Origin of the sequence: Blautia faecis, assembly GCF_027662325.1 — a bacterium.
Lineage (GTDB): Bacteria > Bacillota > Clostridia > Lachnospirales > Lachnospiraceae > Blautia_A > Blautia_A faecis.
On sequence record NZ_JAQDKY010000021.1, the window covers coordinates 1 to 57,671 of the forward strand.

Consider the following 57,671-nt stretch of genomic DNA (forward strand, 5'->3'; position numbering starts at 1 on the left):
TTTCTTAAGTTTATGATGTTGAGTTCAGCTGGTGGTTTCTCTTTGATTTAACAAAGGGGCTTGTGATACCGCTCTAAAGGGTGGTATCACAAGCTCCCAATTCTCACGCACCTTCATCATTCGCCCTGCTCACCGACTTCTTCCTATGCTTCTTCGCCTCATAAAGCTGCTGGTCTGCAAGGGAAATCACCTGCTGGATATCTGTGGAGATATTTGGGCGGAATTCGGCAATTCCAAGGGAAATCTCCACCAGAAAGGGCTTGCCGGATTTTTCATTAAACAGCTTACATGCCATCTTTACACGCTCCCGGAACTTCTCCCCGAAGTCGGCTTCCTCGCACTCCAGCATGATAATATATTCATCACCGCCCACACGGCCCAGAATATCATTGCTGCGCAGACATCCCTTTAATATTTCGGCAACACTCCTAAGGGCAAAGTTCCCTGCCGGATGCCCCCAGGTGTCGTTAATCTCTTTTAAGTGATCCAGATCACCGTAGATCATATATGCCCGCTGGCCATTCCCAGCCTGGCAAACCCGCCTGGTGTGCTCCATAAACCCGCGCAGATTCAGAAGTCCGGTCAGCTCATCATACTCGGAAATAATACCAAGAACGCGGTTTTTCTCCTTAATCTCTTCTATATCCCTGGACATCTCCAGCCGTCTGGCCGCCTCTGCCTTGCTTATCTCCAGATAATGCAGGGACAGACCAATCTGCAGGCTAATCACATAGAAGAACGGGAAATCCTCCTGGTCAATGTCACAGGCCAGAAGTCCATACTGCTTCTCCCCGGAAAAAAGAAGAAAGACCATAAACTGGTGGCGCTCTTCGTTCTCCATCAGATCACAGATTCCGTTTTCCTTCATAACCAGAGGTCTTTCATAAGCCGCCTTGGTAATGATCTTGCCATTCTCATAGCTGGCAGCAAGATGAAGGTTATAAGGGCAGGTCCACTTCCGTTTACCATCGTAGACAATCGGTTCATCCAGAAGAAAAAGATGAGTACATCTTGTATGAAGCTCCCGCATTTTCTCCATAATTTCCTTCAGAAAAGCCTGCTCGTCATCCATGCAGTCGTTTAAATCCCGGGCAAGAACCGGAATAAACCAGGATTTCCTCTGGAAACTGATCAGCTCCAGCTTCATTCCGGCAATGGTCTTATTCAGCCTGTGCACCTGGGCACCAAGCCCCATGGGTGTCTCTTTCTTCGAAACATCCTCTGACACACAGCCGCAGGACTCTCTTTTTACAAAAGAAACCGGCACGCGTCTGGATACCGCTTCTTTTCCGGGATCTTTTCCATCCAGGCGGTTTACCAGATCGTAGACTGCCATTTTACCCATAAGCTCTCCGTCCTGCTGAATTGTAGTAAGGGGCGGTTCCATCCCGGATGCACGCTCGCAGTCATCAAATCCGGTAATCATAATATCCTTGCCAACCACAAGCCCACGCTTCTCGCAGACACGATAGCCGGCAAAAGCCATCTCATCATTGGCAAATACAATGGCCTGGGCATCCGGGTTGCTATCCAGAAGGTATTCCACCTGTTTGTCCACAAACTCGGAATAGTCCCCCTGGGCAATCATTCCATGGGTTACAGGAAGCCCGTATTTCTTCATGGTTTCCAGATAAGCTTCCTTGCGCTCAATGGCATCTGTGTTATGCTCCGGTCCTGCCATGAACAAGATTCTGGACAGATGATGCTCTTCCACCAGATGAGAAATGACCATCGCAATACCACCTTTGTTGTCACAGATCAGGGAGTGACAATTGGGCACATCCACGACTTCTGTAAGAAAAACCGTGGTGATCCCATTATATTTCCGGGCAAATTCGTTGGGATCAACCTCCCGCAGCTGGATTCCCAGTGTTCCATAATTAATGATCAGACCATCCAGTCCGCCGATCAGGCTGTAGTCATGTATGGTATTAAATTGATAGTCATAGGAATTTTTCTGTTTGCTGCCCAGAACATCTTCAAAAAAGTCCTTCGTCCGGGTTCCCAGGAAAAAACAGACATTTACATCCAGCTCTTCCGCCGCCTCAGAAATCCCCTTGATATGCTCTTTTGGAAAATAGGTATGCACTCCTCCGATGAGAACTCCAAGATTATACCTCTTTTTTTCTTCCATCTTCACACCTCTCGCTGCAAAAATTTGATATTTTTTCTTTCTCCTTCATATCGCACTTCATCTGTTTTTCACGTTCTTTTTTATCCAAAATCAGCTTTTGGCTTTCGTCTATTATAACAATGTTTCCTATAGCATGTAAAGTCGCTTTTGTGAACTTTCGCTAAATATGTGAATATTTGAGCCCTTCATTGCAGTGCAGATTTTTTTCTGGTATACTTTAGACATCAAGCGTACATCTGTAAATTAAAGCAGTAAAGAATTGGACTTTATCGGTTATAGAGGGAACCGTTTTCATCGTCCCAGAGCATGTTTGAAAAAGGCTTTCTGCAAGATGTGCGTCACAATTTGTGGGAACAATTTTCCAAACACACTCTGGCGCTTGATAGGAAGGATAAAAAAATGGCAATTAACCCCATGAAATTACTTGAACTTAAGAACCTGTGGAACGCTTTTACAAGGCGTCACCCGAAATTCCCACAATTTATTTCCGCCGTACAGCAGGCCGGCATTTCCGAAGGAACCGTGATCGAAGTTCAGATCACCACACCAGATGGCAGAACTTTCACTTCCAACCTGAAAGTACAGCAGGAAGACATCGAAGCTGTGAAAAGTCTACAGAATTACCAGTAAATATTTGGCTAAATTTCATCTGGATTTTACAATATTTTTGCACAAAAAAATTGTATTTTTATCGAAAATATTGTATAATATAGCTTAAAGCATTCCTGTTTGCAGATACAGTTCCGCGAACAGCAGCCTTAAAGAAATGAAAGTGAGGGTTCACCATGAAACAGAACAGTATGTTAGCAATGATTCTGGCAGGCGGCCGTGGCAGCCGTCTTCACGATCTTACCAACAAAGTGGCTAAACCGGCAGTTTCCTACGGCGGTAAATACCGTATCATTGATTTCCCCCTCAGTAACTGTGCCAACAGTGGCATCGATGTAGTAGGCGTACTGACACAGTATGAGTCAGTTGAACTGAACAGTTATGTTGCAACCGGCGGACGTTGGGGACTGGATTCCAAGGACAGCGGTGTATATGTACTTCCGCCTCGTGAGAAAGCAGACACCGGACTCGACGTATATCGCGGAACAGCCGACGCGATTTCCCAGAACATTGATTTTATAGATCAGTATGATCCGGAATACCTTCTGGTACTTTCCGGTGACCACATTTATAAAATGAATTATGACAAGATGCTTGCCTTCCATAAAGAGAGACAGGCCGATGCTACCATCGCCGTTATCGAGGTTCCTCTTAAGGAAGCCAGCCGTTTCGGTATTATGAATACTGACGGCGAGACAGACCGTATCACCGAGTTTGTTGAGAAGCCGCCAGTACCTGAGAGCAATCTTGCCTCTATGGGTATCTATATTTTTAACTGGAAGCTTCTTCGCAAGCTGCTTCTTGCAGATATGAAGAACCCGGATTCCAACCATGACTTTGGCAAGGACATCATCCCTACTCTTCTTGGCGATGAGAAACGTCTTTTCGCTTACCGTTTCAAGGGCTACTGGAAGGATGTTGGAACCATAGATTCTCTCTGGGAAGCAAATATGGATCTTCTCAGCCCGGATAATGAGCTGGATTTAAGCGACCTTACCTGGAAAATTTACACCGAAGATGTAACCGCACTTCCGCAGTATATTGGCACAGAGGCCAGGATCCAGAACGCTTACATAACCCAGGGCTGTGTAATTGAAGGCGAGGTTACCAATTCCGTAGTCTTTACCGGAGCTAAGGTAAGACCAGGTGCAAAGGTAATTGACAGTGTACTTATGCCAGGTGCTATTGTGGAGGATGGTGCTGTCGTAATACGTGCCCTTGTTGCCAATGGCGTAAACATCGGCAAGGGTGCTCTTGTAGGAAGTGCTGACAGTGAGCACATCGAGCTGATCGCGAGACGAGTAAAGGGGGCCGAATAATATGTATAAAGCATTTGGAATTGTAAACTCATCATCCAGAAACATCCGTGTAGAGGGACTTGAGGACTACCGTCCAATCGGAGCTTTCTCATTCCTGGGCAGATACCGTATGGTCGACTTCCCGATTTCCAACCTGAGCAACAGCGGCATTGACCGCATTCAGGTCTACGTGAAAGAGAAACCAAGAACTCTGGTTTCTCATATCGGCACCGGACGTCATTATAACATTAACTCCAAGAGCGGACGGCTGCAGGTTCTTTTCACTGACAGCGACCAGAGAAACAATATCTACAACACCGATATTGCTTCCTATTACGAAAATATGGAATGCATCGAAGAAATGCATCATCCATATGTGGTAATCACACCAGATTACATGGTTTATACTGCTGATTTTTCCAAGCTGATCGAGCAGCATATCCAGTCTGAGGCTGACATTACCCTGCTTTATCACGCAGTAGACAATGCGAAGGATGCTTATCTGAACTGTAATATCCTGAATCTGAACAAGCAGAAGGGTGTGCTCTCCATTGAGCCAAACCACGGAAATGCCAAGAACCGCAATATTTTCATGGACACCTACATTATGAAGAAGGATCTGTTTATCGAGCTGATCCGCAAGGCAAAGGCAATTTCTTCAGCCTTTACTCTTGCAGACATTATCAATGAGCTGCATAATGAGCTGGATGTAAGAGGAGTTTCCCACCGCGGCTTCTTCGCTTCCATCACAGATTTCCAGAGCTATTACGACGCCAATATGGATCTGATCGATATCAAGGCTGCACAGACACTTTTCGATCCGGAATGGCCAATTTATACCCGTACCAATGATTCCTGTCCGACTCACTATTATGAGACCGCCCAGATCCGCAACTCTGTCGTTTCCAACGGCTGTCAGGTGGAGGGAACCATTGAGAATTCCATTCTCGGTCGTGGCTGCATTATTCACAAGGATGCCGTGATCAAAAACAGTGTAGTTCTTTCCGGTGCTGAAATTGGTGAGGGCGTACATGTAGAAAATCAGGTAGTAGACAAGATGGTCAAAATCCTTCATGTGAAGGAGGTTGTCTCAGATCCGGCACTTCCTGGATACATTAAGAGAAGAGATATTCTGTAAATATTGCATTCCAGAGCCTGTTTGGAAAATCAAACACACTTAGGAAAAACAAAAGTCCCGAGCGGTTTTGCCCGCCGGGACTTTCTTTTTATATTCTTACCTGCTCCAGCATTTCCTCTACCCTGCCTGGTATACTGGTACCGGCAGTAACAAGCTTCAGCTGCACTCCAGGCAGCTCCGGAAATCTCAGAGCCTCTACCCTTCTACACATTTCCTTCTGGATTTCGGAAAGCTCCTCTTCCGTAACCTTAAAAAATACTGTCACAAAATCATCTCCGGAATATCTGAGCACATCGCCTTTGCCAGCCGCAACATCCCGAAGCACACCAGCCACCTGACGAAGCACATCATCTCCAGCCTGATGTCCGAAATTCTCGTTAATTCTTTTAAAGTTCTTAATATCTGCAAACATAAGAGCTGCTGCATTGTCCATCTTGCTCAGCTTCTCCACATAATAGCGTTTATTATAAACTCCGGTTACCGGGTCTATATAAACCTTCTCCTTATGAATCCTTACAGATGACAAGATCTCATCCTTGGAATACCCATCGGGCATAAACTCACCATCTATCCTGGTAGCCATCTCCAGACAGCAGGGCTTCCCGTCAATCTCCACATACATGGATACCACCTGATACGGATCCTCCCCTGCAACCTCAAGCTTTGTCATGCGCTTCCTGGTCTGCATGCTGAGTCTGGAAATACAGTTGCTGCATTTTTCCAGGCAATTCCATATGTCTGAGCAGGCAGTTTCACTCTCCCACATTTTTCCGTCTTTTTCTATATGGATAACCTTATTCGTTATAGGATCTACATATCGGACCAGATCATAGGAGATCTGCAGGTACTGAAGCAGAAGCCACGCTTCCGTTCCATCTGTGGAGAAGCCGCATTTCTTAAATCGGTCATAAAAACTGGAAAATTCTGCGCTGCGGTCTTTTTCCAGGACTTTCAAACCTTCCTCCCGGACGTTTTCCATAACCATATAGTCATCCGTAATATCTGTCAGCTTTCCAACAATGCCTGTATAGCCTTTTTCAGCACCATCCGTCCAGATTACCCTGCATTGGCACCGGTAGTGGCAGGGATTTTTTCCATCTGTGAGAAAAAGATTGCTTACCACGTCCGGCGTTTCCCGGGTGGCCTGGGTAATCTTCCGGATAAGCCGTTTCAGGGATTGCTCCTCCACAAGGTCTTTCAGCACACCGCTCTGCAACGGGGAAATTGAAGGTTCTGTAATCCCGCTTCGTTTACAGCCAGCCTGGTTAAAGGTGAGTAGCGGCGGTGAAATGGTATAAGTAAAAACAATATTTCTGCTGCCCTCTGCCAGGAAATTATAGCGCATTCTCTCAAATTCCAGCTGCTGCACAATTTTCTCTGAGGAATCCATCTCAAAATCGTGAAATCTGCTGGCAATATCAGAAAGGTCTGTCTGTTCATACCTTTCCTTAGATTTATAGCCCATTTTTTTCTTCAGGGAAGAAGAAATATCCAGAAGGCACTCCAGCATCAACGGATTAAATGCACCGCACTGTCCTGCCAGTATCATCTCGATGGCCTTCTCATGGGAATAAGCATCTTTATAGCATCTCTCACTGGTCAATGCGTCATATACGTCAGCTAACGCCACAACCTGTGCTGAAACAGGGATTTCTTCCCCTTTTAATCCATCCGGATATCCGCCTCCATCGTAGCGTTCATGATGCCAGCGGCAGATCTCGTATGCAGTCTTGACAAGAGGCTCCTCCTTCTGGTCAAGTGGCAGTTCTGACAGCATATTGGCTCCTGCCATGGAATGTCCCTTTATTACTGCAAATTCTTCGGCTGTAAGTCTGCCTGGCTTATTCAGGATTTCATCCGGAATACTGATCTTGCCAATGTCATGAAGCGCAGAGGCTGTGGTAATCATCCGGATCTGCTCCTTGCTCAGGGCATATCTGTTATTTTCCTTCTGAACCAGCTGGCGAAGGAGCATTTCTGTGATTGTCTGAATGTGCAGCACATGAAGTCCGCTCTCCCCATTGCGGAACTCCACTATATGAGAGAGGATATTGATCATCAGCTTGCTGCTTTTTTCTCTCTCGTAAATCTGATTGGAAACAATACTGGTCATTCGGCGCTGCTTGGCTCCAAGAAGTATGGCATTGGCCGAACGGCGTAATACCATATTTGCATCAAAGGGCTTTCCGATAAAATCAGTGGCGCCCAGATCATACCCACGTTTTATGTAAATAGGTGAATTTTCTGACGAAATAATCACAACCGGAATAGCATCAATCCAGTGTTCTTTATTCATATAAGAAAGAACCTCGAAACCATCCATGTGGGGCATAACAATATCCAGAAGAAGCAGGGAAATCTCCTCGGCCTGCCTCTGAAGGCAGTCAACTGCCTGCACACCGTCGTTCACCTGTATGATATCATATTCCTCTTCCAGAATTGCAGCTAAAAGTTCGCGGTTCATTTCTGAATCATCCGCTATAAGAATCTTTTGTTTAGTTATAACTTCACTCATTTTATAATTTCCCTCGCTGGTGCAGGTACCCCCCCCCACGCCAGTTTCCGTTTTACTGTTAAGCTGACAGCTTTTATAATATGGGTGCTATCATGTCCTGATATTTCTGTCGTTTCATGTGAATTTTTCTTCGGTCTGAAATTCTTAAAATTTGTTTTGGAAATTTCAACAGAACTGTCAAGATTTAATTATCGCAGTGCAGGTATCAGAAAGCTATCGTTCGCGGACTGGTCAATAGCTGCCTAAGTTCTTTCCGATCCTAACTTTACCTATATGAGTTTAACAGTCCGCCGCATGAATGTCAACCATCTATAACTTTTTTTGTCCAGAGGATTTACACAGCTTTGAAATACCGTTACAATAGTTGTATTTGAAATATACTGATCACTGTTACCAGGAGGTTTTTTATGGAGATTACAAGACCTGATTATTATAAAGAGTTTTCCTGTATTGCAGGTGCCTGTCCCGACACCTGCTGTGCCGGCTGGCAGATCGTCATTGACGACAAAAGCCTGAAAAAATATAAGCGTGTGAAGGGTACTTTCCGGAATCGCCTTCATAATGACATTGACTGGAAGGAGAAGGTTTTCCGTCAGTATGAGAAGCGGTGTGCATTTTTAAATGAGGACAGCCTTTGCGACATCTACAGCGAGGTTGGAAAACGAATGCTTTGCGACACCTGTCGGAAATATCCGCGGCACATTGAAGAATTTGAAGGTCTGCGGGAATATTCCCTGTCTCTTTCCTGTCCGGAGGCAGCCAGGATTCTGCTTGGCAGAAGGGAAAAGGTAACCTTCCAGACAGCGGAGGTTCCCTCCCCGGAAGAAACTTATGATGATTTTGACTATATGCTTTTCACTGCCCTTGAAGATACCAGGGAATACTTTCTTGAGGTGCTGCAGAACCGGCAGATTCCCATGCGGCTTCGTATGTGGAAAATACTGGCTGCAGCCAGTGATTTCCAGCGCTGTGTAGACCGGAACCAGCTTTTCAAATGGGAAGAGATCCGGGAGCGCCATAAAGCCTCCGGATATGGCGAAGCCTTTACTTCCAGGGTGCAGAAGCATATGAATAAAAAGGCTGCGCCAGATGAACTTCTGAAGACCATGTGGAAGGCGGTTGTTCCCCGAATGGAGGTTCTAAGACCGAGTTGGCAGGAATTTCTGAAGAAGAATTTGCAGGCGCTTTATAGCAGTGCAGAATCTTCCGGTGTCTCCCCCGCTTCTGTTTACTCTCAGAACCGGGCTGATTTCGAAAAGGCTTACCCGGACTGGAATATTCAGGAAGAGCAGCTACTTGTGTATTGGATTTACACATATTTCTGCGGTGCTGTTTACGACGGCGAAATTTTCGCCAAGGTAAAAATGGCTGTGGTCTGTACCCTGCTGATTCATGAGCTGGATATGGGCGCTTACCTGAAAAATGGACGGGTGTTCTGTCTGGAAGACCAGATAGATATTTGTTACCGTTTCTCCAGAGAGCTGGAGCATTCAGATCTGAACCTGAATGCGTTTGAAGATTTACTTGCTGCTGATAAGCTGTTTGCTCTGGAAAACATGCTGAAAATCTGTTAGCAGCTAAAATTTTCGTTTGCAACTACAAAGGAGGAATCTTGCCATGTCATTACCAGTTATCATCCGCCCGGCATCCCCAGAGGATGCAGAGGCGCTTCTTTCCATTTATGCACCTTATGTAAAGCACACTGCAATTACCTTCGAATATGAAGTTCCCTCTGCAGAAGAATTCCGGAAGCGGATTGCACACACACTACAGCATTATCCTTATCTTGTAGCCGAACGGGAAATAAACAGCTCCGCACCAGGCATCAAGGATGAAGGGAACTGCAGTGCATGTACTGAAATTGCAGGCTACGCCTACGCAGGACCGCTCCACGCCCGGGCAGCCTATGCCTGGTCTGTGGAAACTTCCATCTATGTAAGAGAATCCGAAAGAAAATCCGGAATCGGCAAGGCGCTTTACGCTTCTCTGGAAAAAGCGCTTGCCGCCCAGAATATGACCAACCTGAATGCCTGCATCGCCAGTCCTGTAGTGGATGACGAATATCTGAACCATAACAGCATTCAGTTTCATCAGCATCTGGGGTATTCCATGGTAGGAGAATTTCACAAATGCGCTTACAAGTTCGGGCGTTGGTACAATATGGTCTGGATGGAGAAGATCATCGCCGATCACCCCGACAGACAGCCCGATGTGATTCCCTTTGCACAGATTCCTCCAGAGATTTACTGCTGATTTTAAATGCTTAACAGAAAAAAAACACTTCAATGCTGTATGCGGACTGTTTTCTCCCTTAAATAACAGCTTATTAAAACACCCGGGAGCAAATACTCCCGGGCTTTTTACTGTCTTTCATATTCTGTTTATATCTTACTCTATCGCAGTCAGAATCTCTCCCACTGCTCCCACAATTCCTTCTTCCGGATGCATTGCGGTAAGCTGGGTGAGTTTGGCGGCATTGGAAATTTTCTTGTCCAGAATTTCCATGATGGCTGTTTTCTCCATGTATGGGATTTCAGCCTGGTTGAGAAGAGTGAATACCTGGGTTTTCACATCATTCTCACGAAGCTCCGGAGCTCCCAGAGTAATGATAATTTCAGCTGTTGCAGAGGTTTCCGGAACACTTACCACCAGGCAGCCAAGTGCTTCATCGTACTCTTTAAAAGCTTCTACCTCTGTGCCTTCCACTTCTACGGTAACCTCGGTGTCCTTCACACCCCAGAACTCTACAGTCCAGGTTCTCTTCTGCGGGATCAGTTCCAGCCTGCCCGCTGCCTTGTGGATGACGAAGCGGCCAGTGCTCCACTTCAGATCCATGTCTGTGAGAACGCACTCGTCTTTCAGGTAAGCGTTGGACTCGTTGTCGTCTTCGTAAAGCTGGAAGCTGCCGTCTGCACCGCCGTATACACGGATGGTCATAGTTTCCGGATTTCTGGCTGCTTCCTGTCCAAAGATTTCCTCAGTCATCGGCACAATGGCACCTGCTTTTGCCAGAACCGGTATTGAATGAAGGTCACGGTACATATCCATCTCTCTGTCGCCGGAGTATACCAGACCTGTGAAGAAATCAATGTAAGTACCCTCTGGCAGCCATACATGAGTCCTGGCTCTTCCTACGCCCTGGACAGATTTCTCCGTAACAGGCGCTACAATAAATGCGGTTCCATACTCATATTCATTCTTCACTGTGTAAGCCACCTGCTCTGCCGGATATGTGTAGTACATTGGCAGAATCAAAGGCGTGTTCTCTTTATATGCTCTGTAGTTCATAGTATACAGATACGGAAGCATCTGGTGACGGAGTCTTAAGAACTCCTTCATAACCTCACCGATCTCCATAGGGAACTGCCACGGTTCTTTTCCCATAAACTCATTTTTGCTGCTGTGCAGACGGTTAATTGGAGAAAATACGCCAAGCTGTACCCAGCGAAGTGCCAGCTCATTGTCACGATAGCCAAGCATATGCCCACCGATATCATGGCTCCACCAGCCATATCCAATATTGGAAGCTGTGCTGGTAAAATAAGGCTGGAAATTCAGGGACTCCCAGGTTACGATACTATCACCGGAGAAGCCTACTGGATATCTGTGTGAACCAGGTCCTGCATATCTGGAAAAAGTAAGAGGACGTTTTCCATCGCGGGCATTGTCCAGGTAATGATAGTGGTTCAGCATCCACAGTGGATCCAGACCAGGGACCTTCGTGATATTGCCCTGCTGCCAGTCGATCCACCAGAAATCAACGCCTTTGTTTTCCTCTGGATGAAGCACACATTTGAAATATGCTTCCAGGAATTTGCGGCTTGTGATGTCAAAATCAATGGGAGCTTCGTGTTCGATATCTACATCTCCCAGCTCCTTCGCCATAGCCGGATATGCTTCCTCGAAGGCGCGGATTCCACCAGCTGGATGAAGGTTTACAGAGATTTTCATTCCATGGTCATGAAGCCAGTTCATAAAACGCTCCGGATCCGGATAGTACTTTTTGTTCCAGGTATATCCGGTCCAGCCACTGCCATATTTGGGCTCCACTTCCTCTACCAGGTGCCAGTCCATATCCAGAACACCAACAGAAAATGGGATCTTCTCTTTCTCAAAGCGGGTTACAAGCGCCTTGTAGCTGTCTTCTGTGTAAGCGTAATAACGGCTCCACCAGTTTCCAAGGGCATATCTTGGGAGCATAGGAGTTTTTCCGGTGAGACGGTAAAAATCATTCAAAGCTTCTTTGTAATCATTTCCATAAGCGAAAACATAAATGTCCACCCCATCTCCTGTGCGCACCTGAGTCCATCCGTTTTCATCCAGCACCAGAGAATGGCTGTCATCAATCTGAGAGCAGCCGCTTCTGGACATAATTCCCTCCTGGAGCGGGCATTCCCCATCTACCTCATCCAAAGTTCTTGCAGTTCCGCCAAGATTGTCTCCTTTTTCCCCATAATACCATACTGCACCATAGGCGTTCTGACCGCCTACTGCGTTTAAGTTCAGACTGTTTTTGGTAAAAGGTCCGCCGGCATAAGTAACATGCATTCTGTCGGTAAAAAGCTCGAAGCCTTCCCCCTTTTTCTCAATGCGAAACTCCACTGGATCAAATTTACGGTTCCATACGATCTGGGTTGGACGGTCTTCGAATTTGCCGTCTTCCCGGTACTCCATTCGGATCAGGCAGGGAGTCAGCAGGGTGAAGCGGTATTTATCGCCCTGGATGGTGTTCTCCGGTCTGCCAACTGGTTCCATCGTCCACAGATTATTCTCAAACATATGTGTATCCTCTCAAATACTTAAGGTTTTTAGTTGTTTCTATATACGTTTTCTACTGCTTTTTCAACCAGTAAAAATTGCTGCTATACTTTTCTTTCTGCCCCTCTGATTTGCCATGGGCAACCTCCGGAATTACAGATTCTCTCCGTTTGTTTCGATAATATTCTTGTAGAAATATGCGGAATCCTTCCAGATCCGCTTCTGTGTATTGTAGTCTGTATAAACAAGTCCGAATCTCTGGGAATATCCGTATGCCCACTCGAAATTGTCCATTACGGACCATGCGAAATATCCTGCCAGATCCACACCGTCCTCAGCTGCACGCTTGTAAGCGCCAAGATAACGAGCCATAAAATCTACGCGGGCCTGGTCGTGAACCTTTCCGTCCACACCTACCCAGTCATGGGAAGCCATGCCATTCTCTGTGATCATAAACGGCTTCTTATAACGCTCCTGCATAAATTTTGGCGCCCAGTACAGAACCTCCGGAGTTACCGGCCAGCCAATTGCAGTCTGTGGGAAACCATCGTAACGTGCTGCGCGGACTGCTTTTCCAGCCTCACCGGCACGAACGGTTACGGCATTGTAAATGTTCTGTCCAAAAAAATCAAGTGGCTGTGAAATCAGCTTCATATCGGCATCTGTTACTTTCGGGAAAAACTGTCCAAATTCTTTCAGAATATCCTCTGGATACTGTCCCAGATAAACCGGATCACAGCAAAGAGCAACGTCCCAGCTGCAGGCTCCGATGGAGTTCTCCGGGAGACTGAAGTTTGCTTTTCTTGCGGCTTCAATATCTTCCGGCTTGTTTGTTTCCGGAACATAAAGGGCTCCACATGGTGCCATACTGATCTTTACAGGCTGTTTGCTGAACTCACGAAGCGCTTCTACTGCACGTCCATGGGCTTTCAGTACGTTGTGCCAGATACGGAAATAATCGGATGGGCCAACCTTCAGTCCTGGTGCATGCTCACCGATCTGATATCCAAGGCCAGCTATGCACTGCGGCTCATTGATGGTGAAGAAATTCTTTACTCTGTCTGAGAAATGCTCTGCCACTACTTTTGCATACTCGTAAAACCAGGATGGAGAATTTGGATTCATCCAGCCGCCCTGTAAATGAAGTGCGTATGGAAGATCCCAGTGATATAAGGTAACAAATGGCTCAATTCCGTTGTCCAGAAGTTCATTGATCAGGTTGTCGTAGTATTTCAGACCTTTTTCATTGACTGTGCCTGTGCCTTCCGGCATGATGCGCGCCCAGGAAAGAGAAAAGCGGTATGCTTTCATGCCCATTTCTTTCATGATCTGAACGTCTTCTTTGTAGCGGTGATACTGGTCGCAGGCTGCATCACCTGTCTGGTTCTCATAAATGTGTCCGCCGTCTTTGCAGAAAATATCCCAGATGTTCAGACCTTTTCCGTCTTCATAAGCAGCGCCTTCTACTTGGTAGGAAGCGGTTGCACCGCCCCAGATAAAATCTTTCTTAAATCCCATGGTGTAATTCCTTTCTCTATTATGTGTGAGGAGAATTTTTTAAATATGTGTTTCGATTCTCCTGATTGATCTATGTCTCGTAACATTTTATGTGATCACTCTATTTTTACTTGTGTTTAATTTCCACAAACTTCTGTCTGTCAGCAAAAATTACGTATCTGACGTTTTGATGCGGAATGCGATTCGTATGTACTACTATTTTCGCACGCATTTTATTAATGATATGTGTGATAAATATCGTAAATCCGAACGCCGTCTCTGGAAATCTTCTGGTTTTCTACTGGTACAAGTGTGACTGCTTCCTTGTCTGTAAATGCAACCACATTCTCGTTCCAGATGGTATCCGCGCTGATTCCCTCCAGCATGCAATACGGAACAAAAGTATCTGTCTGAATGGAAACGCTTCCGTCTGCATTCTCAGTTACCTTAAATGCAGGATCTTTCAGTTCCAGATATTTGACTGGAACAAATGTCTCGAATTCTTTCTTGGAAACCTTCTGTCCGTTCTGTTCATACTCATATTCGACAACAAAGAATACGCTGTCATCACGACCTGCGATCAATTCCTTGTATTCTTTCTCAAACAGGCATTCCGCACTGAGTGCAGGTACTTCTTTGGATACTTCCTGCTCCTCGATCACCTGGAAGTCCAGTGTTTTCACCGCGATTTTCGCTTTTACCGTTACCGGGTCAAGTGTCTCGTTTGAAATCCAGAAGCCTATGTGAGTCTCTTTTTTCTCAATGCTTCCTGCCACATTGTCGCAGAAGCCTTTTGCCATATAATGGAGGGCCTTGTATCTTCCGTAATAGTCCATACTGGACCAGGACGCAACCGGCCAGTTATCATTGAACTGCCAGTAAATACTTCCCATACATCTGCCTCGGTTTCTTCTCCAATGCTCCGTTGCTTCCTTCATGGCGTATCCCTGAAGAATCTGGCTTAGAAAGATCAGGCTTTCCAGGTCTTTCGGATAACGGAAGGTCTCAGATAAATAATATAGAATCTTACCGTTTGCCGCCGGATTTTTCTGATGGCTCTCCATAACTCTGGAGAAAAGGTTGCGGTCTTTCTCCCCGGTAAAGGTCTCTACTGTCTTGATAGATGGAAGAGACTGGAAGCCGAACTCGGAGCAGAAACGGAAATAGTGCTTCATGTACTCACTGAATGGTTTCTGACCATGCCATACATCCCAGTAATGGCAATCGCCGCGGTTCTCATCACATGGATTATCAAAGCTTCCTCCTGATGACGGGGAAGACGGCCAGTAGAATGCATCTGGTGCATTTTCTTTTACCACATCTGCAAGGAGGAATTCGAACTGATACAGGTAGTCTCTCTTAAGAGACGGTGCATGTCCCTGGACATCCTTCCAGTCTGTCCATGCGCATTCCAGCTCATTGTTTCCACAGATCAAGCCAAGGCAGGCATGATTGCGGAAACGGAGGATATTGTCTTTTGCTTCAATTGCAATATTCTCTGCAAACTCCGGTGTTACGTCGTAAATGTTGCAGGCGTACATCAGATCTTCCCAAAGGAGAATTCCGTATTCATCGCAGAGATCGTAGAATTCGTCGGATGGGTAATATCCGCCGCCCCATACGCGAAGACAGTTAAAGTTTGCAAATACGCAGGCTTTTACATCGCGCTCCAGGATTTCTCTGGTGATTCTTGGGTAGAAGCAGTCATCTGGAATGTAATCTGCGCCCCGGGCAAAAATCTTTACGCCGTTTACCATGATAGCAAATTCCTGGCCCCACTGGTCATCCTCACGGGATACCGTGACGGTGCGGAGACCGATGCGGTACTCCCTGGTATCAAGAACGGTCTCGCCGGCTTTCAGCTGGATCGTCAGGGTGTATAAAGGCTGTTTGCCGTAGCCGTTTGGCCACCACAAAGCAGGGTTTGTTACGTTTATATCAGAGTCGGTGCCAGTGTAGATGAGAGCACTGGATGGATCACGGAGTTCGTAGAAAAGCTGTAAGCCGCTGACTCCGGGCTGTGCGCTGCCGCCAGATTCTGGCTGTGCTGCAGAATTTCCATTTGACTGCATAGCAGTATTTCCAGCTTTTACAACCTGTCCATCTGCTTTCTCAATTTCACTTCCAATATGAAGTGTCACGGCTCCATCCATATGCTCCTGGCGGATCAGGGATTCGCCCAGTCTTGCAGTATCAAAGCAGCAGAGCTCCACACCGCGGAAAAGTCCCGCATCTGGAAGCTTTGGGCCCCAATCCCAGCCGAACATGGAGTGTGCTTTACGAATGTACTGGCTTCCAGAGGTAGTTCCGGTGTTGGTAAAATGAATCTCTCTTCCTTTCTCCGGCTTGTAAGTCTCAATGAATTTTACCGGGGAGGCGATATGAAGTTCCAGAAGGTTCTCGCCTTCTTTTACCAGCTCTTTCACCTGGTAGACCCAGGTGCGGTGCATATTCTCAGTATGTCCAAGCTTCTTTCCATTTAAAAAGACATCTGCCACAGTATCAATTCCGTAAAAGGTAAGAAGAATCTCCTCACTGGCAATCTCTTCTGCGCTTACAGAAAAAGTGCTTCTGATGCCAAAATCATTTTTCCAGAATTCTGTCCATTTGTACTCATTCATTCCATAATATGGATCCGGAAGAATTCCTTCTTTGCAAAAAGTCTCCATGGCGGAGCCGGGCACATTCATGTCATACCAGGTGTCCTGGCCGCTGATGGATATCTGAAAATTGTCTTTTAAGTCTCGCTTTATCATATGGTTATCCTTTCTTGTCAGCAAGCCGTTCAAAAGTATTAAGATATGTAAATATAATTTAACAGTCCTATGAAGCAATGTCAACCATATACCAGTGGAGATTGTTACTGTTTATGAGTTGCTGTTCACGCCGACCAGTAACACGCTTCGCGATGCACAAAAAGACGAACCTTCTTGTGACAAGCACAAGAAGTAGCATTTGCTGCGCAAACTTAATTCTCAGGTTTTCTGTGAACTTTGTTCACAAAAAACACCCGGGAGTACAGAGACAATCCTCTGTTCCCGGGTGTTTCTTCATCAGTTAATTTTTTTCAGCCAGAAGAAGCCATATGCAGGCACATTTACACCTGCAGCCTCCATCTCCTGTCCGGTGATCAGATCCTTGTAAATTCCATCACGTTCATTAATCCATGCTGTCTTATCATATTCGCTGAAGTTAAACAGGCCGTAAATTTTCTCCCCTTCATAATAACGGCCAATGCAGAGAATACTGTTATCCCAGGTATCCACAGTCCAGGTATCCGCATTTGTCATAAATGCCTTCTCTGTTTTGCGGATTTTTTCCAGCTGGAGCAGACGTTTGTTCAATTTACCCTCCACAGTTCTGGCGTTGCCGCTCATGGCTGCGCGATCCCAATTCATAGCCCCTCTGTGAATGTATCGGGAATCCGGTGCTTTGTCCGGATCATTTTTGTATGAATAATCATTTACCTGTCCGATTTCATCTCCACTGTAGATCACAGGAATTCCTGACTGCATGAACATATAGGCATGAAGCATAACATCCAGCTGGATTGCTTTTTCCATTGCCGCTTTGTTTTTCTCAAATCCCGCCTTCTCAATACCGCACATGGAAGCGGTGGTTCCGCAGAATCTTGCATCTCCAGTTACCGGATCCTCATTGTAAAGCACTCCGCGGCTGTTGCTCTCCCCTGCAAAGCCCTGGAAATAGTCATTGAGATATTTCTTATGAGAACGTTCTTCAATGCCTTCCTGCTGAAGTGTGGCATAGTCCAGTCCCCAGCCAATATCATCGTGGCAGCGCAGATAATTCAGGAATACGTAATCCTTCGGCAGACCATTTACAATATCAAGCTGTTTTTTCAGAAGACGCACGTCCCTGGTGGCAACGGTATGCCATGTAGTTGCCATTGTAGTTACATTGTAAAGCATATGGCATTCCGGTTTTTCTACAGTTCCAAAGTACGGCACAACCTTTTCAGGCTCCATAACCACTTCTCCAAGAAGAATCACTCCCGGGCATACAATCTCGCTGATCAGGCGCATCATACGCACAATGGTGTGTACCTGCGGAAGATTCCGGCATGGTGTGTTCAGTTCTTTCCAGATATAGGGAACTGCATCAATTCGGATTACATCAATTCCCTTGTTTGCAAGGAAAAGGAAATTATACATCATCTCATTGAAAACCCGAGGATTTCCATAGTTCAGATCCCACTGATAGGGGTAAAAGGTGGTCATTACATAATGCCCGATTTCCGGCAGCCAGGTAAAGTTACCCGGAGCTGTGGTCGGAAATACCTGAGGCACTGTTTTCTCATAGAGGGACGGAATATACGGATTGTCGTAGAAGAAATAACGGCTCATATATTCCCCGTCGCCCTGGCGGGCTTTTTTTGCCCATTCATGGTCTTCCGAAGTATGGTTCATAACAAAATCCATACACAGGCTGATGCCTTTTTTGTGGCAGGCACCGGCCAGTGCCTCCAGATCATCCATCGTTCCCAGATTTTCCTGTACTTTACGGAAATCAGCCACTGCATAACCGCCATCAGAACGACCTTTCGGCGTATCCAGAAACGGCATCAGATGAATGTAATTTACGTTGTTTTTTTCCAGATAGTCAAGCTTGCTTTCCACACCTTTCATGTTTCCTGCAAAATTGTCTATGTAAAACATCATGCCAAGCATGTCATTTTTCTTATACCAGCCCGGATCTGCTTCACGCTTTTGATCCAGTGCCTTCAATGTGCTGCTTCGTTCTTCATAGAAGCGGTGCAGCTGATCGCATAACTCGAAAAACATGGAATCATTTCCATAAAGCTCCATGTACAGCCAGCGTAATTCATCTGTTTTCTTTGCCATACGATCCTGAAAGATCTTATCTGTTTTCTCTCTTTGCTTCACTTTATATCCTCCTCGTATCTACTGGCAATTCTCAAAACTTCAGCTCGTACTTTGTAACATCCATCTCCACTTTGCCATCTGCAAAGAAGGAAATTCCATCTGCCTCCAGATCTGTATAAATCGTTGCAGTCATCACATGTTCTCCATCATTTACAAAAATCTCAGCACTAAAGCGATCCAGGATCAGCCGAAGCTTAATTTCTCCATTTTCACTATTCACAAGGCTTCTTCTCTGATGGATAATTGCGCGTCTGGAACCGGAGAACTTACGGTCAATTTTCAATACGGATTCATAAGGGCGGAAGCTTACTGCTGTATGGTACGTATCATTCTGGGCAAAACGCACTGCAAATTTCTTATAAATATTCTGCGCATCTGCCGGGCGAAGAGTGATTTCCATATCCACGCATCTTCCCTCTATGCCATCCAGACGAATTACATCCTCAAAAGCAACATTCTTATATTCTGTCTTATTTGTGCGAAGCTTCTCAATTTCCCGAACCGGTTTCTGGATCAGGCGGCCGTCTTTAATGGAAAGCTCTCTTGGAAGGCTCATCTGTCCAAACCATTTTCCCTTCGGAATTCTGTTATTCGCACATGTATCCCAGTTCTGCATCCAGCCGATCATAATTCTTCTTCCGTCTGGTGCTTCCACTGTCTGCATTGCATAATAGTCGATACCATAGTCCACTGCCTGGTCTTTTTCCGGAATAAAGGTTTTGGTCTCCTCATCAAATTTACCAATCAGGCAAAGAGTTCCATCACCATTGTGGTACTCAAAGCCTTTTGGAAGCATATCCTGAGGGCTTACAAGTACTACATCTTTTCCATCCAGGGTAAAGAAATCCGGGCACTCCCACATTTTTCCGAATCTGCCATCATTAGAAAGCATTACGGATTCAAACTCCCAGTTAAACCCATCTTCACTTCTATACAGAAGAATACGGCCGCCTGTTCCGTCCGCCCTGTCATTTACGATCACGCAGCGGTAAGTGCCATCCTCGCATTTCCACATTTTCGGATCACGGAAATCAAAGGGGCTGCTGTTTTCCGGCATGTCTTCTGCTGTAAGAATCGGATTTCGTACATCCTTTTCATAATCCATCCCATCACCGACTGCAAGGCTTTGTGTCTGTATATCGCGGACACCTCCATCCGGCTGTGCTTCTTTTCGCACACTGGTGTACATAAAAAGCTGTTTTCCATCTGGAAGCGTAATGGCACTTCCTGAAAAACATCCCACATAATCATATGGCATGTCCGGGGCAATGGCTGCCGGAAGGTATTCCCAGTGAAGAAGGTCATCACTTACCGCATGTCCCCAGTGCATTGGTCCCCACTGGGAATCATATGGATAATACTGGTAAAATAACTGAAATTTGTCTTTGTAATAAGAAAAACCATTGGGGTCATTCATCCATCCAACTTTTGGAGATAAATGAAATTCCGGTCTCTCCAAAGGTGTAATATTCTGAGCCATTGCATCTTCGTATCTTCTGGCATCTCTTAAAGTCTGACTTATCATAATCATATCTCCTGTTGTTATTTATTAATCAAAACACATTTCAAGATAGTAATTATGGGGTCCAAAAATATTACTATCATTGGACCCCATTTTGGTTTTAACCTTTTACTGCTCCGGAGGTAACACCCTCAACGATGTAACGCTGCAGGAACAGATACAGAACCAGGATCGGAAGCATAGCCAGAAGGAGGGCGGCCATTACCAGTCCGAGGTCTGTTGAATAAGTACCATAGAATGCCTGTGTTGCAATCGGAAGAGTATACAGTTCTTTACGTCCGAGAACAAGGCTTGGAAGAAGGTAATCATTCCAGAATGCCATTGCATCAATAATCGCAACTGTTGCGATGGTTGGTTTCAGAAGCGGAAATACAATTTTCCAGTATGTCTGCCATCTGGTACATCCATCAATAAATGCTGCTTCTTCCAGCTCCATCGGAACGCTGGTGTGAATTGCACCGTGGAACATGAAGGTTGCCATGGAAAGGGAAAATCCCACATGCATAAGGATCAGAGTAATACGGCTGTTCAGTACTCCAAAGATACCACCGTAAAGAGAAACCAGCGGGATCATAAGTACCTGGAACGGAATAACCATAGATGCAATCATCAGGGAAAACAGAATACCGCATGCTTTCCATTTATTACGAACAATTACAAACGCTGTCATTGCAGAAAGCATAATTGTAAGGATCGTAGAAACTGTAGTAATCAAAAGAGAGTTTGTAAAAGATGTTGCAAAGTTCATCTTTTTCATGGCATCTGTAAAGTTAGTCAGAATAAAGCCGTGAGAGCCAACCAGTGCCAGCGGATCTGCCGTGATATCACCTTTTGTCTTAAACGCATTGAAAATTACCATGATAAACGGGAAGATAAATGCCAGAAACAGGATAACCAGCACTGCTATTGTAATAAAATGGCTGACTTTTTTCTTCTGAGCTGCTTTTTTGTTTTCATCCATCATGCTGCCACCTCCCCTTTCTTACCAATGTAAACCTGAGTAACTCCTACGATTGCGCAGACAACAAACAGAATTAATGCCTCTGCCTGGCCGGTACCGTAATTTTTGTAAGTAAATGCCTGATTGTATACGTGCATAGCTGCCATTACAGAAGAGTTAAATGGCTCACCTTTTGTCAGGGAAAGGTTTACATCATATACCATAAAGCATCTTGTGATCGTTAAGAAAAGACACTGTACAAAAGAAGATCTCATAAGTGGGATCGTTACGTTAATGGTTGCCTGTGTCTTGGTGCAGCCGTCGATCTGGGCTGCTTCCATAAGGCTCTTGGATACGCTCATAAATCCGGCTACATAGATCAGCATCATATATCCTGCGTACTGCCACACAGATACGATGATCAGACATGCCATTGCACCGTTGGTGGTTGCCAGCCAGGAGGTGGAAAGAGCACCTACAGAAAGAGATTTTCCAAGTGATACAAATGCACGGTTAAATACGAATTTCCATACATAACCAAGTACGATACCACCGATCAGGTTCGGAACAAAGAAGCCTGCACGGAAGAAGTTCTGACCTTTAATTCCGCTGGTAAGAAGGTATGCAAGGAAAAATGCTACCACGTTTACCAAAATTACAGCGATAACAGAATAAATCAAGGTACGTCCAAGTGCCTGCCAGTAAGCTGCATCCTGGAATGTAGCAATGTAGTTTGCCAGTCCAACAAATGGTTTGTCTTTTGAAACACCGTCCCAGCTTGTAAATGTAAGATATAATCCGTAGATAAATGGAAGGATTACAACTGCACTAAACAGGACAGTGGAAACGCCAGCGAACATCAAGTACTGTTTTACTTTATATTTCATGGTGTTTTGTTCCATAATCACGATCCCCTTTCCCTTTTCTTTTTTGTCTCCACCCTTTTCCCGCTGCCTCCGAAAATCTATAATCCAGTACTTTTCTTTTTGTGAGGGAAAGAGGCCGCACGCCGCATGGCACAGGCGTGCAGCCTCTTGAGGGGTGGCAAATTTCTATAAAACTACAGTATGTTTGTTAAATTAATAAGTTGTTACCAAAGGATAATTCTTAGTGCTCTACAGGAGTTGTGTTCTTCCAGTAGTCTTCAATCTCTGCTGCAAACTCAGCTCTGTCAATCTGTCCTGCGAGATATTTCTGGAAGGTTGCACCACAAATGGAAAGATGATCATCCGGAAGGTAATTGTAGTTATCAATCAGAGAGCCTTCATCTGCATATTTCTTAACAGATTTTCCAAGTGGATCGGATACTTCTTTTTCATTGTTAGAGAATGCAGGTACAAGTGCACATGTCTCAGCAATGAAGCTCTGTCCTTCATCGGAATCAGCAAGCCATGTAAGGAAGTCCTTAGCTGCCTGACGCTGCTCATCACTTGTTGCATCAGAGGAATCGATCATCATGAATTTGGAACCTCCACCAACAAGCTTCTCATTGGATCCGTCATCTGTGTTCTGCGGTACCGGCATCATTCCCATATTCTCTGTATAATCATATGCATTGATTACGGACCAGTCCCAGTTTCCTCCGAACATGAATGCGATCTGTCCTTCAGCAAGCATCATCTCGGTTGTCTCACGCTCTGCAGCGATTGCAGAATCTTTTGCGTAGTTATTCTCCATCATTACATCGAAGAAGTCCATAAGAGAATTGAATTTCTCATTGTTTGCAAGGTCTGCTGTTCCTTCATAAAGAGAGGAAACAAATGCTTCTACATCTGGCTGCTGCTCGTAAACCTCAGCAAGGAAGTGAGCTGCAAGGGACCAGTCCTCTTTCATGATACCGGTAGGTGTTTCCATTCCACCTTCTTTCAGTTTCTCAAGAAGCTCTTTAAAAGAATCAAGTGTCTTGTAATCATCCGGATTGAAGGTCTCGCCTGTGATTGCTTCGATTGCATCTGCATTGTAAATAACACCGCGTGCTTCAAGGCAGGTCGGGAAACCATTGAGCTGTCCGTCAACTCCGATTGCGTAATCAGTCTCATTAACCCAGCTCTGATCGCTTAAATCAATTGCATGGTCTGCTGCAAGTGAATAGATATCTTTCGGGTCTACCATAGAGATTGTATATGGATCATTCGCAGAATATCTGGTAGCCAGATGAGCAGATACTGTATCACTATTGTAATAAACCTCTACGCCAACGCCGGTCTCTTCTGCATACTGAGCAGCTAATTCTTCGAACTGGCTCTGAACCTCCATCTTGGAGTTAAAAATTGTGATGTTCACATCGTCTGCCATAACCGGTACAGATACACTTGCCATTGTTGCTGCTGCAGTTGCAACTGCAATTGCCATTGAAATACGTTTTTTCATTTTTGCTTCCTCCTGTTTTTTACGTTCTTGTTCGGACGTTTTCTTTATGGTTGTATGATAGCATTGCGTCTCAAATATGTCAAGCGGTTGTCATATATTTTTGTCCATTTCACATCACTTTGTTACATTTATACTATTTAGCTCTTTATGTTTTGTGCACTTTTACATGCTTTTTTCGTGTCTATAGTTCATTTATTTTATTTTTCTTGTTTTTTTACGAAAATTGCTTCATTTTTTATCACAACCGCATGTCATATTCCTTATGCATCTGATCAATTCCGCGCGAAGCGTTTTTTTGTATAGCAGAAATATTACAGAGTAATTTCCTGCTATACAAAAAATCAGCTGTCATATTGTATTCTGAAATGTTTCAAAAACACCCCAGAATACACAATATGACAACTGACTGGAAAATTTTTCGAAGATAAAAAAATATTAACAATTCAGTAAAGCGGACATTCGCAATCCGCTTCGCTGTTTGCTCATGAACGCAGTCGCTTCGCGATCTGTCAGTGGGAGCTGAAGGCTCCCACTGACAGAAGCATCCCCCCTCACTCGCCGCTTAGTGCTCCGCGCACTTGAAGCGGGGAAATGCTTATCTGCGTTCAAGTCGTCCCTCGCTCAACCAGTGTAACCGGAAATACTGTCTTAGTAGGTACAACTTTCCCCTCATCAATCTGCGCAATAGCTGCTACTGCCAATTCTGCCATCTGTTCCACAGGCTGATGAATTGTCGTAAGTCCCGGACTTGTAAACTGGGCAATATTCACATCATCAAAACCTACGATCTTCAGTTGCTCCGGAACCTTGATTCCCAGATCTGCGCATGCCTGCAGTACATAGGCACCAATAACATCTGAACTGGCAAATACACCGTCCACATCAGGATTATCCACCAGTGCCTGTCTTACATATTCATAATATTCCAGAGAATCAAAAAGACGGTTATCCGTTACCATAACCACATTTTCTTCATTTCGATTCTTACAGATATCACGAAATGCAACCTCGCGGAGATCTCCTGGCATATGAATGTCAACCCCTGCACTTACTCCGCCGATAAACATCAGCTTCCTGCAGCCTTTCTCAATCAGAAGCTCCGTTGCCAGCACACCGCCCTGATAGTTATCACATTCAATCCCGGATGTCCCTTCATCCATAGAACGTTCCAATGTGATCAACGGGAAATCAAGATCTTCAAATTTCTCAGTTTCAAAACTTCCACTGCAAAGAACAACGCCGGTCACTCTTTCGCTCTTGCACATCTCAATACACTGTTCCTCACGTTCTTCTTTATACCTGGAAACAAAAAGCATGATACGATATCCCTGCTTCGCAGCCTCTCGCTCCAAACGGCTTAGTACCTTGGCAAAATAAGGATGTTCAATATTCGGCAAAATAACTCCTATCGTATTACTCTTCTGCTTTGACAGTGCGCGAGCTGTCTCATTAGGCTGATAATTCAGCTCTTTCATCACCTGATATACTTTCTCACGGGTCTTATCACTGATATATCCTCTGTTATTCAGGACTCTGGAAACTGTTCCTACCGTTAGGCCTGAGGCCTTCGCCACATCCTTAAGTGTTGCCATATATGTAAATCTCCTTTATTGCGAGCTGCAGTTTTTTTATTTCATCTTGATTTTATCACCTCGTAGTTTCTTGTGTCAACCGGTAAATACATCCTGTTTCTACATCCACCCGGCATCCATGTCACTGCAGGCCATCACCACGCAGTCGATTCCAAGAAGGATCAGATAACCGCCAATAATAAAGCCCGTTGAAAACAACGCTACCCACGGCCAGATGATCATCAGACAACCAAGGGTGATTCCAAGGATATTTACAATCAAGGTAAAGTAATAGTAAAATTTTCCTGCCAGACGGACCAGAGGGATGTGGGTCAATCTGGAAACAGAATGAGCGATGAACCAGATTGGGAGAAGCAGGGTCATGATCAGCTCTCCGGCATTTGGGTACATCAGAAGCATTAGTCCGGCAAGGAGACTTAAAATTCCAGTCACCAGAGCAATGGTAGGTCCGAAGCCGATATAGCGCTCTGTTTTTGCATAAAATACAATATCTGAAATTCCGGTGATGACAGCAAGAAAACCATACGCAAAGGTAATTCCGCGGAGCATGCCGCCCGGATTACACAACGTATAAATCCCAAGAAGGATCAGCAGGATTCCCTCAATGAGTTCCAGCCAGCCATAACGTGAACGTCTTCTCATTTTTCCTCACTCTCCTCTTTGTTATTTAAAATTTTCATAAACTCTTCGCCAGTTATCGTTTCTTTTTCATAAAGGAACATAGCCAGTTCATCCAGTTTTTTACGGTTGTCTGTCAGGATCTTTTTGGCTTTTTCATGTTCTCGCTTTACTAATTCTACGACCTTCTCATCGATTTCCTTCTGGGTATCTGCAGAGCAGGAAAGGGATGCATCGCCGCCAAGGTACTGGTTGGTAACGGTTTCCATAGCCACCATGTCGAACTCGTCGGTCATTCCGTAGCGAGTGATCATAGCTCTGGCAATCTTGGTTGCCTGCTCGATATCGTTGGAAGCGCCTGTGGTGATCTCGCCAAACACGATTTCTTCTGCAGCACGTCCGCCGGTGAAGGTTGCAATCTTATTTTCCAGTTCTTTCTTTGTCATCAGATACTTGTCACCAGTTTCTACCTGCATGGTATAGCCGAGTGCACCGGAAGTACGCGGAATAATAGTAATCTTCTGAACAGGAGCGGAATGGTTCTGAAGGGCTGCCACCAGGGCATGTCCGATTTCGTGATAGGAAACCACTTTTTTCTCCTGGTCAGAGAGAACTGCGTTTTTCTTCTGGTAACCAGCGATTACCACTTCAATGCTCTCTTCCAGGTCTGCTTCTGTAACGATTGTACGTCCGTCACGGACTGCACGAAGTGCTGCTTCGTTTACAATATTTGCCAGCTCGGCTCCGGATGCACCAGATGCCATACGTGCGATAGTGTGGAAATCCACGTCATCGGATGCTTTGATTTTTCTTGCATGAACCTTCAGAATTGCTTCACGTCCTGCAAGATCGGGAAGCTCAACTGGTACGCGGCGGTCGAAACGTCCTGGACGGGTAAGTGCCGGGTCAAGGGATTCCGGGCGGTTGGTAGCTGCCAGAATGATAACCCCATTGTTGCCTTCGAAACCATCCATCTCTGTAAGCAGCTGGTTCAGTGTCTGCTCACGCTCATCGTTACCACCAACCTGGCCATCACGTTTTTTACCGATGGCATCGATCTCATCAATGAATACGATACATGGGGCTTTCTCTTTCGCCTGCTTAAAAAGATCACGAACTTTGGAAGCACCCATACCTACAAACATTTCTACGAATTCAGAGCCGGACATGGAAAAGAATGGAACATTCGCTTCTCCGGCAACGGCTTTGGCAAGCATTGTTTTACCAGTACCTGGAGGGCCTACAAGGAGAACGCCTTTCGGCATGGAGGCTCCCACGTCTGTGTATTTCTTCGGGTTGTGAAGGTAATCTACAATCTCTGCAAGGTTTTCCTTGGCTTCATCCTCTCCGGCTACATCTGAGAAACGGATTCCTTCACTGGACTGAACGTAAACCTTTGCATTGCTTTTTCCCATGCCAAATGCCATGGAGTTTTTGCCTCCAGCCTGCTCCATCAGCTTCTTCGCCATATAATTTCCAAGAACTATGAAAATGATCAACGGCAGAAGTCCGGTTACCAGGAAGCTGAGAATCGGGGAGGTCTGCTGGTCAATGTCTTTGGTAAAGGTGGCACCGCACTCATACAGACGGTCGGTGAGATCGGGGTCATTCATAAGACCGGTTTTATATATTTTTTCGTTGTTCTTGTCGGTAAAGACGATCTGGTTATCTTCTACTTCTACTTTGCCGATGTTTTTTTCATTGATCATGCTCATGAAGGTACCATAATCGGTTTCTTCTACCTGATGCTCCATCAAGATTGGGGAAACCACCAGGTTAAAGACGATCAGTACCAGAAGCACAATGCCGTAGTAATAGATCAACGGCTTTTTTGGGGTTTTTACTTCTTTCATGGTTGTAGTCCTTTCTTATGTAAACTAATAGCGTCTACTCACTCTTCTGCCTCTTTCTTCTCTTCCAGACGCTGGGCTTCAATAGCCTCCAGCGATACCAGAAGTGCCCGGTTTACTGCCTGCATTGCAAAATCAAGGGCGTATTCTGCGGTGAGGATTTTCTTCTCCGTTCCCGGGAGCACATTTCCAAATATTGGCTCCTTATTTTTCAAATTAATGTTTTCTGCCTCCAGCACTTTTCCAACTGCTGCTTCCACCTGGTCATAGACGCCTGCCAGCTTCATTACACAGTCTGTCTTGGAATGGCGAAGTCTGTTTTCCAAAGTGATACGGCTTTCCTGACATTCCTGTCGAAGGTTCTGGATCTGTTGGTGGAGTCTTTCCGTATCCATACTCTCCGCCATCTGAATCCGACTGTGGGTCTGTTCCAGTTTTTTATCCAGCTCGTACATTTTTACGGATAAAATTTCATGTGCCATATATGGTTCCCTCCTCTCCTTGCGGATTACGTTATCATTTCCGTTCTTTCTCAAACAGGCTCTAGCGCATGTTTGAAAAAGGCTTTCTGCAAAACGTGCGTCACAATCGCACTCCGTAATCCTGATGATTTTATTCTAGTACAAGCAGAAGAAAGTGTCGATAGCCAAAAATTTCACCGTGTATAGACAAAACGGGCAAAGTGTAAAGATACACCTTGCCCGTTTGATCTCTTATTTAGTTCCCTCCATGTATTTGCATCCGGCCTCTGGATTCTATTCCCAGTCGGTCTCCACCTCCGTCAATTTCACTTTCAAAACTGCTTCAAGGTCAATAAACACAGGAATAAAACTGTCACGAATAAACAGGAGCATTTTTCAGCACAGAAAGACATCTTCTGTAGCATTCTTTCCCATCATAATCAAATAGACTTCGTGTACGATCATATCCAGATTCTTCGTATCCTCCGGTGTCCAGTCCTGGAAAATACCAAAGATAGCATAGCTGTGGTAACGGAGGATCAGCTTCAACTCCTGGCGGCTATAATTCTGGTACAGATTTTCTTCCTCCACAATGCTCTCAAACAACTCGCAGGTTCCTTGCATAAGGGTTTGTTCCAGTTCTTTTCCATAATTACTTTCTATTCCTTTTCGCACTTCGGGTATAGCATTGATGGCAAAAACAAACAGATACTTCAGCGCTGCTTCTGCGCCACCCTGCTCTTTGCACGCCTCCAGCAGCCGCCTGGTTCCCTGCTTTATGCTCCACTGAATCATATCCGGTATTCCTTCGAAATGGTAGTAAAATGCCTGCCTGGTGATCTGGCACTCTTCCACAATATCCTTTACTGTAAGCTTCTTTACTTTTTTCTCCAGAACCAGCTTACGGGCTGCTTCTGTGATGATTTCTTTCATGTCCATATACTGTGGTTCTCTTTCCTTTATCCGGTGTTGAATCATAAACAGTCTCTAATTCTTATACCTTAATAGCTACATGCAAATCATATTATCGGCAACAACGACTAACTACAGCTCATACAATTTCACAGGTTATATATCTTTAACAATTTTCCCACTGCATTTTCCTATGATGCTTATACCCACTGCATTTTCCAATGATGCTTATATTCATACTTTGAGTTTCTAATTTGACTCTTCTGAATCTGCAATATTTTCCTCATCTACAGTATCTTGTTTCTCTGGTACCACTACATCTTCTCGCGCCTGCATAGCGGCTCTCTCACGAATGCTTTTCTTCGGGGCGGCCGGTTGAGATTGCTGAGAGGATTTCTTCCTGGCTGGGTCTACTGCAAATTTGCGTTCCGGATCAGCCTGGGCAACTTTGCCTAAACGGGTGGCACCCCAAAGTAAAAACAGCGGAAGCACAATGGCTGTAAAAAGAAGCCCCAGATTCATCAATCCGGTAAAAAACAGAATTACCTGCATGACAATCTCTGTTATAAGAAGCGATATGGCCAGTTTCACAGAAAATCTGCTCTTATCTACTCTGTTGGAATTTCTTACAGATAGAAATCCAACTACAGCTTCCCAGATTCCTACTGCAATAAAACAAATACCAATCCCTTTCAGAAGTCCACTTCCCACTCCGGCATTCTCAAGAAGTTCTACATACTCTGCAGTTCCTTTATCTGCTTCCAGAGCTGTCATAAAGAAATTGATTCCATACATGATCGTGGAAGTAATGGCTGAAAACATCAGGAAAATACCACCAAACATCAGACACATCTTGCCATTCATCGCCTGCCGTGTCACCTTCATCTGCTCAAATTGATCCATAATCAAACCTGCCTCTCTTTTTTGCGAACCGACAAAAACACAATTTTAATATTAGTCTAACATATCACTTTTCGTTTTTCAATGTACAGGTTCCTGTTCATGTAACAAACATTATGGGTTACGATTCTCGATCTTCGCAGAAACACGCTCTAGAGCGTGTTTGAAAAAGGCTTTCTGCAAGACGTGCGTCACAGTTTGTGGGAGATTTTGTCCGGATGAGGGCGCCGTAGCGGGCTACGGCAACCGAATTCGGGCAAAATCTCCCGCAAAGTGGGGCGTGCAGATTGCGGGAATGATTTTTCAAACACGCTCTAGCTTAATAATTACCTTTACTTTCCAGATTCAGCTTTATATAATGTATTAGAGTGTGTTTGACGCACAAGTTACATGTGAAAGGCAGGTTTTACCAATGAACTGCAATAAAAAAGAGCTTTTACTTTATGCCGTTACTGACCGCAGCTGGTTAAATGGCAGAACTTTATATGACCAGGTCGAAGAAGCCTTAAAAGGTGGGGCTACCTTCATTCAGCTACGCGAAAAAACTCTGGATACAGATAGTTTTCGCAAAGAAGCTGCGGAAATCAAAGAGTTATGTGCGCGCTATCATGTACCATTCGTGATCAATGACAATGTAGAAATTGCAAAAGAAATCAATGCCGATGGCGTTCATGTAGGGCAGGAGGATATGGCTGCTGGTAATGCCAGAGCCATCCTCGGTTCTGACAAAATCATCGGCGTTTCTGCGCATACAGTTGAAGAGGCTGTTCTTGCTGAAAAAAATGGCGCAGATTATCTGGGAGTAGGTGCCGCATTCCAAACCGGAACCAAAAAAGATGCCGGCAATATCAGCCATGAAACTATAAAACAAATATGTGAGGCTGTAAATATTCCTGTTATTGCTATCGGTGGAATTACACATGACAATGTAATGGAGCTGGCTGGAAGCGGTATCTGCGGAATTGCAGTTGTAAGTGCCATCTTTGCAGCTGAAGATATTACAAAAGCAACCAGAGAGCTTAAAGAGCTTACTCTCAAAATGAAAGATTCTACTTGTATTTCCAAAGACAATGCATCTTTCAGGAAAGGAATTTCATGTTAAGGGGTGCCATCTGGGATCTGGATGGTACGATTCTGGATTCTATGTCAGCCTGGGATCATGTAGGCGAAAATTACCTGCGAAGCCAGGGAATTGAACCTGAACCGGATCTGGATGAAGCAATCGCCACTATGAGTCTCCACCAGGCAGCTGACTATTTTATTGAGCACTATGGTGTAAAACAGACCCGAGATGAATTGATCAAAAGTGCTGTAGCAATTGTAGATGATTTCTACCGCTATGAAGCTCAGCTGAAGCCTCATCTGAAAGAATTTCTGGCTCAGCTTCATGAGACCGGAGTCAAAATGTGTATCGCCACTGCTACAGAGCGCTCCCTCGTGGAAGCTGCCCTGGCACGTTGCGGAGTGCTTGATTATTTCAGCGAAATCTTTACCTGCTCCTCTGTGGGTGCCGGAAAGGACGAACCAACCATTTATCGGGAAGCCTTGAACTTTCTTGGCACTGACCGAACCAATACCATGGTCTTTGAAGATTCTCTTCATGCCCTTACTACAGCTAAGAAAGATGGCTTCTATACCACTGCTGTGTACGACTCTCATGAAGAAAATCAAGAGGAAATACAGTGTCTGGCAAACTGTCGGATTCATGATTACGGTGAGTCGGAAGAGTTTATTAATTTTACAAAAAATCTATAGAACTTTTTATTTGTCGGGAAGCTTAATTGCTTCCCGATATTCTTTATTCAACCAAGTATCTACTACATTGACGCAGGATGATTTCTTCATATGCAAGATGGAGGAAGGAGCCGTAGCGAGCTACGGCAACTGAATTCGGGCAAAATATACCGCAAAGTGGAGCGTACAGATTGCGGGAATGATTTTTCAAACACATTCTAGTACATCGAAAATTAAGTTTCTGCTATATTGACGCAGGATGATTTCTTCATATGCAAGGCGGAGGAAGGAGGCGTAGCGGTGGCTACGGCGACCGACGACAACGCAGCAGATGAAAAATCAGGCAAGTCAATATGGCAGTTACTTAATATTCGATGTACTAGCTTATCTGCCACTTCACATGACTTCCCTTCTCGTCTTTGCTGACGATCAGCTGATCTTCAATCTCCTGCTTCAGCTCGGTCACATGAGAAATAATTCCAATCAGCTTGCTTCCTCCCGCCAGTTCCTGAAGAACCTTTACCGCCTGTTCTCTGGAATGCTCATCAAGGGAACCGAAGCCTTCATCCACAAACATTACATCAAGATGTATCGCTGCAGAGCTCTCCTGGATCTGATCTGCCATTCCAAGTGCCAATGCCAGAGCTGCCATAAAGGATTCTCCTCCAGAAAGGGTACGGACTTCACGCTCTTTGCCGGTAACATTAGAATATACCATAAGATCCAGACCACGATTCTTGCCTTTCCCCGCATTCTCCTCGTCTACCATACGAAGTTCAAACTGTCCGGCAGACATATTCGCAAAGCGGCGATTGGCCGCATAAAGAATCTTCTCCAGGTAATATCTCTGCACATAGGTTTCAAGATCCATACGGTTTCCGGACATATTTCCAGACAACAGCTTATAAAGAGTTTCCAGCTTGGTATGCTTTTCAATGATTTTACCTCGCTTCTCCATCTGAGGGCTAAGAATATCATATGCCTCTTTATCAGCTTTATACTGTTCTTTATAAAGTTCCAGTTTCGTCTGAGTCTGAAGCCGTACTTTCTCAGCTTCCTCCATCTGGGACTTGGCAGCTTCCATATCCGGCTTGCTCCTGCCATCTATGGCTTTTCCAGCTGTTTCTGCAGTGGTCTGTGCGGCTAGTTTTTTTCGCTGCCAGCTGTCTGCTTCTTTTTGCAAAAGCTCCGCTGTTTCACGGGTATAGTTCTCTGCTATGTCCGCCCATTCTGCCTCTGTCATATTTTTCTCATTCATCAAAGTCTGATAAAAGGCCTGCCGCTCCTGGTAAAGCTTCTGGTGATCTGGAAGTTCCCCTTCAAATCGTTTAATCAAGCTGGTACAGTTAACCAGCTCTTCAGAAGACGCTTTTTCTTTCTTTTCAGCTTCCTTGGAAGCAGCTTCTGCAGCTTTCCATTTTCCTTTTGCCTGGTTAAACTCTGTCATAGCCGCCTCTTCTGATGGATATTCCCGGGAATCATTCAACTGCTTCAGAAGAGCTTCTGCGCTCTTGGCTGACGCTGCTGCCTCAGTCAGCTTTTGTCCGCATTCCTCTACGGCAGTTTTTCCTGATTTCTTCCGCTCTTCTACCTGTCCCAGAGCATCCTGAAGATTACGCAATGTTTTCTGGGCTGTATTAAGTCTTGTACCCTCTTCCTGTAATAAAGTTTTCCAGGTTCCAAGAAGTGTCTGTATCTGCTTCAGCAAGGCATTCCAATTACACTCTTTATCCGCCATCTGATCCTGGGCTGCACCAGGGACTTCTGAATTTCTGCTCTCCTGGAAATTTTTTATATTGTCTCCCAAAGAATCAAATACTTCCAGCATTCCTGCTTCCGGGAACTGCTCATGATCATTTAAAATACGCGTGCACAGCTTCCTTCCTGTCTCTTCCAAAAGTCGTTCTTTTTCTGCAACTATATCCACAGCTGACCTTGCTTCACCGGCAGACTGTTCCTGCCTGTTTCGAAGCTCAGAAACTTCTTTTTCTGCCAGTTCCAATTGCTCACGGGTGAGATCTCTATGAAGGGTAGAAGCTATGCATGGATTCGGATGTTCTATTGCGCCGCATACAGGACATGGTTTCCCCGGCTGAAGCTCGCGTGCCAGAAAACCAGCCTGCTCATCCAGAAAAATTCTCCGCATAGACTCATATTCCTGGCTCTTTGCGTCATATCTGATTCTATTCTTCTGGTATGTCTCTCGTGCTTTCTTCGCCAGTTTTTTCTGTGTTTCTACACCTTTAAGAAGATCTTCCGTTTCTTGTACTTCAATGCCAAGTACTTCCAGTTCCTGATTTTTCCCTTTCCAGACAGCAATTTTCTCATTAGTGTCGGTCAGCTTCTCTGACTGAGCCCTCCAGTCTGCTTCCTGCTTCTCCATTTTCTCCAGATCTTCTCTGGCTTTGCGGTCTGCGGCCTGCGCTGCGGTCAGATTTTGCTGGCTGGTCTTTACACTTTTTTCTGCTTCCTTGATCTGCTTAAGGAGCTTCACTTCTTTATTCACGCGCTCATAAATAGTGGTGTACGCCTTAAGCTCCTTCTCTGCCGTTTCTTTCACCGCCTTCGCTGTCTGAATGACAGATTGTGACTGTTCTTTTAATAAAGGAGCTCGTTCCTGCTGCTCCTTTAAGGCACTCTCACATGTCTGCATATTACGCAAGGCATCCTGACAGCGTGCGTATTCGCCTTTTATTTCGTATGCTTTCTTAATTTTCTCTGACAGAATGGTCTTTTCCCCTATTTGTGCTTCCACTTTCCCACATTCAGAAAGCTGAACCTCAGCGTTTTCCAGCTGCGCATATAAATTCGTCAGCTGAATGGAACTGTTGTAGATATCCCTTTTTTCGTCGCGGAGTTTTGATGCGGATTGTAATTCTTTCGAGGTAAAATTCACACTTTTCTCCAGTGTTCTGCATAACTCGCCCAGATGATCCAGAAAGCAATCCATCACTACAATTTCCCCATTCAAAACCTGCTTTTTTAGCCCTTCTATTTCCTGCCACTGGTCATATTCCTGGGGAATTACCACATGGGTAGCTTCAGTCTGACATGCAGTTTTGATCTGGGCAATCTCTTTTTCCAGGGAACGCTTGCGATTCATCAGCTCGTCCACAATATTCTGGTATAATTCAGTGTTAAACAGCTTCCGGAAGATGACTTTCTTATCATCAGATTTTGCACGAAGAAGCTCCATAAATTCTCCCTGAGCGATCATGGCAACCTGCATAAACTGGCTTTTGGTAAGACCGAGGATCTCCCCCAGCTTGCTGTCAGCTTCCTTCTGTGGATATTCGGTACCATCTGGCATGATCAGGCTGACAGACCCCGGTACTTCACGACTTCCTGTATTTTTCCCCGCCCCTCTTGTCAGAAGCTTCAGATGTCTGGGAACACGGCGGACAGTATACAGCAGGCTATTTTCTCCTGCCCCTTCGGAAAAAACAAGCTCTACAAATGGTTCAACGTTCAACTCTGCATACTGGCTTTGCAGTACAACACCATCTTTCTTGTTTGTACTGGAGCTGGCTTCACCGTAAAGAGCAAATACAAGGGCATCAAATATAGTTGTTTTTCCTGCTCCGGTGTCTCCGGTCACAAGAAACAGATTCTGATTCGGCTCCTGAAAATCGATCTGTGTCAGTTTTCCGTAGGAACCAAACGCCTGCATGATAAGTTTCACAGGTCTCATTTCGTCACCTCCTGTACTGTATTGATAACCTCCTGAAGAATTTCCTGCTCTTCCGCATCTGCATTTCCGAGGAACTGGCAGCAAAGTTCAAATGGATTCAATTCACGCTCACTGTCTGCATGTCTGGTATAATCAACCTGCCGCACAGTCTCACGGCGTATCTCTAGAAGCCCTGGAAAAGCCAGACGCAGACGATCCTGCATATCAATTACGTCCAGATCCACCTTATCCGTAAGAATTACTGTCACATAATCTTTACAGCGCTGTGCCAGAACACTCTCTAAATCTCCCTTGATCACTTTTATCTGGCGCAGCGGTTCCAGTGGAATTACTTCTGTAGTGATTTCGCCCTTTTGTTTTATGTCAACCATTATAATTCCTTTATTCTGACCTGCTTCACTTACAGAGCATGCCAGCGGCGTTCCACAATAGCGATAAAACTCGCCGCCTGCTTTCATTGGCTTATGAATATGTCCCAGTGCCGCATAGTCAAATTTCTGCAGAATATCGGCTGACACCTGGTCAATATTTCCTACTGTCCGGATCTCAGAGTCCATTCGTTCAATTTCTTCTGCATTCTCCCCCATGGGCAGATAGAATTGATGGCTGACCAGAACGTTTCTCTGGTCTATGTTGACCTGTTCACGTTCTATCAGTCTGTGAATCGTATCATTGTAAGAAAGATTATTTCCATTCTCGTCTGTGCCAGTGATCAGCTTCACCATGGAAGGCTTCACAAAGGGAAGCAAATAAAAATTCACCGGACCATATTCATCCTGGAGTACCACTTTCTCAATATGATCTTCTTCTGTCTGAGGCGGTATTCCGATCATATAAATTTTCTGACGGTCAAGCACACTCCGAAAACAGTTCACACGAGGTGCACTGTCGTGATTTCCACTGATCATCATAATTACAGAATCCGGAACTGCATTTCGCAGCTTTCCGATAAAATGATCAAACACCTCCACTGCTTCTGCAGACGGAACTGCTTTGTCATAGATGTCCCCTGCGATCACGATCGCATCAGGCACTTTCTCTGCGGCCTTCTGAATTATTTGATCCAGTATATATTCCTGATCTTCTCTGAGATCACGATTGATTAATTTCAAGCCAATGTGTAAATCTGATAAGTGAAATATTCTCATAAACCGTTCCCCATTCTTATCTTCTCAAAATTCCAGTTAAATTATATATTTCATATACCTTACTATTACCGATTGTATATATAAAACCAACTTCATAGCCCTATGCATTTCTGTTATATTCTCTCTCAATCCATGCCATCAACACATCTACTATGTATTCCTGCTGCTCTTCTGTGAGCCGCACTCCTGCTGGAATTCTATGCCACTTATACAAGCATCCCCGACAGCAGCAGCCAGTAGCATGCTGAGCCAGGAATACAGGGTGCCCGCGCATTGGAGTCTGTTTGCCATCATTGGGAATCTGAGCCGGAGCCAGACGTGTTCGCACAAAATCTGAGGCATGACTGCGGATGGTATCCATTCCTTTCTCCCGGATATACTGTATATCCTTATCCTTCAGATGAAAACGACTGCGAAAATTCGAGCGGGACAGGCGGGCAAACAGATCACAAAACTGGTCCTGTTCCGGATTATATTTTCGCAAATACTTCTCATATCCATTCAATATTTCTGCAATTTTCAAATTAAGCTCTGAACTATTATACGTATAGTTCTCATCCTCTAAACGAAAATAGAAATCTATATTAACTTTCAGCTTATTGTTTCCACGCTTTATTCCTCTGCCGCTATTTCTAAAGTTACTACTATTCGTCGTATTATTAATTCCTTCATTTTTTTCATTTGTTCCACCGCCTTCTTCCTGCACCAGAAATTTCACCTGCGCTGCATGCCTCTTCAGAAGAGGAATAATGCAAAAATACAGCCGGTCATCTTCCATATGAAGATATCCCAATACCTGTTTGTCTTTATTCATAAGCTGAATCTGATTCCCATGGAAAGCTTTTGGAAACAGATATTCGCCAGACTGCAAACTGGCTATAAGCCTGCCTTCCGGGGAGGATGCTTCGGCTGCCAGAAATGCCTTAACCCGATAAATTCTCTGACCTTTCCCATCTGTGCCCTCTGGTTTCATCAGGGAATCCAGAACCAGCAATGGGTTCACATATTGCATAGAAAGATATTCAAACAGCTTCGCCTGGATGCGGAAACGGTATTCCTTCAAATCTGGTACAGAAGATAAGTCTTCTGCGTTTACGGCATTCTCCGTTCTCTCAAGGAGGACTGCCGCTGCATGACGAATACTGGTAAGAAAAAGCGCGAAATCCTCTTCCTCCGGATCCCACATATATTTTCCACAGGCAGCCTGATAATACAGTTTCCCCTGGGCTTCCTTTCGTTCTTCTTCAGAAAGATTCATACTATAGTGCAGATAAATATTCCTTGGTATAAAAGCAGCCTCGTTCCATTCACCAGACCATTCCTGATGCTGTTCCCTCTTCCCAGATTTATGATTGTCTGTGCCATGAGCCTCTGTTCCATAAGCTTCCGTTCCATATGCGTTCTGCATTTCCCGACTATCGCTCTGGCTCAGTATCCGATACGCTTCATTTATCTCCTGTGCACGCTGAATATGAGCTTCCCTTACTTCATTCAATGAGTCCGGATGAAAACGGCTGATCATCTTATGATATTTTCGCTTAATTTCTCTTTCATCATCTTCTGGGACAATCCCCAGAAGTTCTATTGCATCTTGTGTATTCATTATATATTCCCGATATTTTTATTTCGTTTTTGTCTTCATATTCTTTCAGTATACATTATTTCAAGTAAAAGGACTATAAATTTCCAATTTAACTTACTCTGAGTAGATGTCATTATAAATGGGAATCGGTTAGATATTGTTATGATTTATGGCTGGGAAACTAGTTCCCAGCCATTTTTTCTGATGTGTCTTGTTATAATTTTATCGGATGTGTTTCGGAAATCTTTCGTTTTCTTATTGATCTTAGGTATTTTGGTTGATCTTTAGCGGCTTATGAATCTTTAGTAATTTACAAATCTTTGGTGAAACACAGAACTTTCGTACTTCTAAGTTCTTTTGTATTTTCAGATTCTTTTGTGCTTTATTGCTTTCTTTCGTATTTCAGATTTCTTAAGTGTTTTTCGTATTTCTCTTTCGTTGATGTATCTATACTACCATATCTGTCGCTTTTTGTCATCTGGCAAAGTGAACATATTTTCGATTGTATTTTCATCTATTTTTTATTCTATCAATATATTACATCAATACCAGCATGATAATCCCAACTATCACAAGAAGGGGAAGTGCTATGTAGATCAAACCTCCCAGGACTAATCCGATCAGGACAAGGGGAAGGAATATCAGGCGAAAAAAGATTTTCGTAATTCCCCAGGTTGCGCGGAAGGCAAGTCCGATCATTTTGCCAAATATACCAAACATTAAAATGATAAATAACAGCGTCAGCATAAATTGTCACCTCGTTTTCTTTTCAAGCATTATACAATATGGTCTGCCCTTTACTGTAATCAACAACTTAATGGGGATTTTCACTTCAAATAAAGAAAAAATTTACAAACAGCGTAAAAAGCCCCCTGCGGAATCATTCCGCAAGGGGCGATTATTCACTATACGATTATATACTTCGCTTAAGCCATCATCGGCTCCAATGCCTTAGCCAGCTTCTCTTTTTCAGCTTCTGCCTCTGCAAGATCTTTACCCAGTGTAGTGTAATAAATCTTAATCTTCGGCTCTGTTCCGGATGGACGAACAACTACTGTCTCGTTATTCTCCAGTTTGTAAATGAGAACATTTGCTGCTGGAAGACCGGTCTCCTCAGGCTTCTTATAATCGGTAACCTTCACTACCTTGTAGCCTGCAATGTCTGCCGGCGGGTTGTCACGGAATTTCTGCATGATTCCTGCCATAGTGTCCATTCCGCTGAGTCCCGGGAATTCAAAGCTGTCAACCTTGTTCAGGTAGCGGCCATACTGTGCGTAAATCTCCTCAAGTCTCTGCTTCAGGGAGCTTCCAATGCTTCTGTAGTATGCAGCCATCTCACAGATCAGCATGGATCCGATAATGGCATCCTTATCACGTACATACGGTCCTGCAAGGTATCCGTAGCTCTCTTCAAATCCGAAGATGAAACGGTCCACTTCACCGGCAGCCTCGAGCTGTGCAATCTGGTCACCGATCCACTTAAATCCGGTAAGTACGCTTCTAAGCTCTACACCGTAGTGCTCTGCAACTGCGTCTGCAAGAGGTGTGGAAACGATAGATTTCACTGCAACCGGGTTCTTCGGCATTGTGCCTTTCTCGATACGGCCAGCTGCAATATAGTCAAGAAGAAGAACTCCCACTTCATTACCACTTACCAGCTCATAGGAACCGTCCGGGCATTTCATGGCAATACCAACACGGTCTGCATCCGGGTCAGTAGCAAGCATAAGATCTGCTCCTGTCTCCTTGGCAAGCTTCAGTCCCTGCTCCAGCGCTGCGAAAATCTCCGGGTTCGGGTAGCTGCATGTGGTAAAATAGCCGTTCGGGTATTCCTGTTCCGGAACAATCGTTACATCTGTGATTCCGATATCCTTCAGGATCTGGGTTACCGGCACAAGTCCGGAACCATTCAGCGGGCTGTAAACCAGCTTCAGTCCTGCTGTCTTGCAAAGACCTGGACGAACCTGGCGGGACTCGATTGCATCGTAAAGAGCACGTTTGCAGTCGTCACCAACAAAGCGGATCAGACCTTCCTCAACGCCCTCTGCAAAGGACATGTATTTCGCACCAGTCAGAATGTCTGTCTTCTGGATCTCATCATAAACGATAGCCGCAGCATCATCTGTCATCTGGCAGCCATCCGGGCCGTAAGCCTTGTATCCATTATATTTAGCAGGGTTATGAGATGCGGTAACCATAATACCCGCGTTGCACTCATAGTAGCGTGTCGCAAAGGAAAGGGCCGGTACAGGCATTAATGCATCATAAATTCTGACCTTAATGTCATTGGCAGCCAGAACTCCTGCTGCTGTTTTCGCAAATATATCACTCTTCAGACGGCTGTCGTAGCTGATTGCAACGGTCTGAGTGCCGCCCTGAGTCTTCACCCAGTTAGCAAGACCCTGTGTAGCCTGACGCACTACATAGATATTCATACGGTTGGTACCTGCTCCAAGAACTCCACGGAGTCCTGCTGTACCAAATTTCAGAGCTACTGCAAAACGATCTTTAATTTCTTCGTCGTTTCCTTCAATCTTAGATAATTCTGGTTTCAGATCTGCATCCTCGAGATCCGCTGCCATCCAGCGCTTGTACTCTTCGTTATACATTTTAACCACTCCTGCCATTATTATTCTATTTATTTTGTCTAATATTACTACAGATATTAATAATATACCACATTTTTCACGAAACGGCAATATAAGCGACAAATTTCTACCAGACATTTTTTCTCTGTTTTCCACTAATTTCCGACAATTATACATTTCAGTCGCAGTTCACAGGGAGTTACTGTTCACTGGTAACATTCCGCGAGGTGTTTTTTGTGAACAAAGTTCACAGAAAACCCGAGAATTAAGTTTGCGCAGCAAACGCTACTTCTTGTGCTTGTCACAAGAAGGTCCGTTTTTCTGTACATCGCGAAGCGAGTTACTGGTCACGGAGTGAACAGTAACCACAGGGAACATTCCATTCTCACATTGTCAATTTAGGTATAGCGTTCCCGGCTTTTTTACGCTATAATAAGATAGTGTGTGAAAGCGACCATCCTAACCGCTTTCCCTTTATCTGACATTGAGATTTGAAAAAACATTATAAAATTCAATTGCAGCAATCTTTACAGCTGCAGAACGGAGGAGATTATGGAAATTGTCTGCTTAGACTTAGAAGGTGTGCTTGTCCCGGAGATCTGGATCGCTTTTGCCGAAGAGACCGGCATTCCGGAGCTGAAACGAACCACAAGAGACGAGCCTGATTATGATAAATTAATGAAATACCGTCTGAACATTCTGAAAGAGCATGGTCTTGGCCTGAAAGAAATCCAGGAGACCATCGCCAGGATCGACCCGATTCCAGGCGCCAGGGAATTTCTGGATAAATTAAGAGCACAGACTCAGGTTATCATCCTCAGTGACACTTTTTCCCAGTTCGCAGGTCCTCTTATGAAAAAACTGGGCTACCCGACTATCTTCTGCAATACACTGGTAGTTGGCGAAAATGGCGAAATTACTGATTTCAAAATGCGCTGCGAAAAATCCAAATACACCACTGTGAAAGCCCTGCAGTCCATCGGCTACGACACCATTGCCAGCGGTGACAGCCACAACGACCTTGGCATGATCCAGGCAAGCAAAGCAGGATTCCTGTTCAAGAGCACGGATGCGATCAAGGCTGAATATCCGGAGATTCCGGCTTATGAAACTTATGACGAGCTGTATGATGCAATTATGAAGGCAATTAAAAATTAATGTAAAGTAAAACTTGGATTCCATCCAGTTTCCGCCAATACACAGCAGTTGGGCAACTGCTATTCTTAAGCATGTCATTTCAGGTGCGCTCTTAGCGAAGGTAAAATCCACAACCTGCATAGACTTAGGCGTGAGGGCTTTCCCGAACGTCTTAGCCAGAGTTGGCCGTTAGTTCACCGGTGCGCGGTACCGACCTGCGTGGAATATCAGTTGCCCAACTGTGTACCTCTTATATCTTCTTCACGCTTTCCCTCTCAATAAACTGCGTACACATCTGCATCTTGATCTTAATCCCGTCATTATCTTTCAGAATATCCCGCAACCGCCTTACAACAGCTCTTCCCATCTCCTGCTTCGGCACCCGGAGTGTGGTCAGAGGCGGATACGAAATTGAGGAAAAAGTAAGGTCGTCAAATCCCACAATAGATATGTCCTCCGGAATCCGGATTCCAAACTCTGCCATAGCCTTCATAGCCCCCAGCGCGATCATATCGTTGTCTGCGAAGAAAGCTGTAGGCAGCTTCACCTTCTCAGACAAAAACCGTTTCATATTCTCGTAAGCACCGTCGATGGTAGTTGCCATTGTAAAAATATAGTCCTTACTCAGGGGAAGTCCCGCCTTTTGCAGTGCTGTCTGATATCCTGCAAAACGAGACCGGAAAGGTTTGATTCTGAAATCTCCCCGCAGATAACCAATCTCTTTATGCCCATTGGCAATGAGATACTCTGTAGCCATACGCGCAGAATCTGCATTATTGATCAGCATGGCATCAAAGCTCATATCCTCTTTCCAGTAATCAATCACAATAAACGGGCAGGTCATCCCGCGGATCAGGTCAATGTCCGCATCCACCATCTCTGTTCCCAGAAGGATCACGGCCGACGCCTTGTCATTCATGATCCACTTCGCCTGTTCCTGATATCCAGGATCTCTTTTGTCCAGATTGCACATCTGCATTTCCATTCCACAGGCGCGGCATTCCTGTTCCACCCCGGAAATCAGCTGGATAAAAAAGGGAGAATCCTCAACCACAGCACCATCCCGCTTAAACATGACAAATTTTATTTTACGGATATGATTTTCCTCAAAATACCCAAGATCCTGCGCCACTTTAAAAATCTTCGCAGATGTCTCAGCATTCACGCCTTTTTTGTAGTTTAGTGCATTTGAAACAGTTGCCGGAGAAAATCCTGTGATCTCACTGATTTTTCTCACACTCACTTTCATTTTAGTTCCTCCTCTGTCGGTAAAATAATGCCATACATCTGCGAAAAAAAGACACTGCAAAAACAAGCTATCACCTGTTATTCGCAGCGTCTTCTCTGATCATTTTATGCCGGGAATGCAACTCCCGCTCTTAAAATTATGTTCGGATAAGGTGTAAACTCACCTGTACGGATTGCAAATTTGCACTGTGCAGACATCTTTTTCAGATCTACATGGTCAATTCTGCTCTCCTCTGCCTCAGGAAGGCTCTGCTGAATATATGCAAGAAGCTCCGGATTTTTTTCCTCAATCTCATTTGCAATGGTGTAGGCTTCCACTTCTGTCTCCGCCAGCACTGCATCCATCACCTGTTTAAAGGTGGGAACCCCTCCGCATACAACCAGGTCTACAATCTCCACGCCCTTTGGAATGGGCATTCCTGCATCACCGATCATAAACAGATCTTTATGTCCCAGCTCTGCGATACAACGGATCAGCTGGGCATTTAAAATCCCTGATTTTTTCATGCTATTCCTCCTGCATCTCTGATTATTACTATAAATCTTTTTCGGATTTTTTCAACTTTTCAAATTATTTTAACATTAAGAAAGATTTTGTTGGTTACCTAATTATTTGTTCTCGTTTCTTGCCTGAAGTGCCATCTTCGCCTGAAGATTTCTCTGTGTCTGGTCGATTACGACTGCAAGGATGATAACCAGACCACGGATAACCTTCTGCCAGAACTCGGATACACCACACATTGTCATACCATCATTGATAACACCGATAACAAATGCACCGACTACAGTTCCGATAATGGTTCCGGAACCACCGCTCATGGAAGTACCACCAAGTACGGTAGCTGCGATGGCGTTCATTTCCCAGCCATCACCAGATGCAGGATGTGCTGCGGAAAGCTGTGCGGTGTTGATCATACCAACCCAAGCTGCACAGAAGCCGGAGATCATGTAAACGATAATTTTGATCTTGTCTGCTTTGATACCGGAAAGACGGGCAGATTTCTCGTTACCGCCGACTGCAAGTACATACCATCCAAATGGAAGCTTCTTCAGGATGATAACGGAAATAATTGCAAGCACTGCGAAAATGTAAACACCGGTAGGAATGCCGGCAATATTGCTTCCAAGGATTTTGAAGCCTGTGTTGCCAAGTCCGTCATAACCTTTGATGTCGGAGAATGTTGCACCGTTGGAACGAAGGTTTGCAAAACCACGGCAGATATACATGGTACCAAGGGTAGCGATAAATGGTGCTACACCTAATTTTGTTACAATAAGGCCGTTGACTGCACCGATGATGCATCCAACAACCAGCATGGTAATAATGATTACCGGAACGCTGAAGTAAAGGGTTACACCTGCAAATTTCAGTGTAATACCTTCCTGGATCATGCCACCGGCAAGCATACCAACAAGTCCGACTACAGAACCAACGGAAAGGTCAATACCGCCGGTAATGATTACGAAGGTCATACCAAGTGCAAGGATTCCATACAGGGCTACGTGCTTGGCAACCATGGTCAGTGTAGATGCTGACAGGAATGTGGTTCCTTTTACAATGGTAAAAAAGATGACCAGGAGTACCAGTACAATAAAGGTACGTCCTTTTAACAGTGTCATTAACAACTGATTATTATTTGATTTTTTGTTATTCATTGTTCTGCTCCTCCCCGGCTTACGCATTTCTTCCGGTTCCAAGTCCGGCATAAGATGTACGTACAAGTGTGTCTTCTGTGATCTCATCTCCGGTCAACTCGCCGGTCTTTTTGCCATTTGACAATACAACGATCCTGTCTGCGATTGCCATGATCTCTTTCAGCTCAGATGAGATAACGATAATGGAAAGTCCTTTTTCCGCAAGGTCGTGAATGATCTCAAAGACCTCAGTCTTCGCACCGATATCAATACCACGGGAAGGCTCATCCAGAAGTAAGATCTTCGGCTTGGTCAAAAGTCCTTTGCCGATTACAACCTTCTGCTGGTTTCCACCGGACAGTGACAGGATTGGAAGTCTCTTGTCCGCCACTTTAATATGGATATCCTTGATCTGCTCGTCAACTGCCGCATTCTCTGCTTTCTCGTCAAGGAACAGACCTTTTACATAATCTTTCATAGAAGAAATAGCGGTATTCTTGCCGATGTCAAGAGTCTGGATCAGACCCTGGCTCTGACGATCCTCAGGTACAAGAGCAAAACCGTTTTTGATCTGGGCGGCAACATCTTTGATATTTAGCTTTTTGCCCTCATAGAGTACATCACCGGTGTGCTCCGGATGAAGTCCCATCAGGCACTCAAACAGCTCGCTTCGTCCAGCTCCCAGAAGTCCGTAAACACCAAGGACCTCGCCTTTTTTCAGATCCAGGCTTATATGGTCAAGAGTCCAGCCGCCGCCTTTTTTCGGAAGGCACATATCCTTAATTTCCAGCACCTTCGGCTGTTTGGAAAGGTCAATGCTTCTCTCAAACCGGTGATACTGGGTGTTCTTTCCAACCATATTCTCTACGATCCAGCTGAGCTCAATGTCCTTTACATCAGCATCTGCAACGTATTTTCCATCACGAAGAATGGTAACGTGATCGCCAATCTCCATGATTTCTTCCAGACGATGGGAAATATATACAATGGAAATTCCGGCTTCCAGAAGCTCTCTCATAATCTTGAAAAGTACCTTAACCTCTGCGGCAGAAAGAGAAGACGTAGGCTCATCCATGATCAGGACACGTAAGTCATCCTGGTTCAGGTTTCGTGCAATTTCCACCATCTGCTGCTGTCCTACACGAAGATCTCCGACCATGGTTTCCGGTGGAATTTCATGTTCCAGACGCTGCAGGATTTTTTTCGCACCCTCTGAATGGGCCTTGTCATCCAGGAAAAAGCCTTTCTTTTTCTCATGTCCCATAAAAATATTCTGGTAAACTGTCATATTCGGGAAAAGAGAAAGTTCCTGGTGGATGATTCCGATACCTTTTGCACGGGCTGCATTGGTATCCTTGAAGTAAACCTCCTGGCCGTCCATGTACATCTTACCTGCTGAAGGCTGCTCGATTCCGGCAATCATCTTCATCAGGGTGGATTTTCCGGCACCGTTCTCACCGATCAGAACGTTTACCTTTCCTTTCAGAAGATCGAAGGAAACCTGATCCAGAGCTTTGGTTCCGGGATAAATTTTATCAATTTTTTCACAATGGAGAACAACATTCGGATCATCAAACATAATGCTTCCTCCTTTTATTCAATCGTCAGCTCAACTGCTGTAACAGATACTGCATCTGTACCGGCTTCTGCGCCGCCTGTAAATGTAACAGTCTTGCCAACTACATTTTCGTCGATTCCAAGTGGGTCAATTACCTGTGCAAGCGCCTGCTTGTTCAGTTCTTTTCCATAGCTTGACCATTCCGTCTGGTTGGTAAAGCTTTCAAAATTCTTCAGAGACTGAAGGTCACGGATGGCGGTACTGGAGTTCGGTCCATCTGTCCGGACCTGAACCTCTGTAGTTCCGGTATATCCATCCAGTTCTACTATCAGATAATGTTTCGGGGTGTCTGTATTGTATTCTTTGATTTTTCCTGTGCCTTTTACTGCAATTGTTTCTGTAATGCCATCACCATTTAATAATTCAGAAAGATCCTGTGCCTTGTCGGAAATGTCCGCTACAACGGCTCCCCAGTCACCCTGGGACTCTGCTGCGGAATCAAATTCCTGTTTTCCTGTATAAGAAGCTTCTTCGCCAATGGGTACTACAGTTACAACACCACAGCCGGTAAAGGTTACTGCTGTACATGCGGCCAGAACTGCCAAAATTCTTCTGCTTTTCATAATCATCTCTCCCTGCTTTCTATTATAAAAGGCGGCGCTGGCGCACCGCCTTCCAAAGCGTGTTTAAAAAGACTTTCTGCAAAATATACCACAAAGCGGGGCATGCAGATTGTGCGAATAATTTTTCAAACACTCGTTCATTTTTTATAAAAATCTGTTTCCTGGCAGCCAGATTATTTAGCTTCTGGTTCTGTGTAAACAAATGCGTTCAGGCAATCTGTGTTGTCAGCTGTGATTGCTACACAAGGAACAAGCTGTTTCTCTTCTTCCGGAGCTGTACCGTTAAGGTAAGCGTCTGCCTGCTCAACTGCCATCTCAGTGATCAGAGCGATCTGCTGAAGAGCGGTACCAACCATGTCACCAGATTTGATGTAAGCGTTTGCTTCGTCAGATCCGTCAAGACCGATGATCTTAATGTCGTTACGGCCTGCATCCAGACAAGCCTGAACAGCACCACATGCCATTGTGTCATTACCGCAGATAATACCGGTGATCTCTGGATTGGACTGAAGGATTGCTTCTGTCTTTTCATAAGCTTCTGTCTGATCCCAGTTAGCGGACTGCTGAGCTACCATCTCAAGATCCTCATACTCATCAATTACAGAATGGTAGTTATCAGAACGAACCTGGCAGTTTGTATCGGATTCAAGTCCAAGGAGCTCTGCGTATTTGCCTTCGTAGTTCATAGCCTCAACCCATACTTCTGCGATTGCTGCTGCACCCTGTGCGTTATCTGCAACGATCTGTGCTACTGCAAGTCCGGACTGGTTGATTTCACGGTCGATAAGGAAAGTCGGGATTCCAGCGTCATATGCTTTCTGAACTGCTTCGATGGAAGCATCTGCACCAGCGTTATCGCAAATGATTGCTGCTGCGCCATCGTTGATAGCTGCTTCGAAAAGCTCAAGCTGTGTAGCAGCGTCGTCATCGTGGGAAGCACATTTTACTTCGTATCCAAGTTCTTCAGCTTTTTCTTTCGCAATTACCTGCTCTGTGTTGAAGAATGGGTTAGATGTGGAAGGTGTGATACAGTAAATGATCTTGCTTCCGCCGCCTGGAAGTAATTCTGCATTCTCTTCAGCCATTACCGGAACTGTCATTAAACCTCCAACCATCGCTGCTGTCATAGCCAATGCCATTGCTTTTCTTGCTTTCATAAATACGTCCTCCTTGAAATATAATTAAGATCTGTTTTTGTTCGGTTTTCTCTCCGAACTGTTGATAATTTGATTATAAACGTTTGCATAAATATTTCAATAATCTTTTTAGTTTTATGTGTTATTTTGTATGAATGCACAAGGTTTTTGTTGTGATTTTAGTAAGTTTTTACTATAAAATCTATGTATTCCCAACCATCCATTAGTGCATTTATGTAAACGTTTATATAAACATTTATAAGTAGTATGTAAAACATAATATAAATTTTGCGCGTTATGGAGACGGTTGCCAAGACTATCCAGAGCCAGGCAACAGCTCTGGTGAATAAGACCTGTTCTCTGCAAAAATAAGGCAGTCACCAAGGTCTCATGCAAACATGGACTTTGGTGACTGCCACACACAGATACACGCTTATGTAATTTGAAATCTACAACATTCCCAGATCTTTCTTCACTTCATCCGCTCTCGGAATGGACGGTGTAGCGCCTGGTCTTGAAACAGCAATGGAGGAGGCCTTTGCAGCCATTCTCAGCGCCTCCTGGATGGATCTGCCCTCGATGACTGCTGCAATGAAATATCCTGTAAATGTATCACCAGCTGCTGTGGTATCCACAGCTTTTACCTTGAAAATATCCTGGAAAACTTTTTCTTTTCCATCGTAATAAACAGCGCCGTCACTTCCAAGTGTAAGCACGAAACGTGCATTAGGAAATTTCGCAGCCATGGCATCCAGGATCTGATCTTTATCCTTGCAGCCAGTGATCTGTTCACCTTCAATTTCGTTTACGAGAAACAGATAAACCTTACTGAGATCACAGGTGCTCAGCTTGTCATCAAAAGGTGACGGATTCATAACAATCTTCATCTTTTTCTCATAAGCCTGGTCAATAATGTAGTCCAGCATATTAATCTCATTCTGCAGGATCAGATAGTCTCCCTCTCCAAAATCAGCAAGAACCTCATCTACAAATTCCTTTGTCTGCATCTGGTTGGTTCCACCGTATAAAATGATGCAGTTCTGGGCATTTTTGTCCACCTGGATCATGGTATGACCACCCTTTACCGGAAGTCTGCGGATATATTTGGTGTTTACACCAGCTTCCTTACAAGCATCCAACAGAATATCTCCATCTGTTCCCACGATTCCCGCATGATAAACCGGCACCCCAGCCTTCGCCAGTGCAATAGACTGGTTCAGTCCTTTTCCCCCGCTGAAAACTTCCAACTTGGAAGAATGCTGGGTTTCACCGCCTACAATGATGTGATCTACGGAATACACGTAGTCTACGTTTAATGAACCGTAATTTAGTACTTTCATGTAAAAACCTCCAATTTGTTTGTTCTCCCTCATGCCGCCACCCACAAACCTTTTCAGATGACAGCATCTATACTTCTATTATTATGTTGTACAAACTTCTTCTCGTCAACTACATTTTCCATCAGAATGTTACCGTTTACTGGTAAAAATTATATATCCCACTCTATTTTCAATCCAAAATCCGCAATTTCTTCCCATCCCGTTCTATAATCCCCTCATCTGCCAGGTTCTTCAGCTCCCGCATCATAGCACTGCGGTCTACACTAAGGTATTCGGCAAGAGTGGTGTAGGACATGGGCAAAATAACAGTTTTCGTCTGTTTTTCTGCGGCAATGGAATTTAAATAGGTCATGATCTTCTTTCGGATGCTGTTTCTTGACAGCACATAAATCCGACTGGCCTGCTGGCTGGCGCGCAGGGCAATCATCTGAAGCAGGTTGCTTACCAGCTGGCTGTGGAATTTACAGGCATTTTCGCAGCGTTTAATAACATGTTCATAGGCGATAAACAGCACTCTTGTTTCGGATTTTGCACAGACGTAATAGTGCTGGGATTCTTCAGGTAAAAGGAATGGTTCGCCGAAAACACTATCCTTTTTCAGGTTATCTATCATATATTGATTTCCATCTTCATCAATGCAATAAAGAACTGCCTGACCTTCCAGGATCAAACCTATTTTTTTCATGGAACTGGAATATTCCATCACAGTCTCATTATTCCGATAGACTGCTTCATGCATATCGAAACAGATGCGCATACGTTCCTGTTCTTCAGGAGTTATGTATGAAAAAAGTGTCACTGGTGTCATTTCTACAATCCCTTTCTATCAATTTATCCAGAACATGTTCAAAAAATAATTTCTTATATCTTACACCATTTTGTTGTATTTGCAACAGACTTTATTTCAAAATTTGGTTATACTAAAGCCATGTTAAAGAAATAACAAAGCAGTAAAAAATACATAGTTCCCTCAAAAATCACAAACAATTACATCAATAACAATATCTCATAAAAAGGAGACGAACCTCTATGAAAATTACAGACACCATCCGCTACGCAGGCGTAAACGACCATCAGATAGACCTTTTCGAAGGTCAGTACAAAGTACCGAACGGTATGGCATATAATTCCTATGTGATCCTGGATGAAAAAATCGCAGTCATGGATACTGTAGATGCAAATTTCACTCACGAATGGCTGGATAATCTGGACCGCATTCTGGAAGGCCGCAAACCGGACTACCTGATTGTACAGCACATGGAGCCGGACCACGCAGCAAATGTGGCAAACTTCCTGAAGGTTTATCCGGAAACCACCATCGTAGCCAACGCGAAAACCTTCACTATGATCCAGAACTTCTTCGGTCTCGACCTGGAAGGACAGAAGATGGAGGTTACAAATGGCGGCACCCTCAACCTTGGAAACCACAACCTGACCTTTGTTTTCGCTCCCATGGTGCACTGGCCGGAAGTTATGGTAACCTATGACAGCACCGATAAAGTACTTTTCTCTGCAGATGGCTTCGGAAAATTCGGCGCACTGGATGTAGAAGAAGATTGGGACGATGAAGCTCGCAGATACTTTATTGGCATCGTTGGAAAATACGGACCACAGGTTCAGAAATTACTGAAAGTTGCCGCAGGCCTGGATATCCAGATCATTTGCCCTCTTCACGGACCTGTTCTTACAGAAAACCTTGGACATTACATTGGTCTTTACGATACATGGTCCTCTTACACACCAGAGACAGAAGGAATTGTCATCGCCTACACATCTGTATACGGTCATACAAAAGTGGCTGTAGAGCTGCTGGCTGACAAACTTCGCAGCAAGGGATGTCCCAAAGTTGTTGTATATGATCTTGCAAGAGATGACATGTCACAGGCTCTGTCCGACGCATTCCGCTACAGTAAGCTGGTTCTTGCTACCACAACCTATAATGCAAGCATTTATCCGTTCATGCACGACTATATCACCCGTCTGACCGAGCACAACTTCCAGAACCGCACCGTGGGCATCATCGAAAATGGTTCCTGGGCACCTCTGGCAGCAAAAATTATGAAAGAAATGCTTTCTGGCTGCAAGAAGATCAACTGGCTGGACACTACTGTAAAAGTGCTTTCTGCAGTAAACCAGGAAAACAAGGATCAGCTGGAAGCTATGGCAAGCGAACTTTGCAAAGAATACATTGCCCAGAATGATGAGCTGGCAAACAAAAATGACATGACAGCCCTTTTCAGAATCGGATACGGTCTTTATGTAGTTACCTCCAATGACGGCAAAAAAGACAACGGACTGATCGTCAACACTGTGACCCAGCTCACTGATACTCCAAACCGTATTGCGGTAAATATCAATAAGGCAAATTACTCCCACCATGTGATCAAACAGACCGGAGTTCTCAACGTAAACTGCCTGTCTGTAGATGCACCGTTCTCTGTATTCCAGCAGTTTGGTTTCCAGACCGGACGCAGCGTAGATAAATTTGCAGGTCAGAAGGTCTACCGTTCCGATAATGGACTGGTATTCCTGGACAAATATATTAATGCATTTATGTCTCTGAAGGTTGAACAATATGTAGACCTTGGTACCCATGGAATGTTCATCTGCAGCGTCACCGAAGCCCGCGTCATGAACGATCTTGACACCATGACTTACACCTACTATCAGAAAAATGTAAAACCGAAGCCAGAAACCGATGGCAAAAAAGGCTTCGTCTGCAAAGTATGCGGCTACATCTACGAAGGTGACGAGCTCCCGGATGACTTCATCTGCCCGCTGTGCAAACATGGAGCTGCAGATTTCGAGCCCATCGGATAAAAAACAACCAGATAAATTTCTCAAGGCAGCGCAGGATCCAGATCCTGTGCTGCCTGATTACCGGTAATAGCAATTCCTGCTGCACCCTCTGGGGAAAATCTGCAATTTCAATTTTCGCCGAAACTCCATTTCGTCAGCGGATTCTTTCAATATATTCAACGCCATTCGAAGATTTCGAATATCTTTTTCCATGTAATCCGTATAATTTCCACGGCCAACCAGCTTCAAGTGCGTAATTCCGGCTTGCTTTAACTGATAAAGTGCACATAGACCACAGCCAGTTTCACCGCAAAGATAACCTGCAGAATCATAGGAAAAATCATGTAAACTGTGAAAATCATCAGGAACAAAGCCGTCTGGCAGCAAATGCCCTCCGTTTATTTCCTGATTGAAGATTTCAGAACCGGCATTCCCTGTTTTTAAGGTTCCGATCTGATAGGGCACTTTACAAAGATACCCCATCTCATCGCAATGCAAAGAATTACAAAATGCACCTGTAAACTGGCACATTTCATTCAATACAAAGGCCTCAAATTCCGGAACTCCTTCTGTTCCATCCTTTTTTCCACATTTATCAACAACCGCTTTCATATCTTCGAATGTATTTTTCCTGTGAAAAATCACACGTTTCAATCTCATTTTTGCTAATGAAGCCACCATCTGGCTGTTAATTTCTCCACATTCTCCACTGAGATGGATTTCGCAGTTTATGCCATTTTCACGTAAATATACCATCAACGCCGGGTCTGCAATAATATAACTGTGAAAACCGATTTTTATACACTGGCTTATAATCCCGGCAATTTCTGGATATTGTTCCGGGATATAATACAGGGAATTGAAGGTAAGATGGACTGGTTTTTCGTACTTTTTCATCATCCCAGACAGGATTTCCAGCTCACTGAATGCACCAAGCTGTACGTTATAACAAAGTACTTCCCTGCGGTTTAAGGGCAGTACCGTTCCGTATTTTTGGGACCAGGAATAAGGAACATAACCACAGAAAAATTCATCTGCACCAGCCTCCGCGAACTTTATATATTCATCTATTGAGCCTAATCCTGCTACTATTTTCATCACTTATCTCCATAAATTCCAGCCTTGAGCAGCCATGTACTTCATCCTGAATAAACTATCGCTTCTGCCTCAACACGGGTATGTCACCTGCCGGCGGCATTACCATGCTCTTATTACAACCCGGTCCACACCGTTTTGGATATAATTCTTCAGTATTTCTTCCTCTTTCAATATCCTCATATCAATCCCAAACAACGAATTATACCGCCCTATCATATGCAAATGTTCCGGATACAAAAGTGCATATTCCGTACAATATCCCGGGCATTTTTTTGCAAGCTTTTGTCGTCCTCTCTCGCCTGTTTCACATACTGCACCAAGAGGACAATACTGTGATGTATTGGTCTGATAGAACGGAATATGCAGGCTGTTTTTTCCAGGTGGAATCTGCTGTTCGTAACCGCAGGATTCCCATTCAAAGCGTTGGATTCCATATTCTCTTTCCAGAAAATTACGGTAAAATCCAGCATTCAGGCTGTTCCTCTCAAACCATTTCTGTTCTCCTTTTTTGAACGGAATCCGAGGGTCTTTTCTGCGTTTATTTAACAAAATTCCAAGGCTGGGAATCAGATTCCTTCTGCTTTTTTTTACTAAAGAAGCCATTCCCCAGTCATTTACAACAATCTCTACAGACTGCCTTTTTTCTTCACACCACCGGTTAATTTCATCAAGCAATTCTGTTATATAATCCAGCATATATTCCCGGATATAAGAAAAAACAAGTGTGATTTCCACCTGTTCTGCCGCTGCTTTTTCTATTATTTCAAACAACAATTTACGTTCCGGAAACAGAAGATGACAGAACTGATTTCCAATATAAAGGTGATCCGGTACTCTATGTTCCAGAATAATGCTGCCGCAGATACCGATACATTTTCCGGCATACTTTTTGGAAAATTCTGTCAGGGAACTATTCAAATATTCCTGATACAATTCCGGGCGATCTATCTCCAGCGCCAGCTCCGTAACACCTGATTCAAGCGGTACCTGGCACTTATACCCAGGCTTAAAGCCAGTTCCGTACTGAGAACAATTATCAGTTAAATCTATACGTTTCCCATTATAAGCGGACTCCAATCCATCTGGCGTAAGCTCTCTCCGCCATATTCCCACCTGCTCTTCCAGACTGCCACGCTTGACCTCATCCAGTTCCCCCGGATACCCTGTCAGGCTTTTCGCCAACGCGCTGTCGTCCTCTTCCAGCTTCAGATGAATGTAGTGATTATACTGATAAAGAAGCCTCTGAACCGCCTCTGCATACGCTTTCTGCTTCACCGTCACCTTATATTTCACATAAAATCCGGAGAGTTCTGCGTCCTCCATATCAAACCTTTGTATATCGTATTCTGAAATTTCCAATTCACGGTAACACCCATTCTTTATATCATAAAAGCACACCTTCAAAGCTTCTGAATCAGAGATATTTTCTTCTATTGTCCGAAAACAAAATCCACTCTCATCAACCTCTGTAATCCGAACCTCCCGTCCCCCCACACCCCCGGCAAGAAGCCCGAAAGGAATCATTGAAACCATTGCAATCACACCCTGTTCCGTCTACGAATACTGCAAGTATATCTCAGAACATATAAAAAAACAATCTTTCCGGTTTATAAACTTTTTCGCCTTTTTTTCTTCACAAAAGAATGATAAAATTAACTTAACGACTATGAAAAGGAGGAGCATTTCTATCATGAAACAAAACATCAAACGTTTACTCCCCGTATCAATCGTAATAGGAATTACCATTATTGTTTCGATTTTTCTGTATCATAAAGTCATGGAGCGTGAAGAGGAGCGCTGCTGGCAGATACTTAGCGATTCGGCAAAAACGATTTCGGCGGAAATCCAGATGAAATTTCAAGACAACATCACCACCCTTGGCCTGGCCGCCAATGCCATGGTGGAGGAGAATAAACTTGAGCCGGAACAGATTGCATCTGTTCACCTCGATGCATTTGCAAAAAATACAATATTCTCCAGAATTGATGTCCTCTATCCAGACAACACGATTTTGTATGAAGACGGACACCTGAAACACCTGCGGCAGGACTTAGATTTCAATGCTATTGCAGCGCTTGGCGAACACATTTCCCACAGACTGACAGACTCTGAAACAGGAAATGAATCGTTTTACTATTATATGCCCGTTATAAAAAGCGGCGAGATCAAAGCAATCCTTACCGGTGTAATCGACACTACTGTTCTCGCAGACGTATTCCAGATCTCTTTTTATGACGGTCATGCTGCCATATGTCTTGTAGACAGCGCTGATGGAAATTATGCTTTAGACACCCGGTATTCCACCCTTGGAAATGCCTACGATACGCCTGGTCCCGCCTTGCTGAAGGGCTATGAAAATATTGATCTGAAAAGCGAAGTGAAATCTCTGGAAACCGGTGTTATCGCTTTTGAATCAAGCATCAATGGAAAAGACAATTATATGCACTATTCTCCTGTTGGTATGTTTGACTGGGAGCTGCTGGTTATCGCACAGGAGGATGTAGTTTTTTCCAGTCTTCTGTATCTGAAAAAACTGATGATTCTCGCCGGAATTATTGAATTTCTGCTGCTAGGCCTCTATATTGCATGGAATTTTTACACAGTTGAACAGCTTGCCAAAAGTGAAAAAAGGACTCAGGAACAGCTGAAAAATTCCAACACTCTGATCCAGTGTGTAACAGAACTTTCTTCGGATAAGGATATTAATATTTCTATCCAGAATCTGCTGGGAATTATCACTCAGTATTTTGATTCAGACCGCACGTATATTTTTGAACTTAATCCTGAAAAAACCATGTTGAGAAATACATATGAATATGTAAAAGGCGGAGTAAGCGTCCAAATTGACAATCTTCAGGAAGTGCCAATCACTGTTTTACCCAAATGGATGGAAAGCTTTCTGAAATTCAAGCCTTATTATATTTCTAATCTGGAACAGGAAAGAGGTTTTGAATCCTACAACATGCTCAAAGAACAGGATGTAAACCGGCTGATTGCTGTACCTCTTGGCAAAAGGGGTGACGTGATTGGATTCGTAGGTGTTGATAATCCGCGGCAGTTTTACAACGATGCCACCCTGCTTTCCTCCATTCAGTTCTTTCTCACCAACAGTCTGGCAACCAAGAAGCAGCAGGAACAGCTCCAGTATATGAGCTACCGCGACATGCTGACATTCCTGTTCAATCGCAATAAATATATTGAAGTCCTTGACTCTCATCAGGGAAAAATCCTTGAAAATGTGGGCACTGCTTATATCGACCTGAATGGGCTAAAACAGATTAATGACAGCCATGGTCATGAAGCTGGAGATGCCTTTATACAAAATGCTGCCAAAATACTTTCCAGTATTTTTCCCGACAAAGTTTATCGGATTGGCGGCGATGAATTTGTGATCATTCAAAGCAGTATCGGGGAGCTGGAATTTCATAACAGAATAAACAGATTGCAGGAATATATGAAACAGGATCAGATCAGTATCTCCATTGGATTTCTCTGGAAAGCTTCCTGTGAAAATCTGGAAGATATGCTGAAAGAAGCTGATCACAGAATGTATGAAGCGAAAAAAACTTACTATCAGACTGCAGACAGGCGAACCCATAATCATTGAATTATCTGCAGTCTGCACGCTCCAGTTCTATCTGGTATGCTTCATATTCGCTCACCGCAGCAGGAAGCAGTATTCCAGCCTCCATAAGTGCAACTCCCGGATATACTTTTCCGGTAGTTTTTTCCCGATAAAAAGCATCCTCTTCCATTCCTTTTAAGGTAACGTATGCTGCCGGCGGATTAGCCTCTGCTGTAAGTCTTATCACACTTACCAGTGCCTTGGATCTGTCATCTGATACCACCATCCAGGCCGCAAAATTATCCTGGAAAGGATTGGAAAGACGGTAATAATCTCCTTCACGGATCAATTCCTGATACTCCCTGTATTGGGCAAGTTGGGCACGGATTTCTGCTTTTTCCTTTGCATTTAAAAGTGCGGGATTCAGTTCATAGCCAAAGGTTCCAGACATAGCTGCAACGCCTCTTGTATGCATACTGGTCACTCTTCCGGTCTGATGGTTTGGCACTGCTGACACATGGGAACCCATTGCTGCTACCGGATAAAAGAAGGAGGTTCCATATTGAATCCGTGTACGATTAATAGCATCTGTGTTGTCACTGCACCAGATCTGAGGCGTATAATACAGCATTCCGGCATCAAATCTTCCGCCGCCTCCGCTGCAGCCTTCAATAAGAATATCCGGATAACGGTTCGTAAGTTTTTCCAGGAAATCGTACACCCCAAGAACATAATCATAGGTCACGTTTGGTGCATAAATATCTGCCAGGC

The 57,671-nt window shown here is 44.4% G+C and carries 46 protein-coding genes and 1 pseudogene (1 of these 47 running past the window's edge); 12 read left to right on the forward strand and 35 right to left on the reverse strand.

From position 1 onward, the window contains the following. Nucleotides 1-103 precede the first annotated feature (103 nt). Together PGQ38_RS10895 and PGQ38_RS20655 are read right to left on the reverse strand one after the other, a co-directional pair. Nucleotides 104-2,134, reverse strand: coding sequence for a GGDEF domain-containing protein (locus PGQ38_RS10895; RefSeq protein WP_270431690.1), 2,031 nt, complete (start codon nt 2,132-2,134; stop codon nt 104-106). 217 nt (nt 2,135-2,351) lie between these two features. Then, nucleotides 2,352-2,540, reverse strand: coding sequence for a DUF6783 domain-containing protein (locus PGQ38_RS20655; RefSeq protein ID WP_416385869.1), 189 nt, complete (start codon nt 2,538-2,540; stop codon nt 2,352-2,354). Here PGQ38_RS20655 and PGQ38_RS10900 point away from each other — a divergent pair. The 3 genes from PGQ38_RS10900 to glgD all read left to right on the forward strand — a co-directional run bounded on the left by PGQ38_RS10900 (nt 2,534) and on the right by glgD (nt 5,179). Further along, on the forward strand, nt 2,534-2,764 hold the full coding sequence (locus PGQ38_RS10900; RefSeq protein ID WP_179988292.1) for a hypothetical protein: 231 nt from the start codon (nt 2,534-2,536) through the stop codon (nt 2,762-2,764). The genes PGQ38_RS20655 and PGQ38_RS10900 overlap by 7 nt on opposite strands. A 155-nt stretch (nt 2,765-2,919) precedes the next feature. Then, nucleotides 2,920-4,062, forward strand: coding sequence for a glucose-1-phosphate adenylyltransferase (locus tag PGQ38_RS10905; protein WP_270431694.1), 1,143 nt, complete (start codon nt 2,920-2,922; stop codon nt 4,060-4,062). Nucleotide 4,063: 1 nt separating this feature from the next. Beyond that, nucleotides 4,064-5,179, forward strand: coding sequence for a glucose-1-phosphate adenylyltransferase subunit GlgD (gene glgD / locus PGQ38_RS10910; protein ID WP_195992467.1), 1,116 nt, complete (start codon nt 4,064-4,066; stop codon nt 5,177-5,179). A gap of 88 nt (nt 5,180-5,267) precedes the next feature. Here the strand turns inward: glgD and PGQ38_RS10915 are convergent, their stop codons facing one another. After that, on the reverse strand, nt 5,268-7,694 hold the full coding sequence (locus tag PGQ38_RS10915; RefSeq protein WP_270431697.1) for a GGDEF/HDGYP domain-containing response regulator: 2,427 nt from the start codon (nt 7,692-7,694) through the stop codon (nt 5,268-5,270). A 407-nt stretch (nt 7,695-8,101) separates the two neighbouring features. Between PGQ38_RS10915 and fliB the strand changes: the two genes are divergently transcribed. After that, nucleotides 8,102-9,268 (forward strand): flagellin lysine-N-methylase, encoded by a 1,167-nt coding sequence (gene fliB, locus PGQ38_RS10920; RefSeq protein ID WP_270431699.1) that lies wholly within the window; start codon nt 8,102-8,104, stop codon nt 9,266-9,268. A 43-nt stretch (nt 9,269-9,311) separates the two neighbouring features. Continuing rightward, a complete protein-coding gene (locus PGQ38_RS10925) occupies nt 9,312-9,947 on the forward strand; it encodes a GNAT family N-acetyltransferase (protein WP_118581935.1) in 636 nt (211 codons plus the stop codon). 135 nt (nt 9,948-10,082) lie between these two features. On the opposite strand, the gene PGQ38_RS10930 is transcribed toward PGQ38_RS10925, so the two are convergent. The 15 genes from PGQ38_RS10930 to PGQ38_RS19970 form a co-directional block, all read right to left on the reverse strand. Further along, nucleotides 10,083-12,473, reverse strand: coding sequence for a glycoside hydrolase family 31 protein (locus PGQ38_RS10930; protein ID WP_270431701.1), 2,391 nt, complete (start codon nt 12,471-12,473; stop codon nt 10,083-10,085). Nucleotides 12,474-12,605: 132 nt separating this feature from the next. Continuing rightward, nucleotides 12,606-13,970, reverse strand: a complete 1,365-nt coding sequence (locus PGQ38_RS10935; RefSeq protein WP_270431703.1) for a GH1 family beta-glucosidase — start codon at nt 13,968-13,970, stop codon at nt 12,606-12,608. A 215-nt stretch (nt 13,971-14,185) separates the two neighbouring features. After that, nucleotides 14,186-16,705, reverse strand: coding sequence for a beta-mannosidase (locus tag PGQ38_RS10940; RefSeq protein ID WP_270431705.1), 2,520 nt, complete (start codon nt 16,703-16,705; stop codon nt 14,186-14,188). Nucleotides 16,706-17,002: 297 nt separating this feature from the next. Beyond that, nucleotides 17,003-18,811: an amylosucrase gene (locus PGQ38_RS10945; protein WP_118582054.1), complete on the reverse strand. Its 1,809-nt coding sequence runs from the start codon at nt 18,809-18,811 to the stop codon at nt 17,003-17,005. 73 nt (nt 18,812-18,884) lie between these two features. Then, nucleotides 18,885-20,378: a glycoside hydrolase family 32 protein gene (locus PGQ38_RS10950; protein ID WP_270431708.1), complete on the reverse strand. Its 1,494-nt coding sequence runs from the start codon at nt 20,376-20,378 to the stop codon at nt 18,885-18,887. A gap of 97 nt (nt 20,379-20,475) precedes the next feature. After that, complete coding sequence (locus PGQ38_RS10955; protein ID WP_330382723.1) at nt 20,476-21,339, reverse strand: carbohydrate ABC transporter permease; 864 nt, start codon at nt 21,337-21,339, stop codon at nt 20,476-20,478. Beyond that, nucleotides 21,336-22,217: a carbohydrate ABC transporter permease gene (locus PGQ38_RS10960; protein WP_118581952.1), complete on the reverse strand. Its 882-nt coding sequence runs from the start codon at nt 22,215-22,217 to the stop codon at nt 21,336-21,338. The genes PGQ38_RS10955 and PGQ38_RS10960 overlap by 4 nt, the downstream gene beginning before the upstream one ends. 205 nt (nt 22,218-22,422) lie before the next feature. After that, a complete protein-coding gene (locus PGQ38_RS10965) occupies nt 22,423-23,685 on the reverse strand; it encodes an ABC transporter substrate-binding protein (RefSeq protein WP_270431710.1) in 1,263 nt (420 codons plus the stop codon). Between the two features lie 605 nt (nt 23,686-24,290). Then, a complete protein-coding gene (locus tag PGQ38_RS10970; RefSeq protein WP_118581958.1) occupies nt 24,291-25,277 on the reverse strand; it encodes a LacI family DNA-binding transcriptional regulator in 987 nt (328 codons plus the stop codon). 99 nt (nt 25,278-25,376) lie between these two features. Beyond that, a complete protein-coding gene (locus PGQ38_RS10975) occupies nt 25,377-25,919 on the reverse strand; it encodes a DUF308 domain-containing protein (protein WP_187565804.1) in 543 nt (180 codons plus the stop codon). Further along, nucleotides 25,916-27,748: an ATP-dependent zinc metalloprotease FtsH gene (gene ftsH, locus PGQ38_RS10980; RefSeq protein ID WP_195478085.1), complete on the reverse strand. Its 1,833-nt coding sequence runs from the start codon at nt 27,746-27,748 to the stop codon at nt 25,916-25,918. The genes PGQ38_RS10975 and ftsH overlap by 4 nt, the downstream gene beginning before the upstream one ends. 38 nt (nt 27,749-27,786) lie before the next feature. Further along, nucleotides 27,787-28,227, reverse strand: a complete 441-nt coding sequence (locus PGQ38_RS10985) for a hypothetical protein (protein ID WP_195478087.1) — start codon at nt 28,225-28,227, stop codon at nt 27,787-27,789. A 375-nt stretch (nt 28,228-28,602) separates the two neighbouring features. Next, nucleotides 28,603-29,145, reverse strand: a complete 543-nt coding sequence (locus tag PGQ38_RS10990; protein WP_195698900.1) for a TetR/AcrR family transcriptional regulator — start codon at nt 29,143-29,145, stop codon at nt 28,603-28,605. 222 nt (nt 29,146-29,367) lie between these two features. Beyond that, nucleotides 29,368-30,021: a hypothetical protein gene (locus PGQ38_RS10995; protein ID WP_195983221.1), complete on the reverse strand. Its 654-nt coding sequence runs from the start codon at nt 30,019-30,021 to the stop codon at nt 29,368-29,370. 118 nt (nt 30,022-30,139) lie between these two features. Beyond that, complete coding sequence (locus PGQ38_RS19970; RefSeq protein WP_334304073.1) at nt 30,140-30,304, reverse strand: DUF6783 domain-containing protein; 165 nt, start codon at nt 30,302-30,304, stop codon at nt 30,140-30,142. Between PGQ38_RS19970 and PGQ38_RS19975 the strand changes: the two are divergent. From PGQ38_RS19975 to PGQ38_RS11005, 3 genes and pseudogenes are all read left to right on the forward strand, one after another. Then, nucleotides 30,242-30,385: pseudogene (locus PGQ38_RS19975) on the forward strand (DUF6783 domain-containing protein); the annotation flags it as partial. The gene PGQ38_RS19970 and the pseudogene PGQ38_RS19975 overlap by 63 nt on opposite strands. A 45-nt stretch (nt 30,386-30,430) precedes the next feature. Next, entirely contained in the window at nt 30,431-31,120 is a 690-nt protein-coding gene (thiE, locus tag PGQ38_RS11000; protein ID WP_195698899.1) for a thiamine phosphate synthase, read from the forward strand. Beyond that, nucleotides 31,114-31,773, forward strand: coding sequence for an HAD family hydrolase (locus PGQ38_RS11005; protein ID WP_195983222.1), 660 nt, complete (start codon nt 31,114-31,116; stop codon nt 31,771-31,773). The genes thiE and PGQ38_RS11005 overlap by 7 nt, the downstream gene beginning before the upstream one ends. A gap of 43 nt (nt 31,774-31,816) precedes the next feature. Here the strand turns inward: PGQ38_RS11005 and PGQ38_RS20660 are convergent, their stop codons facing one another. Continuing rightward, nucleotides 31,817-31,942, reverse strand: a complete 126-nt coding sequence (locus PGQ38_RS20660) for a DUF6783 domain-containing protein (protein WP_368366522.1) — start codon at nt 31,940-31,942, stop codon at nt 31,817-31,819. On the opposite strand from PGQ38_RS20660, the gene PGQ38_RS20665 reads away from it, so the two are divergent. Beyond that, nucleotides 31,907-32,005 carry a DUF6783 domain-containing protein gene (locus PGQ38_RS20665; RefSeq protein WP_416386753.1) on the forward strand — a complete coding sequence of 33 codons (99 nt, stop codon included), beginning with the start codon at nt 31,907-31,909 and terminating at the stop codon, nt 32,003-32,005. The genes PGQ38_RS20660 and PGQ38_RS20665 overlap by 36 nt on opposite strands. A gap of 126 nt (nt 32,006-32,131) precedes the next feature. Here the strand turns inward: PGQ38_RS20665 and PGQ38_RS11010 are convergent, their stop codons facing one another. The 5 genes from PGQ38_RS11010 to PGQ38_RS11035 all read right to left on the reverse strand — a co-directional run bounded on the left by PGQ38_RS11010 (nt 32,132) and on the right by PGQ38_RS11035 (nt 40,782). Next, nucleotides 32,132-35,443 (reverse strand): SbcC/MukB-like Walker B domain-containing protein, encoded by a 3,312-nt coding sequence (locus tag PGQ38_RS11010; protein WP_270431716.1) that lies wholly within the window; start codon nt 35,441-35,443, stop codon nt 32,132-32,134. After that, nucleotides 35,440-36,591 (reverse strand): exonuclease SbcCD subunit D, encoded by a 1,152-nt coding sequence (locus PGQ38_RS11015; RefSeq protein ID WP_173718363.1) that lies wholly within the window; start codon nt 36,589-36,591, stop codon nt 35,440-35,442. Before PGQ38_RS11015 ends, PGQ38_RS11010 begins: the two co-directional genes overlap by 4 nt. A 100-nt stretch (nt 36,592-36,691) precedes the next feature. Then, a complete protein-coding gene (locus PGQ38_RS21010; protein WP_330674480.1) occupies nt 36,692-38,194 on the reverse strand; it encodes a DUF4186 family protein in 1,503 nt (500 codons plus the stop codon). Nucleotides 38,195-38,710: 516 nt separating this feature from the next. Beyond that, nucleotides 38,711-38,920 carry a hypothetical protein gene (locus PGQ38_RS11030; protein ID WP_118581997.1) on the reverse strand — a complete coding sequence of 70 codons (210 nt, stop codon included), beginning with the start codon at nt 38,918-38,920 and terminating at the stop codon, nt 38,711-38,713. 179 nt (nt 38,921-39,099) lie between these two features. Continuing rightward, complete coding sequence (locus PGQ38_RS11035) at nt 39,100-40,782, reverse strand: phospho-sugar mutase (RefSeq protein ID WP_118582000.1); 1,683 nt, start codon at nt 40,780-40,782, stop codon at nt 39,100-39,102. A 531-nt stretch (nt 40,783-41,313) separates the two neighbouring features. Between PGQ38_RS11035 and thrH the strand changes: the two genes are divergently transcribed. Beyond that, nucleotides 41,314-41,919, forward strand: a complete 606-nt coding sequence (gene thrH, locus PGQ38_RS11040) for a bifunctional phosphoserine phosphatase/homoserine phosphotransferase ThrH (RefSeq protein ID WP_270431718.1) — start codon at nt 41,314-41,316, stop codon at nt 41,917-41,919. Between the two features lie 229 nt (nt 41,920-42,148). Here the strand turns inward: thrH and PGQ38_RS11045 are convergent, their stop codons facing one another. The 8 genes from PGQ38_RS11045 to PGQ38_RS11080 form a co-directional block, all read right to left on the reverse strand. After that, nucleotides 42,149-43,147, reverse strand: a complete 999-nt coding sequence (locus tag PGQ38_RS11045; protein ID WP_270413655.1) for a LacI family DNA-binding transcriptional regulator — start codon at nt 43,145-43,147, stop codon at nt 42,149-42,151. Nucleotides 43,148-43,251: 104 nt separating this feature from the next. Then, nucleotides 43,252-43,653, reverse strand: coding sequence for a D-ribose pyranase (rbsD, locus tag PGQ38_RS11050; protein ID WP_173716076.1), 402 nt, complete (start codon nt 43,651-43,653; stop codon nt 43,252-43,254). A 102-nt stretch (nt 43,654-43,755) separates the two neighbouring features. Continuing rightward, the gene (locus PGQ38_RS11055) at nt 43,756-44,802 is read right to left on the reverse strand and encodes an ABC transporter permease (RefSeq protein WP_118582012.1); all 1,047 of its coding nucleotides are present in this window, start codon (nt 44,800-44,802) and stop codon (nt 43,756-43,758) included. A 19-nt stretch (nt 44,803-44,821) separates the two neighbouring features. Continuing rightward, a complete protein-coding gene (locus tag PGQ38_RS11060) occupies nt 44,822-46,360 on the reverse strand; it encodes a sugar ABC transporter ATP-binding protein (RefSeq protein WP_270431720.1) in 1,539 nt (512 codons plus the stop codon). Nucleotides 46,361-46,374: 14 nt separating this feature from the next. After that, the gene (locus PGQ38_RS11065) at nt 46,375-46,962 is read right to left on the reverse strand and encodes a DUF2291 family protein (RefSeq protein ID WP_173718359.1); all 588 of its coding nucleotides are present in this window, start codon (nt 46,960-46,962) and stop codon (nt 46,375-46,377) included. A 173-nt stretch (nt 46,963-47,135) separates the two neighbouring features. Continuing rightward, complete coding sequence (locus PGQ38_RS11070) at nt 47,136-48,119, reverse strand: D-ribose ABC transporter substrate-binding protein (protein ID WP_118582021.1); 984 nt, start codon at nt 48,117-48,119, stop codon at nt 47,136-47,138. Between the two features lie 428 nt (nt 48,120-48,547). Continuing rightward, nucleotides 48,548-49,438 (reverse strand): ribokinase, encoded by an 891-nt coding sequence (locus tag PGQ38_RS11075; RefSeq protein ID WP_187565813.1) that lies wholly within the window; start codon nt 49,436-49,438, stop codon nt 48,548-48,550. A gap of 169 nt (nt 49,439-49,607) precedes the next feature. Further along, nucleotides 49,608-50,246, reverse strand: coding sequence for a Crp/Fnr family transcriptional regulator (locus PGQ38_RS11080; protein ID WP_195478099.1), 639 nt, complete (start codon nt 50,244-50,246; stop codon nt 49,608-49,610). A gap of 221 nt (nt 50,247-50,467) precedes the next feature. Here PGQ38_RS11080 and PGQ38_RS11085 point away from each other — a divergent pair, with 221 nt between their 5' ends. Beyond that, on the forward strand, nt 50,468-52,258 hold the full coding sequence (locus PGQ38_RS11085; protein WP_270431726.1) for a flavin reductase: 1,791 nt from the start codon (nt 50,468-50,470) through the stop codon (nt 52,256-52,258). Between the two features lie 57 nt (nt 52,259-52,315). Here PGQ38_RS11085 and PGQ38_RS11090 read toward each other — a convergent pair whose 3' ends face one another. Then, nucleotides 52,316-53,335, reverse strand: a complete 1,020-nt coding sequence (locus tag PGQ38_RS11090; RefSeq protein ID WP_270431729.1) for a U32 family peptidase — start codon at nt 53,333-53,335, stop codon at nt 52,316-52,318. 99 nt (nt 53,336-53,434) lie between these two features. Then, nucleotides 53,435-54,868 (reverse strand): hypothetical protein, encoded by a 1,434-nt coding sequence (locus PGQ38_RS11095; protein WP_270431732.1) that lies wholly within the window; start codon nt 54,866-54,868, stop codon nt 53,435-53,437. A 157-nt stretch (nt 54,869-55,025) separates the two neighbouring features. Here PGQ38_RS11095 and PGQ38_RS11100 point away from each other — a divergent pair, with 157 nt between their 5' ends. Then, nucleotides 55,026-56,942, forward strand: coding sequence for a sensor domain-containing diguanylate cyclase (locus PGQ38_RS11100; protein ID WP_270431735.1), 1,917 nt, complete (start codon nt 55,026-55,028; stop codon nt 56,940-56,942). Between the two features lies 1 nt (nt 56,943). On the opposite strand, the gene PGQ38_RS11105 is transcribed toward PGQ38_RS11100, so the two are convergent. Further along, nucleotides 56,944-57,671: the final stretch of an alpha-galactosidase gene (locus PGQ38_RS11105; RefSeq protein WP_270431738.1), read on the reverse strand. It continues 1,444 nt past the right edge of the window; the window shows 728 of its 2,172 coding nt (coding positions 1,445-2,172); the start codon falls outside the window, past its right edge — the gene reads right to left on this strand; the stop codon is at nt 56,944-56,946.

What these genes read in the sequence shown, in the direction of transcription:
- PGQ38_RS10945 (WP_118582054.1), bottom strand. Translation starts at nt 18,811, where the DNA reads ATGGCAAAGAAAACAGATGAATTACGCTGGCTGTACATGGAGCTTTAT.
- ftsH (WP_195478085.1), bottom strand. Translation starts at nt 27,748, where the DNA reads ATGAAAGAAGTAAAAACCCCAAAAAAGCCGTTGATCTATTACTACGGC.
- PGQ38_RS11045 (WP_270413655.1), bottom strand. Translation starts at nt 43,147, where the DNA reads ATGAAAGTGAGTGTGAGAAAAATCAGTGAGATCACAGGATTTTCTCCG.
- thrH (WP_270431718.1), top strand. Translation starts at nt 41,314, where the DNA reads ATGGAAATTGTCTGCTTAGACTTAGAAGGTGTGCTTGTCCCGGAGATC.
- PGQ38_RS11060 (WP_270431720.1), bottom strand. Translation starts at nt 46,360, where the DNA reads ATGTTTGATGATCCGAATGTTGTTCTCCATTGTGAAAAAATTGATAAA.
- PGQ38_RS21010 (WP_330674480.1), bottom strand. Translation starts at nt 38,194, where the DNA reads ATGAATACACAAGATGCAATAGAACTTCTGGGGATTGTCCCAGAAGAT.
- PGQ38_RS11100 (WP_270431735.1), top strand. Translation starts at nt 55,026, where the DNA reads ATGAAACAAAACATCAAACGTTTACTCCCCGTATCAATCGTAATAGGA.
- PGQ38_RS11090 (WP_270431729.1), bottom strand. Translation starts at nt 53,335, where the DNA reads ATGAAAATAGTAGCAGGATTAGGCTCAATAGATGAATATATAAAGTTC.
- PGQ38_RS10990 (WP_195698900.1), bottom strand. Translation starts at nt 29,145, where the DNA reads ATGGACATGAAAGAAATCATCACAGAAGCAGCCCGTAAGCTGGTTCTG.
- PGQ38_RS11015 (WP_173718363.1), bottom strand. Translation starts at nt 36,591, where the DNA reads ATGAGAATATTTCACTTATCAGATTTACACATTGGCTTGAAATTAATC.
- glgD (WP_195992467.1), top strand. Translation starts at nt 4,064, where the DNA reads ATGTATAAAGCATTTGGAATTGTAAACTCATCATCCAGAAACATCCGT.
- PGQ38_RS10960 (WP_118581952.1), bottom strand. Translation starts at nt 22,217, where the DNA reads ATGGAACAAAACACCATGAAATATAAAGTAAAACAGTACTTGATGTTC.
- PGQ38_RS11055 (WP_118582012.1), bottom strand. Translation starts at nt 44,802, where the DNA reads ATGAATAACAAAAAATCAAATAATAATCAGTTGTTAATGACACTGTTA.
- PGQ38_RS10955 (WP_330382723.1), bottom strand. Translation starts at nt 21,339, where the DNA reads ATGATGGATGAAAACAAAAAAGCAGCTCAGAAGAAAAAAGTCAGCCAT.
- PGQ38_RS10930 (WP_270431701.1), bottom strand. Translation starts at nt 12,473, where the DNA reads ATGTTTGAGAATAATCTGTGGACGATGGAACCAGTTGGCAGACCGGAG.
- PGQ38_RS10915 (WP_270431697.1), bottom strand. Translation starts at nt 7,694, where the DNA reads ATGAGTGAAGTTATAACTAAACAAAAGATTCTTATAGCGGATGATTCA.
- PGQ38_RS11035 (WP_118582000.1), bottom strand. Translation starts at nt 40,782, where the DNA reads ATGTATAACGAAGAGTACAAGCGCTGGATGGCAGCGGATCTCGAGGAT.
- PGQ38_RS11065 (WP_173718359.1), bottom strand. Translation starts at nt 46,962, where the DNA reads ATGAAAAGCAGAAGAATTTTGGCAGTTCTGGCCGCATGTACAGCAGTA.
- PGQ38_RS10895 (WP_270431690.1), bottom strand. Translation starts at nt 2,134, where the DNA reads ATGGAAGAAAAAAAGAGGTATAATCTTGGAGTTCTCATCGGAGGAGTG.
- PGQ38_RS10905 (WP_270431694.1), top strand. Translation starts at nt 2,920, where the DNA reads ATGAAACAGAACAGTATGTTAGCAATGATTCTGGCAGGCGGCCGTGGC.
- PGQ38_RS10985 (WP_195478087.1), bottom strand. Translation starts at nt 28,227, where the DNA reads ATGGCACATGAAATTTTATCCGTAAAAATGTACGAGCTGGATAAAAAA.
- fliB (WP_270431699.1), top strand. Translation starts at nt 8,102, where the DNA reads ATGGAGATTACAAGACCTGATTATTATAAAGAGTTTTCCTGTATTGCA.
- PGQ38_RS11085 (WP_270431726.1), top strand. Translation starts at nt 50,468, where the DNA reads ATGAAAATTACAGACACCATCCGCTACGCAGGCGTAAACGACCATCAG.
- thiE (WP_195698899.1), top strand. Translation starts at nt 30,431, where the DNA reads ATGAACTGCAATAAAAAAGAGCTTTTACTTTATGCCGTTACTGACCGC.
- rbsD (WP_173716076.1), bottom strand. Translation starts at nt 43,653, where the DNA reads ATGAAAAAATCAGGGATTTTAAATGCCCAGCTGATCCGTTGTATCGCA.
- PGQ38_RS10900 (WP_179988292.1), top strand. Translation starts at nt 2,534, where the DNA reads ATGGCAATTAACCCCATGAAATTACTTGAACTTAAGAACCTGTGGAAC.
- PGQ38_RS10970 (WP_118581958.1), bottom strand. Translation starts at nt 25,277, where the DNA reads ATGGCAACACTTAAGGATGTGGCGAAGGCCTCAGGCCTAACGGTAGGA.
- PGQ38_RS10995 (WP_195983221.1), bottom strand. Translation starts at nt 30,021, where the DNA reads ATGGATCAATTTGAGCAGATGAAGGTGACACGGCAGGCGATGAATGGC.
- PGQ38_RS11030 (WP_118581997.1), bottom strand. Translation starts at nt 38,920, where the DNA reads ATGCTGACGCTGTTATTTATCATTTTAATGTTTGGTATATTTGGCAAA.
- PGQ38_RS10935 (WP_270431703.1), bottom strand. Translation starts at nt 13,970, where the DNA reads ATGGGATTTAAGAAAGATTTTATCTGGGGCGGTGCAACCGCTTCCTAC.
- PGQ38_RS11070 (WP_118582021.1), bottom strand. Translation starts at nt 48,119, where the DNA reads ATGAAAGCAAGAAAAGCAATGGCATTGGCTATGACAGCAGCGATGGTT.
- PGQ38_RS11075 (WP_187565813.1), bottom strand. Translation starts at nt 49,438, where the DNA reads ATGAAAGTACTAAATTACGGTTCATTAAACGTAGACTACGTGTATTCC.
- PGQ38_RS10975 (WP_187565804.1), bottom strand. Translation starts at nt 25,919, where the DNA reads ATGAGAAGACGTTCACGTTATGGCTGGCTGGAACTCATTGAGGGAATC.
- PGQ38_RS11010 (WP_270431716.1), bottom strand. Translation starts at nt 35,443, where the DNA reads ATGAGACCTGTGAAACTTATCATGCAGGCGTTTGGTTCCTACGGAAAA.
- PGQ38_RS10940 (WP_270431705.1), bottom strand. Translation starts at nt 16,705, where the DNA reads ATGATAAAGCGAGACTTAAAAGACAATTTTCAGATATCCATCAGCGGC.
- PGQ38_RS11080 (WP_195478099.1), bottom strand. Translation starts at nt 50,246, where the DNA reads ATGACACCAGTGACACTTTTTTCATACATAACTCCTGAAGAACAGGAA.
- PGQ38_RS10950 (WP_270431708.1), bottom strand. Translation starts at nt 20,378, where the DNA reads ATGATAAGTCAGACTTTAAGAGATGCCAGAAGATACGAAGATGCAATG.
- PGQ38_RS10925 (WP_118581935.1), top strand. Translation starts at nt 9,312, where the DNA reads ATGTCATTACCAGTTATCATCCGCCCGGCATCCCCAGAGGATGCAGAG.
- PGQ38_RS11095 (WP_270431732.1), bottom strand. Translation starts at nt 54,868, where the DNA reads ATGGTTTCAATGATTCCTTTCGGGCTTCTTGCCGGGGGTGTGGGGGGA.
- PGQ38_RS11005 (WP_195983222.1), top strand. Translation starts at nt 31,114, where the DNA reads ATGTTAAGGGGTGCCATCTGGGATCTGGATGGTACGATTCTGGATTCT.
- PGQ38_RS10965 (WP_270431710.1), bottom strand. Translation starts at nt 23,685, where the DNA reads ATGAAAAAACGTATTTCAATGGCAATTGCAGTTGCAACTGCAGCAGCA.